At 64.8% G+C, this 56,251-nt stretch carries 54 protein-coding genes, 1 tRNA gene and 3 pseudogenes (1 of these 58 cut by a window edge); 24 read left to right on the top strand and 34 right to left on the bottom strand.

Translation table 11 applies throughout. The features are described 5' to 3' along the window. The 13 genes and pseudogenes from N7573_RS09020 to N7573_RS08960 form a co-directional block, all read right to left on the bottom strand. Positions 1-882, bottom strand: the 5' portion of a protein-coding gene (locus N7573_RS09020) for a type IV secretion system protein (RefSeq protein ID WP_279912159.1). The gene continues 270 nt to the left of window position 1, outside the view; the window shows 882 of its 1,152 coding nt (coding positions 1-882); the start codon lies at positions 880-882; its stop codon lies beyond the left edge, outside the window. 79 nt (positions 883-961) lie between these two features. Beyond that, the gene (locus N7573_RS09015) at positions 962-1,759 is read right to left on the bottom strand and encodes a hypothetical protein (protein WP_049398226.1); all 798 of its coding nucleotides are present in this window, start codon (positions 1,757-1,759) and stop codon (positions 962-964) included. A gap of 59 nt (positions 1,760-1,818) precedes the next feature. After that, entirely contained in the window at positions 1,819-4,257 is a 2,439-nt protein-coding gene (locus tag N7573_RS09010) for a VirB4 family type IV secretion/conjugal transfer ATPase (RefSeq protein ID WP_279912160.1), read from the bottom strand. Positions 4,258-4,338: 81 nt separating this feature from the next. Beyond that, positions 4,339-4,647: a VirB3 family type IV secretion system protein gene (locus N7573_RS09005; RefSeq protein ID WP_006374695.1), complete on the bottom strand. Its 309-nt coding sequence runs from the start codon at positions 4,645-4,647 to the stop codon at positions 4,339-4,341. Next, complete coding sequence (locus N7573_RS09000; protein WP_006374697.1) at positions 4,640-5,050, bottom strand: TrbC/VirB2 family protein; 411 nt, start codon at positions 5,048-5,050, stop codon at positions 4,640-4,642. The genes N7573_RS09005 and N7573_RS09000 overlap by 8 nt, the downstream gene beginning before the upstream one ends. A 580-nt stretch (positions 5,051-5,630) precedes the next feature. Beyond that, a pseudogene (locus N7573_RS22305) lies at positions 5,631-6,095 on the bottom strand (lytic transglycosylase domain-containing protein); the annotation flags it as partial. Positions 6,096-6,110: 15 nt separating this feature from the next. After that, positions 6,111-7,154, bottom strand: a complete 1,044-nt coding sequence (virB11, locus tag N7573_RS08990) for a P-type DNA transfer ATPase VirB11 (protein WP_032129526.1) — start codon at positions 7,152-7,154, stop codon at positions 6,111-6,113. A 14-nt stretch (positions 7,155-7,168) separates the two neighbouring features. Beyond that, a complete protein-coding gene (locus N7573_RS08985; protein WP_032129527.1) occupies positions 7,169-8,434 on the bottom strand; it encodes a TrbI/VirB10 family protein in 1,266 nt (421 codons plus the stop codon). Then, on the bottom strand, positions 8,431-9,210 hold the full coding sequence (locus N7573_RS08980) for a TrbG/VirB9 family P-type conjugative transfer protein (protein ID WP_006374751.1): 780 nt from the start codon (positions 9,208-9,210) through the stop codon (positions 8,431-8,433). Before N7573_RS08980 ends, N7573_RS08985 begins: the two co-directional genes overlap by 4 nt. Continuing rightward, entirely contained in the window at positions 9,207-10,307 is a 1,101-nt protein-coding gene (locus N7573_RS08975) for a type IV secretion system protein (protein WP_279912161.1), read from the bottom strand. The genes N7573_RS08980 and N7573_RS08975 overlap by 4 nt, the downstream gene beginning before the upstream one ends. A gap of 89 nt (positions 10,308-10,396) precedes the next feature. Further along, entirely contained in the window at positions 10,397-10,843 is a 447-nt protein-coding gene (locus tag N7573_RS08970; RefSeq protein ID WP_279912179.1) for a hypothetical protein, read from the bottom strand. A gap of 427 nt (positions 10,844-11,270) precedes the next feature. Next, the gene (locus N7573_RS08965; protein WP_279912162.1) at positions 11,271-12,950 is read right to left on the bottom strand and encodes a type IV secretory system conjugative DNA transfer family protein; all 1,680 of its coding nucleotides are present in this window, start codon (positions 12,948-12,950) and stop codon (positions 11,271-11,273) included. A 36-nt stretch (positions 12,951-12,986) separates the two neighbouring features. Further along, positions 12,987-13,244: a hypothetical protein gene (locus tag N7573_RS08960; protein WP_006374755.1), complete on the bottom strand. Its 258-nt coding sequence runs from the start codon at positions 13,242-13,244 to the stop codon at positions 12,987-12,989. A 235-nt stretch (positions 13,245-13,479) separates the two neighbouring features. Here N7573_RS08960 and N7573_RS08955 point away from each other — a divergent pair, with 235 nt between their 5' ends. Next, positions 13,480-14,691, top strand: a complete 1,212-nt coding sequence (locus N7573_RS08955) for an MFS transporter (RefSeq protein ID WP_279912163.1) — start codon at positions 13,480-13,482, stop codon at positions 14,689-14,691. 16 nt (positions 14,692-14,707) lie between these two features. Here N7573_RS08955 and N7573_RS08950 read toward each other — a convergent pair whose 3' ends face one another. After that, a complete protein-coding gene (locus tag N7573_RS08950) occupies positions 14,708-15,187 on the bottom strand; it encodes a MerR family transcriptional regulator (protein WP_132810395.1) in 480 nt (159 codons plus the stop codon). 89 nt (positions 15,188-15,276) lie between these two features. On the opposite strand from N7573_RS08950, the gene N7573_RS08945 reads away from it, so the two are divergent. The 4 genes from N7573_RS08945 to N7573_RS08930 all read left to right on the top strand — a co-directional run bounded on the left by N7573_RS08945 (position 15,277) and on the right by N7573_RS08930 (position 17,829). Beyond that, positions 15,277-16,515: an NADH:flavin oxidoreductase/NADH oxidase family protein gene (locus tag N7573_RS08945; RefSeq protein WP_279912164.1), complete on the top strand. Its 1,239-nt coding sequence runs from the start codon at positions 15,277-15,279 to the stop codon at positions 16,513-16,515. A gap of 93 nt (positions 16,516-16,608) precedes the next feature. After that, entirely contained in the window at positions 16,609-17,085 is a 477-nt protein-coding gene (locus N7573_RS08940) for a hypothetical protein (protein WP_049398236.1), read from the top strand. A gap of 103 nt (positions 17,086-17,188) precedes the next feature. After that, positions 17,189-17,458 (top strand): hypothetical protein, encoded by a 270-nt coding sequence (locus N7573_RS08935; RefSeq protein ID WP_032128601.1) that lies wholly within the window; start codon positions 17,189-17,191, stop codon positions 17,456-17,458. Positions 17,459-17,583: 125 nt separating this feature from the next. Continuing rightward, the gene (locus N7573_RS08930) at positions 17,584-17,829 is read left to right on the top strand and encodes a hypothetical protein (RefSeq protein ID WP_049398237.1); all 246 of its coding nucleotides are present in this window, start codon (positions 17,584-17,586) and stop codon (positions 17,827-17,829) included. A gap of 45 nt (positions 17,830-17,874) precedes the next feature. On the opposite strand, the gene N7573_RS08925 is transcribed toward N7573_RS08930, so the two are convergent. Beyond that, positions 17,875-19,404 (bottom strand): FAD-dependent monooxygenase, encoded by a 1,530-nt coding sequence (locus tag N7573_RS08925; RefSeq protein WP_279912165.1) that lies wholly within the window; start codon positions 19,402-19,404, stop codon positions 17,875-17,877. An 82-nt stretch (positions 19,405-19,486) separates the two neighbouring features. Here N7573_RS08925 and N7573_RS08920 point away from each other — a divergent pair, with 82 nt between their 5' ends. The 3 genes from N7573_RS08920 to N7573_RS08910 all read left to right on the top strand — a co-directional run bounded on the left by N7573_RS08920 (position 19,487) and on the right by N7573_RS08910 (position 22,705). Then, a complete protein-coding gene (locus tag N7573_RS08920; protein ID WP_279912166.1) occupies positions 19,487-20,131 on the top strand; it encodes a TetR/AcrR family transcriptional regulator in 645 nt (214 codons plus the stop codon). Positions 20,132-20,205: 74 nt separating this feature from the next. Then, complete coding sequence (locus tag N7573_RS08915) at positions 20,206-22,347, top strand: TonB-dependent receptor (RefSeq protein ID WP_279912167.1); 2,142 nt, start codon at positions 20,206-20,208, stop codon at positions 22,345-22,347. Between the two features lie 160 nt (positions 22,348-22,507). Continuing rightward, a complete protein-coding gene (locus N7573_RS08910; RefSeq protein WP_032128612.1) occupies positions 22,508-22,705 on the top strand; it encodes a hypothetical protein in 198 nt (65 codons plus the stop codon). Positions 22,706-22,815: 110 nt separating this feature from the next. Here the strand turns inward: N7573_RS08910 and N7573_RS08905 are convergent, their stop codons facing one another. The 4 genes from N7573_RS08905 to N7573_RS08890 all read right to left on the bottom strand — a co-directional run bounded on the left by N7573_RS08905 (position 22,816) and on the right by N7573_RS08890 (position 26,363). Beyond that, positions 22,816-24,138 carry an XVIPCD domain-containing protein gene (locus tag N7573_RS08905; RefSeq protein ID WP_279912168.1) on the bottom strand — a complete coding sequence of 441 codons (1,323 nt, stop codon included), beginning with the start codon at positions 24,136-24,138 and terminating at the stop codon, positions 22,816-22,818. A gap of 31 nt (positions 24,139-24,169) precedes the next feature. Further along, entirely contained in the window at positions 24,170-25,033 is an 864-nt protein-coding gene (locus N7573_RS08900) for a hypothetical protein (protein ID WP_279912169.1), read from the bottom strand. A 76-nt stretch (positions 25,034-25,109) separates the two neighbouring features. Continuing rightward, positions 25,110-25,517 carry a hypothetical protein gene (locus N7573_RS08895; RefSeq protein WP_049398248.1) on the bottom strand — a complete coding sequence of 136 codons (408 nt, stop codon included), beginning with the start codon at positions 25,515-25,517 and terminating at the stop codon, positions 25,110-25,112. Positions 25,518-26,015: 498 nt separating this feature from the next. Beyond that, positions 26,016-26,363, bottom strand: coding sequence for a winged helix-turn-helix transcriptional regulator (locus tag N7573_RS08890; RefSeq protein WP_049398249.1), 348 nt, complete (start codon positions 26,361-26,363; stop codon positions 26,016-26,018). A gap of 102 nt (positions 26,364-26,465) precedes the next feature. Between N7573_RS08890 and N7573_RS08885 the strand changes: the two genes are divergently transcribed. Continuing rightward, entirely contained in the window at positions 26,466-27,455 is a 990-nt protein-coding gene (locus N7573_RS08885) for an oxidoreductase (protein ID WP_279912170.1), read from the top strand. 68 nt (positions 27,456-27,523) lie between these two features. Here the strand turns inward: N7573_RS08885 and N7573_RS08880 are convergent, their stop codons facing one another. Continuing rightward, positions 27,524-28,258 (bottom strand): hypothetical protein, encoded by a 735-nt coding sequence (locus tag N7573_RS08880; RefSeq protein ID WP_279912171.1) that lies wholly within the window; start codon positions 28,256-28,258, stop codon positions 27,524-27,526. Positions 28,259-28,437: 179 nt separating this feature from the next. Here N7573_RS08880 and N7573_RS08875 point away from each other — a divergent pair, with 179 nt between their 5' ends. Next, entirely contained in the window at positions 28,438-31,191 is a 2,754-nt protein-coding gene (locus N7573_RS08875; protein WP_279912172.1) for a UvrD-helicase domain-containing protein, read from the top strand. 221 nt (positions 31,192-31,412) lie between these two features. Here the strand turns inward: N7573_RS08875 and N7573_RS08870 are convergent. From N7573_RS08870 to N7573_RS08860, 3 genes and pseudogenes are all read right to left on the bottom strand, one after another. Continuing rightward, positions 31,413-31,711: pseudogene (locus N7573_RS08870) on the bottom strand (transposase); the annotation flags it as partial. Positions 31,712-32,017: 306 nt separating this feature from the next. Beyond that, positions 32,018-32,494: a hypothetical protein gene (locus tag N7573_RS08865; protein WP_279912173.1), complete on the bottom strand. Its 477-nt coding sequence runs from the start codon at positions 32,492-32,494 to the stop codon at positions 32,018-32,020. Between the two features lie 770 nt (positions 32,495-33,264). Beyond that, positions 33,265-33,504, bottom strand: coding sequence for a hypothetical protein (locus N7573_RS08860; protein ID WP_279912174.1), 240 nt, complete (start codon positions 33,502-33,504; stop codon positions 33,265-33,267). 156 nt (positions 33,505-33,660) lie between these two features. On the opposite strand from N7573_RS08860, the pseudogene N7573_RS08855 reads away from it, so the two are divergent. Then, a pseudogene (locus N7573_RS08855) lies at positions 33,661-33,973 on the top strand (hypothetical protein). Further along, positions 33,960-34,175 carry an AlpA family phage regulatory protein gene (locus tag N7573_RS08850; RefSeq protein WP_279912175.1) on the top strand — a complete coding sequence of 72 codons (216 nt, stop codon included), beginning with the start codon at positions 33,960-33,962 and terminating at the stop codon, positions 34,173-34,175. The pseudogene N7573_RS08855 and the gene N7573_RS08850 overlap by 14 nt, the downstream one beginning before the upstream one ends. A 65-nt stretch (positions 34,176-34,240) precedes the next feature. On the opposite strand, the gene N7573_RS08845 is transcribed toward N7573_RS08850, so the two are convergent. Beyond that, positions 34,241-34,330 (bottom strand) — tRNA-Ser (locus N7573_RS08845). Positions 34,331-34,454: 124 nt separating this feature from the next. On the opposite strand from N7573_RS08845, the gene N7573_RS08840 reads away from it, so the two are divergent. Continuing rightward, positions 34,455-35,525: a DUF4241 domain-containing protein gene (locus N7573_RS08840; protein WP_279912176.1), complete on the top strand. Its 1,071-nt coding sequence runs from the start codon at positions 34,455-34,457 to the stop codon at positions 35,523-35,525. Positions 35,526-35,606: 81 nt separating this feature from the next. Here the strand turns inward: N7573_RS08840 and N7573_RS08835 are convergent, their stop codons facing one another. Continuing rightward, a complete protein-coding gene (locus N7573_RS08835; protein WP_005410175.1) occupies positions 35,607-36,599 on the bottom strand; it encodes a LysR family transcriptional regulator in 993 nt (330 codons plus the stop codon). 122 nt (positions 36,600-36,721) lie between these two features. Between N7573_RS08835 and N7573_RS08830 the strand changes: the two genes are divergently transcribed. Continuing rightward, complete coding sequence (locus tag N7573_RS08830) at positions 36,722-37,309, top strand: NAD(P)H-dependent oxidoreductase (protein ID WP_032129793.1); 588 nt, start codon at positions 36,722-36,724, stop codon at positions 37,307-37,309. A 136-nt stretch (positions 37,310-37,445) separates the two neighbouring features. Further along, the gene (locus tag N7573_RS08825; RefSeq protein ID WP_049399659.1) at positions 37,446-37,796 is read left to right on the top strand and encodes a variant SH3 domain-containing protein; all 351 of its coding nucleotides are present in this window, start codon (positions 37,446-37,448) and stop codon (positions 37,794-37,796) included. Positions 37,797-37,975: 179 nt separating this feature from the next. Here N7573_RS08825 and serS read toward each other — a convergent pair whose 3' ends face one another. After that, entirely contained in the window at positions 37,976-39,256 is a 1,281-nt protein-coding gene (gene serS, locus N7573_RS08820) for a serine--tRNA ligase (protein ID WP_279912177.1), read from the bottom strand. Positions 39,257-39,369: 113 nt separating this feature from the next. Here serS and N7573_RS08815 point away from each other — a divergent pair, with 113 nt between their 5' ends. Together N7573_RS08815 and N7573_RS08810 are read left to right on the top strand one after the other, a co-directional pair. Then, positions 39,370-40,008 carry an energy transducer TonB gene (locus N7573_RS08815; RefSeq protein ID WP_121503608.1) on the top strand — a complete coding sequence of 213 codons (639 nt, stop codon included), beginning with the start codon at positions 39,370-39,372 and terminating at the stop codon, positions 40,006-40,008. Between the two features lie 119 nt (positions 40,009-40,127). After that, a complete protein-coding gene (locus tag N7573_RS08810; RefSeq protein ID WP_279943126.1) occupies positions 40,128-40,700 on the top strand; it encodes an energy transducer TonB in 573 nt (190 codons plus the stop codon). Positions 40,701-40,972: 272 nt separating this feature from the next. On the opposite strand, the gene aroA is transcribed toward N7573_RS08810, so the two are convergent. From aroA to N7573_RS08790, 4 genes are all read right to left on the bottom strand, one after another. Then, the gene (aroA, locus tag N7573_RS08805; RefSeq protein ID WP_279913245.1) at positions 40,973-42,280 is read right to left on the bottom strand and encodes a 3-phosphoshikimate 1-carboxyvinyltransferase; all 1,308 of its coding nucleotides are present in this window, start codon (positions 42,278-42,280) and stop codon (positions 40,973-40,975) included. A 76-nt stretch (positions 42,281-42,356) separates the two neighbouring features. After that, on the bottom strand, positions 42,357-43,556 hold the full coding sequence (gene pheA, locus N7573_RS08800; RefSeq protein ID WP_014037689.1) for a prephenate dehydratase: 1,200 nt from the start codon (positions 43,554-43,556) through the stop codon (positions 42,357-42,359). A gap of 51 nt (positions 43,557-43,607) precedes the next feature. Further along, the gene (gene serC / locus N7573_RS08795) at positions 43,608-44,693 is read right to left on the bottom strand and encodes a 3-phosphoserine/phosphohydroxythreonine transaminase (protein ID WP_279913246.1); all 1,086 of its coding nucleotides are present in this window, start codon (positions 44,691-44,693) and stop codon (positions 43,608-43,610) included. A gap of 338 nt (positions 44,694-45,031) precedes the next feature. After that, complete coding sequence (locus tag N7573_RS08790; protein ID WP_201116715.1) at positions 45,032-45,838, bottom strand: FHA domain-containing protein; 807 nt, start codon at positions 45,836-45,838, stop codon at positions 45,032-45,034. A gap of 125 nt (positions 45,839-45,963) precedes the next feature. Between N7573_RS08790 and N7573_RS08785 the strand changes: the two genes are divergently transcribed. From N7573_RS08785 to N7573_RS08775, 3 genes are all read left to right on the top strand, one after another. Then, positions 45,964-46,239, top strand: a complete 276-nt coding sequence (locus N7573_RS08785; protein ID WP_005417302.1) for a polyhydroxyalkanoic acid system family protein — start codon at positions 45,964-45,966, stop codon at positions 46,237-46,239. A gap of 80 nt (positions 46,240-46,319) precedes the next feature. Continuing rightward, positions 46,320-46,811 carry a phasin family protein gene (locus tag N7573_RS08780; protein ID WP_279913247.1) on the top strand — a complete coding sequence of 164 codons (492 nt, stop codon included), beginning with the start codon at positions 46,320-46,322 and terminating at the stop codon, positions 46,809-46,811. Between the two features lie 236 nt (positions 46,812-47,047). After that, positions 47,048-48,058 (top strand): restriction endonuclease, encoded by a 1,011-nt coding sequence (locus N7573_RS08775; protein ID WP_279913248.1) that lies wholly within the window; start codon positions 47,048-47,050, stop codon positions 48,056-48,058. Positions 48,059-48,168: 110 nt separating this feature from the next. Here the strand turns inward: N7573_RS08775 and N7573_RS08770 are convergent, their stop codons facing one another. The 4 genes from N7573_RS08770 to N7573_RS08755 form a co-directional block, all read right to left on the bottom strand. Next, positions 48,169-48,546, bottom strand: coding sequence for a type II toxin-antitoxin system HicB family antitoxin (locus tag N7573_RS08770; RefSeq protein WP_232528032.1), 378 nt, complete (start codon positions 48,544-48,546; stop codon positions 48,169-48,171). A 23-nt stretch (positions 48,547-48,569) separates the two neighbouring features. Beyond that, positions 48,570-48,752 carry a type II toxin-antitoxin system HicA family toxin gene (locus N7573_RS08765; protein ID WP_107433137.1) on the bottom strand — a complete coding sequence of 61 codons (183 nt, stop codon included), beginning with the start codon at positions 48,750-48,752 and terminating at the stop codon, positions 48,570-48,572. Positions 48,753-48,825: 73 nt separating this feature from the next. Further along, entirely contained in the window at positions 48,826-49,554 is a 729-nt protein-coding gene (gene hutC / locus N7573_RS08760) for a histidine utilization repressor (RefSeq protein ID WP_279913249.1), read from the bottom strand. Between the two features lie 28 nt (positions 49,555-49,582). Then, on the bottom strand, positions 49,583-50,953 hold the full coding sequence (locus tag N7573_RS08755) for a formimidoylglutamate deiminase (protein ID WP_279913250.1): 1,371 nt from the start codon (positions 50,951-50,953) through the stop codon (positions 49,583-49,585). Positions 50,954-51,020: 67 nt separating this feature from the next. Here N7573_RS08755 and hutI point away from each other — a divergent pair, with 67 nt between their 5' ends. The 4 genes from hutI to hutU form a co-directional block, all read left to right on the top strand. Further along, positions 51,021-52,244 carry an imidazolonepropionase gene (gene hutI, locus N7573_RS08750; protein ID WP_279913251.1) on the top strand — a complete coding sequence of 408 codons (1,224 nt, stop codon included), beginning with the start codon at positions 51,021-51,023 and terminating at the stop codon, positions 52,242-52,244. Next, positions 52,241-53,782: a histidine ammonia-lyase gene (hutH, locus tag N7573_RS08745; RefSeq protein WP_279913253.1), complete on the top strand. Its 1,542-nt coding sequence runs from the start codon at positions 52,241-52,243 to the stop codon at positions 53,780-53,782. The genes hutI and hutH overlap by 4 nt, the downstream gene beginning before the upstream one ends. Further along, positions 53,779-54,633, top strand: a complete 855-nt coding sequence (gene hutG / locus N7573_RS08740; protein WP_279913254.1) for an N-formylglutamate deformylase — start codon at positions 53,779-53,781, stop codon at positions 54,631-54,633. The genes hutH and hutG overlap by 4 nt, the downstream gene beginning before the upstream one ends. After that, positions 54,630-56,251 (top strand): urocanate hydratase (gene hutU, locus N7573_RS08735; RefSeq protein WP_279913255.1); only part of this gene is annotated, 1,622 nt, incomplete at its 3' end. The genes hutG and hutU, both read left to right, overlap by 4 nt.

Raw genomic sequence — 56,251 nt, 5'->3', positions numbered from 1 at the left:
CAGGGTCGTCAGGATCAGTCCCATGCCGCCCTGCTGCATCGCCTGACTGGTCATGCCGTCGCTGGACGCGCCCATCAACGGGAACTTGTTCACCAGCGCCGTCACCCAGAACGACGCAGACACGCGAATCACCATGTCCAGCGCAATCGAGACCATGGCTGCCAATACCGCCATGGAGAACATGGTTCCAATGCCGTAGAACAGCCATCGCTGGAACAACTGCTTGGTCTGGTCGAACAGAAGGCAAAGAATGAACAAGGGCCCGAATCCGATGAACAACGCCATTGCTACTTCGTAGAGCAGAAGCATTGAACCCGCAGTTACCGCTGGACCACCGGTGCCGAGGCCGATGAACCACATGGCCCGGGTCTTGTCTTCCTGCAATCCAGGGTCATTCAGAATCTTGATGCCATCAATGCTGGACAGCGCCACCTGCATCCAAGCCAGACTCTTGTCGATCTGCTCTTCCGGCTTCTGATCCTTGCCAGTGACAACGTGGGTGATCAGGCCCTTCACGTCCTCGGTCAGGAACTCATGAAGATCGCGCCCGAACATGCCCATGCTGGTGGCAACGGCCACAATCAACGCTGCGCGCGCCATGTTGGTTACCAGGACCATCATCGAATCGCGGCTGCGGCCTGTAACGATTCGATAGCCCTGGATCAGCACCCACAAGGTCATGAGGGTCAGCGCGATGCCGCCCACCCACGCCATCATGTTGTCCATCAGGTCGAAGCCGAACTTGCCGATCCTGTCCCGCAGGTAGTCCAGGATCAGCTTGAAGAACACGAAATCGCCAATCGACTGGACACGCGCGACGTGCCCCATCAGATCCTGGAATCCGCCCGAAAAATCAAAGTTGGCAATCGACCTGATCGTCATACCCACATTCCCTTGGTAATACTGCAATCACATGAGGGGCGACGCAGACGCGCGCCCCCTTGGTGCTCCATTCCATGCATCAGTCGATGGACAGCGCTGCCTTCAGCGCCGCCGTCTTGACCAGATCACTGGCAATGGTCTTCATCGGGTCGCCCTTCAGCGCTGCCTGTGCGACGACCTTCTGATTGGCTTCCATCACCTCGATGTAGGCATCGTAGGCCTTCTGCTGTGCCTCGAAGGACTTTGCCTTGGCTGCCATGTCGTTCGCGGTGCGCAACGTGTCGTTCTGCGTTGCGTTGACGTTGCCGAGCAGATTGCTGACATTTCGCTGCTTCTCGATTGCATCGAGGCTATCGAAGAACGACGGCATCGTCTTGAGCATGAAGTCCACCGCATCGTTGTACTTGCGGTTCTGCATCATCCGGATGTTCACGCAGATCTGTTGCTGCTGATCCTTCCAATCGCCCTTGAAATTGAAAACGACCCGGGTCGCGAGAGTCTTCAGGTCGGTGCCGATTCCGCAGGTCTCGGCAACCAGATAATTGGGTGGCACCGGCGTCAGCGGGGCGGAATCCGGCAACCCGAAGGAATTCACGATGCCCTGGATCTGGACCATCGTCTCCTGGTACTCCTTGATCGTCTGCGCCCAGTCCCGTGCCCACTGGGTGTTCTCCTTGACGAACTGGTACTTCTCCTGGAAACGGGCCTGGTACGTATTGATCTGATTGAGGATGTGCTGCCACAGCGCAGGACCCGTTTCCTGCACCGGGCCGATGGCGCCCGCATTGGTCGCTGAGAGGGCCAAGGCAACGCCGAGCACCTTGGCCATCGGCTTGAGTACCTTGCGGGCGCTGGCCCGACGCTTGACGTTGTTCATGGGAAAACTCCTGTTGTTCTGATTGACGTCCACTTGCCTGTCTCCTGCTCGCACGGCCATCAGGCCGCGTCGGACCGGGGTTCCTTTCCCGACCCCTTCCGGTTCTTGTAGAAATCTTCCAGCCACTGCTCCGGGCTGAGCTCGTCTACAGTGACGCGATTGCGGACCGCGGCCGTCTGCAGGACCCGATGCATGACATCGATGTTGTCGGTCGAAGCCGAGATCACCGACAGGATGTCGTCCATGCCGCGCAGGTTGAGCTGGCACACGCTGGAGGCATGGCCCTGCTTGACCAGGAAGCAGCGCGAGCGCTCGTCCAGTGCAGTCACCACCCTGAACTCGGCCTCGGTCAGCTTCAGGCCGTCCATGTAGTCGCTCTTGCTGGCATTCGGGTTCGGCAGCAGGATCAGGGTAGCGGTCTGCTCGATCAGGGCGGCGGAGATATCGCTCTTCAGCGCATCTTCCGGGCTCTGCGTAGCGAAGATGCCGAGACCGTTCTGCTTACGGATGGTCTTCTGCTTGTTCTTCGCGAACTCCTTCAGGCCACCTTCGCCGTCCAGGATCTTCCAGAATTCGTCCATCACATAGATCAGCGGACGACCGTCGATCAGCGACTCCAGGCGGTGCAGCAGGTAATTGATCACCGGCACGCGCACTTCAGGATTGTCGATGATGTCGGTGTAGTCGAAGCCGATGATGTTGGCCTTGCTCAGGTCAACGGTATCGATCGGATTATCGAACACCCAGCCCAGCGAGTTGCCCGATGTCCAACGGCGCATGCGCGCGTAGAGGCCATCGTCGCCCATATTGGGCAGGCTCTTCTGGAAGTTGGTCATGCTGCGCAGGTGCATCGGCGTATCGAGCATGCTTTCCACCGCGCGGTAGATGTCCTCTTCCTCACGGGCGCTGTATTCGCGCTTGCCGGCCAGCACCTTGATCAGGTCGGCCAGGAACTGCACGTTGGCTTCGCTGTTCTCGCACTGGAACGGGTTGAAGCCGGTCGGCGCGCCGTTCTCCAGGGCCAGATAGTTTCCTCCGCAGGCACGCACGAAGATCTCAGCACCGCGGTCCTTGTCGAAGAAGAAGATGGTCGGCGACGGCTCGTACTTCTGCACCTGGCTGAGCAGGAAGTTGATCAGCGCGGTTTTACCGGTACCGGACTTGCCGATCACCATGGTATTGGCGATCGCCTTCTCACCCAGCGAATTCTCCGAGGGATGGGTCGCATGGAAATTGAAGTAGTACGGCTGGCCATTGGTGGTCTGCAGCGTGGTGACGCAGTCGCCCCACGGGTTGTTGTGCTGCTTACCGGTGGCGAAGTTGTGCAGCGGCGACAGGCCCAGGAAGTTCAGCGAGCTGACGTTGGCCAGTCGAGTGCGGTAGCGCCAGTTGCCCGGCAGCTGCGAATAGAAGGACGAGGTAACGGCCAGGTCTTCCTTGGTCGATACGAAACCGGCATTGGAAAGCTCGGCGCGGGTCGAGGCGACGTTCTGCGAAAGCTTGGCCTGAGTGTCGCCGTAGACAGCCATGATGAAGTGATACTCACCCAGCACGAAGTTGCCCGACGACAGCTGATCCATGGCCTGGTCGAGCTCGACGATCTGGCTGACCGCCTTGTCGCCGGAGGAGATCATCATGCCTTTGGTACGGTCGAGCACCTTCAGCGCGTCCTGGCGCCCCATCGGGCTGAACGAATGGGTGATGACGTATTCGTAGTCGAGGTACTTCAGGCCGTTGAGGATGCCCGGGTAAGTCCCCTCGGCATACTCCTTGATGTTCAGAATGGCGCCGTAGTGATTGGCACCGTTGGGAGTATTGATCGCAAAATCGCCGGTCTTGGCCGAGAACATGTGGCGACTGACCGGCAGGTAATCCTTGATCGGTGCCGACAGCACCGGCACCGGCTCGTCGATGCGATTGATCAGGTAACCGAACAGCTCCAGCGTTTCCGAGAACACCACGCCATTCTTGGCTTCGTACATACCCAGGCGATACGGCGCGTAGTCGCGGATCACGGCCTCGACGTTGCCGGCCAGTTCCATCAACTTCTCTACCGCCTGCTCCTGCTCGGCGCGCAGCTTCTCCACGTTCGCCGACTTTTCGACGAAGCGTTTGCCCGCCACCACCGGGCGATAGATCATGGTCAGGTACAGCTCGTTCTGCATGATGCGCTGCGAGGACAGCATGCCCATGTACTGGTCGGAAACGTCCTGGTTGAAGCGCTGCCTGTAGTTGCTCTTGCCCTTCAACGTGCGACGGCGACGGATGTCGTGCACCCAGAAAGCGACGTTGACAAAGTCAGGCGCGCGCAACGTCTGCAGCAGACGGTTGAACGTGTTGTGGCGATGCTCGAGCTCCCACTCCTCTCGGCCGACAAACGGCAGCCCTTCCAGATGCCAGGTCAGCAGGTAGTCGCCGCCCGTGGTCTTGACCACGTTCGGGGCGACATGCGACGACAACGGGATGAACTCACTGATGGAGGTATCAGGGCTGAACATACGACTGCTTCCAAAGAGGTACTGCCAAGAAGTTTCAAGAGACCTGGCGGGCGCGGATGCCCGCCAGGCCGGATCCGGACCTCAATCCATTCGGGCCGGCTTGTTGCGGTAATGGTTGGGGTTGAGCACCCACATGCCATCGTGCTCCTGCACGTTGCGCACCTTCAGCTTGAACATCAGGCGCAGGCCCAGCAGGCGGAAGATCATTTCGTCACGCTTGGCCATGTGCCGCATGATGAAGACCGCCACCGGAATGGTGAGCAGGAACCAGAAGTTCGTGTACATGCTGAGCAGCAACAGCCCGCCTGCCACCATGAAGAATGGCAGGTAGGGAACGCCCAGGAACATCGCTGGACGCGTGCAGCCGCGGAACACGACGTTCTTATGCACTGTAGTACTGGATCACGTGGTTGATCAGGTAGGAGGTGCTGGTGCCACCACCGCACTTGCCGTCGCTGCCATCACCCAGCAGCATGCGCGCGATCTGGCCTGCGGCGCCGATCAGCACGCCACCGATCAGGATCGGGGCGACGTCAGCGATGCGCTTGTGCGCGAAGGCGATCTGGTAACCAGCGAAGATCACCGCGATGGTGACCACGGCGATCGAGGCGATGTTCAGCAGGCCGTTGATGTTGTTGAAGAAGCTGCAGACCTTCTTGTCGGTGCCGCCGAAGTCGGTGGCGCCGTTGGCGAAGACTTGCGGGGCAAACAGTGCGCCGACGAACAGAGTGGCCATCAGCAAGGTCTTCAGCGTGCGCTGGGCCTGGACGAGGTCGAGATTGGATCGCTTCATGGATTGATTTCCTTGTTGATGGACTAACACAACTGAATCGACCAGCCGGGGGACTGGCCGTACCACGACTTCGTCAGAACACGAAGGCCGCATCCCCTGCGGGAATCTGCTGCACCGGTGCGGACTGTGCCGGTGCGTTATATGAACTGCCATTGCCGGCCACTGGCTGATTGCGCTCATTCCAGGGCCGCAACATCACAGGGCCCTCGTTGCTGCCACCTGCAGCACCTGGCAACTGCTGCGGCATGGCCATCGCCTGCGCCGGACCCTGCTGAGGCAGCTGCTGCGGCATGCCACCGGCCTGTTGCTGCGGATAGGCGGCCCCTTGGGTGGGCTGCGCCTGCGGCTGCATCATCCGATCCACCGAGCCCAGTACCACTTTGGAAAGCGCCTGGTCGGCGATGTTCAGCAGGCTGCCCCGCGCCATTGCACCGGTGGACGGATACACGACATACGCACGTGCCGGGTCTTCCGACGGCACGTACACCGGGCCACTCGCCTGCGCAACGATGCGCGCCTGCGCCGGCGAAGCGAGCTGCGGGTGATGCTCGACCTTCACGCTGCGGCGTTCGCCGCGACTCACCACGTCGATCGGTGCAACACCATTGCTGGCAAGCTGCTGCCCACGGCGCATCGAGTCATAGACCTTCTGCACATAGCCATGGCGGAAGCCAGTCTCGAAATTGCCCGAGTAGTAGCAACTGAATGACTTGCCCCAGTCACCACCGGAGCGCTTGTAGCACTCGGCGAGGATCCGAGAACCCGCTTGCAGGTTCGGGCATTGCTGGAAAGCCTTCTCGTAGGAATCCAGACCGTACTTGCCGAGGTTATAGCGGTTGACCTGGGCCAGCCCGATGGAGAAGTTGTAGCCTTTCTCTTCCAGCATCCGAACCGTCGCCAGTGCCTCGTCCAGCGCCTTGGGCTGGCGCACCAGAGCGCCACCGACTACGCCGATGGCATAAGGGTTGCGTGACGATTCAACGTTGATGACGTGCTGCATCACGTCCATCGACACCGCCATCTCCGGGCACGCCATCATCTCCAGTCCTGGCAGCATCCTTCAGCCCTCCTGCCCCTGGGCACGCCCAGGATTGAAATCGATACCGGTGATGTAGCGCGAACCGGCGTGCGCCTTGATATGCACGACGATGTCGATGGTCATCATCAACAGTCGCTTGATCACGTTGAACTCCAGGCCCGAACCTTCGGTGGAGGCCTTCACCATGAGGGCCAACTGGTCCCAGGTCTGCTCCGGACTGCCTGCATGGCAGCTGGTGATCGAACCCGGGTGGCCCGATGCGCAGTTGCGGATGAAGTAGAACGCCTCGTCACCGCGCAGCTCGGCCAGGATGATGCGCTCGGGCTTCATGCGCAGGCAGGCTTCCATGCAGCTCTTGGCACTGACATTGCTGGTGCTCTGCCCACCCTTGGAGTACAGCAGGTGCACCACATTGGGTTGGGTCAGAAACAGCTCGCGCGCGTCCTCGATCGTGACCAGGCGTTCGTTGTCCGGAATATGATTGACCAGCGCTTTCATGAAGGTGGTCTTGCCGCTACCGGTCGCACCGGATACCACGATGTTCTTGCGGTACATCACCGCACGCCGGAAGAACTCGGCGTACTCGCGCTGCTGACGCAGCTCCAGCAGCTCGCGATCCTGCTCGCTGATGCTGCCATCGCTTTCCAGGATCTGGTTGAAGAACCCATCTTCGTGATACTGGCTGAGCGACTTGGTGTGCTTGGACGGCAGACGGATGGTGATCGACACCTTGCCTGCATCGCACGCCGGCGGAATCACGAACTGGGCACGCTGGCCGGTGGGAAACGTGAGCGAGACCACCGGATCGGCATCAGTGATGCGCTGGCCGGTGTTGCTCTCGTTCACCACCGCCGTGCAGAACTGCCGGGCCCGCTCGAAGGTCAGGCTCGGCACATCTACCCGCTGCCACCCCGCCCGGGTTTCCAGGTACAGCTCACCGGGACGGTTGATGCAGATTTCCGTCACTTCCGGGGAAGTCATGTACTCGGCGATGCCCAGCACTTCGTACTGATAGCGCAGGAAATCGCTGGAGACGAGGGCAAGGGGTGACACTTCAGCGTCCATGATCGTTCGTTGGGTTACCGGCGAGGATGCAGCACGCTCGTGAAGTCGACGTCCTTGGCGACGTACACATTCACGATGGTGCCTTGGTTGATGGTCACGGTCGGCGGGCGACGTTGGCTGAGCGACTCGTTGGCCAGGCGTTCCATGGTGCGCGCGGTGGCGCTCTCATAGGGCGACTGGATGGTCATGCCGTTGTTGGCCACCGTGGTGGTCTCCGGGCCATGTTCGGCGGCGGCATACTTGAACGCATCAGCCAGCAAGCTGATCATCAGCGCCGAGGCGATACGACTACCCCAGTGCGCGCTGTACTGGCCCGGATGACCGGCGCCACCCAGCTGATCCACGCCCGGGCTGGACATTGCCACGTCAATACCGTTCGGCGTGGTGATGCGGTCCCAGATCACTTCCACCCGCTTGCCGGTAGGACCACCGCCATAGGCGCCATAGATCTTGGAGCCCTTCGGCAGCAGCAGATTGCGGCCGTTGATCGAGTACACCGGCTCTGTCACCAGGCACGAGGTGTAGCCCGCGATATCAGTGATGATGCGGGTTTCCAGTACACAGCGCAGATAGGTTCCTCGCACCAGCAGCGCATCGGGGCTGCGGATGTAGCTGGCATTGGACACGTCATCCACGTCGGGGCCACGACGCACGCGCGCTGGCGCTGCATTCTGCTGCCCGTTCATCTGCTGCAGCATTGCCCGCGTGTATTCGTCCATGCCCGCCTGCTGCGAGCGCTCCTCATCCTGTGAACTGCCATTGCCAACGAAACCGTCGGCACTGGCACCCATCCGACGCTCGGCAAGCGTCGGACCACGAGGGCCCGCGGAGCGATCTTCCAACGTCACTGGCGGCTCAGGGCGACTCGGCCCCAATGGAGGCGGCGGCAACATCGGAATCGGATCAACGGGCTGCATTGCCTGCGCCGGACCCGGATCGGTCTGGACAGCATCCGGCAGTGTTGGCGTGCTCGCGCGCGCAACATCCGGCACCTTCGGCGCATCGTCCTTGTCTTGGCCCTTGCGGAACAGCAGGAAGCCCATGGCAACAAGCAGCACCACGATACCGCCCAGGAACAGCAGCGCCTTGCGGTTCAATCGCTGCTCTTCAGCCGAGCGCAGCTGCGGCGCGGCCGCGTCCAGATCCGGTGCAGGCTCAGCCTGGGTCGTGCCGAAGTACGGATTCGTCTGCGCCTCCGGAGCAGCCTGTGCACCGTACGGACTCTGGCTCTCGTCGCGTCCGTTGTTCGGGTCGTTTCCGGGAGTGTTCTGCTGGCTCATTTCTTCACGTTCCTTCGCAGGCCGACGACGAAGTCGCCGTGGCGGATGACCAGGTACGGGTAGGTCCCGTGCACGATCAGCGTATTGCCTTCAACCGTGGTGTTGACCACGAAGTCTTCACCGTATTCCGTTTCACGACCGAACACGGCCGGGAAGATACCGGTCTTGTACTCCGGCGAATTCGGTAGTTTCAGGTAGGTGAAACGGCTGTCGTCGTAGGCGTTGACCGGGATCAGCCAACCCATCTTCTTCGCCTTGCTGGTCGAATAGGAGTAGTTGAAGTTGTACTGGCGGTCCTTGGCCAGTTCAGAGCTCAACAGCGGCTGCGCCTCCTCTTCCACCGCTTCCTGCGCGACGCCGAACACGGTGTCGTTCGGGTAGGTGAAGGCGATCTTGTACTGCACGCCAGCACGACGGGCCTGTTCCAGCTGGCGCCAGTCAGTGGCCACCACCTTGAGCTCGAAGATGTAGGAATGGGTCTCGGTGCGCACCATCATGTTGGTGTCGACGTCGACGTTCTTCGGCTTGAGATAGAACACGTTCTCGCGACGGGTCAGTTCCCAGCCGCTGCTGAAGCCGGTGCTGTAGTCGAGGATCTTCTCGTTCGGGCTCAACTCGATCTGGGTGGTCAGGCCCAGGCCGGTGCGAACCGGATAGATGCGGTCCTTCTCGTACTCGTAATGGTCCACCGCCTGCGCCATCGCCGCTGCTGAAAACAACAGCGACAACATCGACAGCAGCGCCAGTGCGCTTCCCCTGATATTTCGACTACTCATCGGTTGCTTGCTCCATCAGCAGTTCCGGTGGAATTGTTCTGCGCCGGCCTCATGGCCGGCTGTCCGGGCATGGCCTGCCCCGGCATTGCTTGCCCCTGCACCGGCTGACCCGGCATGGGCTGCCCCTGTACGGGCTGACCCGGCATCGGCTGGCCCGGCATCGGCTGGCCCGGCATCGGCTGGCCCGGCATCGGCTGGCCCGGCGTCGGGCCATTGGCCGGGACGGCGACCGGCTGGCCGGTGGCCGGATCGATCATCGTGGCCGCGGCCGGGTTGTTGGGATCGTAGACACCCTGGGCCTGCTGCGCGGCCTGTGCAGCCTGCTGCGCCTGCGCCTGCATGGCGCCGTCATCCGGCACCGGGACGCCACGGGAATAGTCGTTGTCGACGCGATACTCGGTGACCTGGAAGGCCAGCGGATTGAGGATGCGATCCTGCTCGGACAGCGCCAGGTTCTGGTTGTAGCCGAAGCGCATCGTCACCAGCTGGTTGTCCAGGTAGGTGGCAACGCCAGTGCGCTTGTCCAGCAGGCTGCGCTGGATGCGCACCGAAGCGCCGCGGAAGCTGCCGTTCGCTTCGGCGCCCAGCGGCGTGATGCTGAGGATCTTGACCCGGATGGCACGCTCGCGGCCATACATCACGAACGGGTTCTGCGGGTTGTTGCCGGCATAGCGCACGCGCATGGACTGCGCCACCGGATCGGTGGACATCACGAACACCAGTTCCCAATCGCGCAGGCCCATCACCGCCGAGTCGTACGACTCGCGCGCCAGTACGTACTGGGCCACATTGCTGCGATTGATCGCTTCGTTGCTGGTAATCGTCTCGCCCTGGAAGGTCCCGCTCAGGCGTGCGACCGTCGCGGTACCCGTGTACGCATCGGCCATCACCAGGAACGGCACCTTCTCCTTCAGCGGCAGCATGTAGTAGTAGCCGCCCGCCAGTGCGAGCGACATCAGCAACGAGCCCGTGGCGACCCACCAGGCACGGCGCTCGCTGCGACGCGCCATGTCGGCCACGGTGATCTCGTAGCTGACCGCCTTGGCGACCGACTGCTCGACCTTGGGACTGTTGCCGGGATCCTTCTTGCGGAACATGGATTCTTCCGTACTGCTGAAACATCAATGGGCATGGAGCCCCTGCGACAGGCGCGGGGAGCGGCACGTTCGATGGTTTCGAGGTGGACTCAGGTGCCGCTGTTGGAATCAGCGCTCTGCGCCGACGCGGTGGGCGTCGAGCCAGCGCTCTGCACAACGATCTGGTTGCCAACAATGGAGACGGAGATGCCTTGCGCCGAATACGCCGAAGTCAGATCGATCACGGCCTGCTGTGCATTGGTGGTGTCGATCTTCGAGACCGCGCCATACAGCGTGAAGTCCGAGCTGAGGCGGTAGTCCAGTGTTCGTCCGGAATCCTTGGCCCAGCGCTCGAGCATGGCTTTGAGCGTGCCATCCATCGGCGAGGCCTGGTAGACGTAGCTGGAGTACAGCGGGATCTCGGTTGTGGCCGCGGCGAAGCGGTTGACCGGCTTCCAGCGGCCGCCGAAATCGGGGGCCGGCTTGGTGGCACACCCTGCCACCATCAGCGCCGCAACTGCGGCGATGGAGATTTTCGCGATAAACGCCTGATTCATACGGGCTTCACTTTGACGTACGAAAAAGCAGTCCCGAGCGTTGGTTCCCTGGCCGTCCGGCGCTGCATGGCGCACGCCGGAATCGGGGAGACGCGCTGGCATGCAGCACACCTGCCCCGGCTCCCCTGCAGCCCGAAAGCTGCCAACCAGGTCGCGGGGCCGCCAGACGTTGCCGACGACACACCCGCACACCCTCACCAACGTCGAAACCATCCTTGTTTCCATGGCACAAACTCCTGGCCACCCTGCGTTACAACTTTTGCCATCCAGCACACACTTCTGGATGACGCACACAGAGTTACACAACCACGCGTCAATTCCATGTCAGACAAGTCTGAAAATCTATGAACAGATGCCGAATTTTTGACTCAGCTCACGGTTTCACGTCGGTGAATATGAATCCACGTCACAAATTTAGCGACGTGAATTAGACGTTAAGCATCGGAACGTCGACCTTCGGCAGCAGCCGCGATGTGAAATAGCGATCCTTGTAATAGCGGATCTTGTCGCACTTCACCGGATGCGGTATGCCCTCGTAGAGGAATACTTCCTTGTCCGGCCCCATCGCCTTCAGCTCCTGCGGCAGCATCAGTGCGCGCCGCTCTTCAGTGAAGCTGTGGGTCTTCTCGCGGGCATGGGTGACGTTCTTCTTGCGGATGGTGGTGTAACCCAGCATGTCCGAGTAGTCGTTGGCGTCCTGCTGCTCACGCGGCGCGTACAGGATCTGCAGTGCGTGGTTGGTGATGATCGTGCGTGACACTTCCCGGCCGTAGGTGGCATCAAGCTGGGACATGCTCTGGATGATCGGCAGCAGGCGGATGTTGTAACCGGCCATGTAGGACACCGCCGAGGCGATGATCTCGACCTTGCCGATCGAGGTGAATTCGTCCATCAACAGCAGGCACTGGTACTTCAGGTCCGGGTTGGACTTGGGCAGTTCCTTGGTGTTGAGGTTGATCAACTGGCTGAAGAACAGGTTGATGATCAGCCGGCTCTCGGCCAGCTTGTTCGGCTGGATGCCGATGTAGATGGTCATCTTCTTCTTGCGGACATCGGTCAGCAGGAAGTCGTTGCTGCTGGTGGCCTTGTCCAGCACCGGATTGATCCAGGGATTGAGCGGCTCCTTGAAGGTGCCCAGGATCGAGGCGAAGGTCTCATCGGCCTGGGACAGCATGTTGGCGAATGCCGAACGTGCGTTGCCACTGAGGAACGACCGCTCCGACAAGGCCTTGAGGTACTTCTTCAGATCGGTGCCGTCGCCCGATGACAACCGGTAGACAGCGCCCAGCGTCGGCGTGCCCGAGCCGCCCGGGAATCCGCTGCTGCGCTCGTCATCCCAGTTCTCGAACAGATACAGGGTGAAGGCCATGAACGCATTGCGCGCCTGGCTGACCCAGAATTTCTGGTCCTCGGCCCCGTCCGGATACAACATTGCGGCGATGCTCATCAGGTCCGAGACACGGAACGCCGGGTCATCGGACACATAGCTGAGCGGGTTCCAGCGGTGCGTGCGCCGATCTTCAGCGAAGGGATTGAACAGGTAGATCTCCTGCCCTTGGCTGGCACGCCAGCCACTGGTCAGGTCGAAGTTCTCCTGCTTGATGTCCAGCACCACCAGCGATTCGCCGTACTCCAGCAGGTTCGGGATGACGACGCCCACGCCCTTGCCTGAACGGGTGGGCGCTGCAAGGATCACGAACTGCTGGCCGTCCAGCCGCACCAGCTTGCCGCCATGGCTGCCAACCACGATGCTCTGGCCGGTCTTCTTGAACATGCCGTGCTTGGACAGGTCGCCGCCGGTGGCAAAGCGCGCGTCGCCGTGCAACGAGCGCTTGTCCTTCTTCAGCAGCAGCACCAGGCCGGTCACCAGCAGGACCAACAGCGGCAGGCCGAAGCCGAGATAGCCGGCCCACTTGATCTTGCCCACGAACGGCGCGACCTGCGGCTGGCCAATGGCGTGGTAATACTGGTAGTACGTGTTCCAGGTGAACAGCTTGGTGTCCAGCCCCAGCAACAACAGGGTCAGGTAACCGGAAAACACGAAACCAAGCAGCAGGGTCGCCAGCGTGATGATGGCGATGAGCAGATACTTCTTACTGGGCAACACCCGGATCCTCCATGATGCGCACAAGGGCGCGACGGCCTAGCGGCGGCGCCAGCGCGACGCCTTCTTCCGCAGGTGGTTTTCGTTCTCCAGCCCGGGCTCTTCGCCCTCTTCACGCACCAGTGCCTGCAGGCGTTGGCGCGCTTCGGCCAGCGACATCAGGTCGGTCAGACGATCCCCATCGTCGGCGACGACCGCATGGCCGACCACATCGCCCGGAGCGTACACCGGCGCGTAGGACACCGCTACCAGCTGATAGCGGCCGCGCGTCTCCAGCACATGCCTGAATTCCTGCATCGACATCCTCCTTGTTCCAGCACTCCGCAGCCCCTGTGTTTCGCATCATGCCGACGTCCATGTCGTCATTACATGCAGGACGCCGACAACAATGCGCCGAACCTGCTTTCGTACCGAGCCCGTGCCCGGCTTGCCGCAACCCCACGGATCAAACGCTGATTTACCCTCAGCATGGCTGCTGCTGTTGCGGTGCAGCAGTACAATGCACGGCTCCCCGCCCCCATCGCGCCCCCGCATGAGCCCCAACTCTTCCCTGGCTGCGCGGCTGACGCCCCGTCAGCGCACCCTGATCATCCTTGCCCTGTCCCTGGGCGGCTTCGCCATCGGTACCAGCGAGTTCGCCAGCATGGGCCTGATGCTGGAGATCAGCCGTGGCCTGTCGATCTCCGAAACCCAGGTCGGCCAACTGATCAGCGCCTATGCCATCGGCGTGGTCGTCGGTGCGCCGATCCTGGCCTTCGTCGGCGCCAGCTTCCCGCGCCGCAAGCTGCTGCTGGCACTGATGGGCTTCTATGCTGTCGGCAACCTGGCCAGCGCACTGGCACCGAACTACGGCACGATGCTGATCGCGCGTTTTGTCGCCGGCCTGCCGCATGGCGCCTACTTCGGGGTGGCGATGCTGGTGGCGGCGGCAATCAGCCCGGCCGGCCAGCGCGGCCAGGCGATGTCGCGCGTACTGCTGGGCCTGTCGATCGCGATCCTGGTCGGCAATCCGCTGACCACCTGGCTGGGCCAGCAGCTGAGCTGGCGCACCGCCTTTGCCCTGGTCAGCGTGCTGGCCATCGCCACCGTGGCGATGATCGCGCGCTTCCTGCTGCCCGATCCGGACGAGGTGCGCACCTCGCCGATGCGCGAACTGCGTGCCTTCAACACCACCCAGGTGTGGCTGGCACTGGCGATCGGCGCGGTCGGTTTCGCCGGCATGTTCTGCGTGTTCACCTACCTGGCGCCGACCCTGGTGCAGGTCACCGGCGTGGCCGAATCGTGGATGCCGCTGGCCGTGGGCGTGTTCGGCATCGGCGCGATCATCGGCAACATCGCCGGTGGCTGGCTGGTGGACAAGTTCCACTTCAAGGCCGCCGCGGTGGTGCTGCTGTGGTCGATCGTGATGCTGCTGCTGTATCCGCTGACCGCACAATCGGTGTGGACCATCGGCCCGATGATCATCACCGTCGGCACCATGGGTGCGCTGGCTGCGGTGCTGCAGACGCGCCTGATGGACGTGGCCGGCGAAGCGCAGACCCTGGCTGCCGCCTCCAATCATGCCGCCTTCAATACCGCCAATGCGCTCGGCCCGTGGCTGGGTGGCATGGCGATCAGCGCCGGCTTCAGCCCGGCCAGCACTGGCTACGTCGGTGCAGCCACCGCGATCGGCGGCCTGCTGCTGTGGTGCGTGGCGGTGATGGTGGACAAGAAGCGCAAGATCACCGTCACAGGCAGCCACTGAACACCGCGCCGGGTCGTCAGCCGTTGCCCATGCGGCGGCGGCGATCCGGTCGCAGCATCGCCACGTCGCCGGCCGCCAGCGTCGGCCGCGCCAGCTCACCACGCTTCACGCGGTCCAGCACCCGCCGCGAGTTGGCCGCGCAATCAATGCCCTCCGGCCGCGCCTGGATGTCCTCGATAAGGGCCAGCAGGTGCGCACGGCTCTCTGCCAGCCGCAACTGCAGCGCTTCGATGTCGGCCACCTTCTGCTGCAGCATCGTGATCAGTGCCTCGTGCTGCCACTGGCCCATGTCCGGCGGCAACAGCGCGCGGATCTCTTCCAGGCTGAAACCGGCGCGCTGCGCACCGGTGATCAGTTCCAGCAGCAGCACCGCCTGCTCCGGATAATCGCGGTAGCCGTTGGCCTGGCGCTGGACCACCAACAACCCGGCCTCTTCGTAGAAGCGGATGCGCGACGCTGCCAGACCCGTGCGGCGGGCCAGCTCACCGATCTTCACCTGCCTGAATCCTCGACATGGAAGCCTGTTGACCTTCAATCAAACTTGAAGGTTAGCGTAGCCCCATTCCCCTGTCCTGGAGCTGTCCGATGTCGCTGTTCTCGCCCCTGGCACTGCCCTCCGGTGCCGTCATCCGCAACCGCATCGCCAAGGCGGCGATGGAGGAAAACATGGCCGACGCCGACCACGCTCCCTCCGAAGCGCTGCTGCAGTTGTACCAGCGCTGGGCCGACGGCGGCGCCGGACTGATCATCACCGGCAACGTGATGGTCGATGGGCGCGCCATGACTGGGCCCGGCGGCGTGGTACTGGAGGATGACCGCCACCTCGACCGCTTCACTGCCTGGGCGGACACTGCCCGCTCGCGGGGTGCGCAGATGTGGATGCAGATCAATCACCCGGGGCGGCAGATGCCGGCCGCACTCGGTCAACCCGCGCTCGCGCCGTCGGCCGTTGCATTGCAGATGGGCGCGCTGTCCAAGCAGTTCGCACCGCCGAAGGCGATGACCGAGGACGACATCGACTCGGTGATCGCGCGCTTCATCCGCAGTGCCGAACTGGCCGAGCGCGCCGGTTTCAGCGGGGTGGAGATCCATGCCGCGCACGGCTACCTGCTCAGCCAGTTCCTGTCGCCGTTGTCGAACCGGCGCGAAGACCACTGGGGTGGCAGCCTGGAAAACCGTGCGCGCCTGCTGCTGGAGATCGTGCAGGGTGTACGCGCGGCGGTGGCGCCCACGTTCGTGGTGGCGGTGAAGCTCAATTCCGCCGATTTCCAGCGCGGCGGTTTCTCGCCCGAGGATGCGCGCGCCGTGGTGGAGATGCTGCCCCCCCTCGGCGTGGATCTGGTCGAACTGTCCGGCGGCAGCTATGAAGCACCGGCCATGACCGGCGCCGCACGCGACGATCGCAGCGTGGCCCGCGAAGCGTACTTCCTCGAATTCGCACGCGAGATCGCCACGGTGGCAACGATGCCGTTGATGGTCACCGGCGGCATCCGCCGCCGCGAGGTGGCAGAACAGGTACTGGCCAGCGGCGTAGCCATGGTCGGCATCGCCACCGCACTGGCGATCGAGCCGGATCTGCCACAGCACTGGCAGCAGGGCCGCGACCCGGTGCCGACGCTGCGCAACATCAACTGGCGCAGCAAGCCGCTGGCGGCCAGCGCGCACATGGCGGCAGTGAAGTATCAGCTGGGCCGGTTGAGCCGGCGCCGCCCCACCGCACCCACGGTTTCACCGGCGTGGGCACTGCTGCTGGCACAGGCGGCCGCACAGTGTCGGACCCGCCGCTACCGGCGCTGGATCAGCGCCCGCGCCATCGCACATTGAGCCGCGTGGTCTTCTCATCGCCGCAGCGATGCTCCACCATCTGCAGGGCCGGCGGCAGTCCGCCGCCGGTCGCAGCATGGAGATGGAACCCACGTGGCAGCAGGATCAACCAGGAACCGCGAGAAGCTGCTCGATGACCTGCTCTCGCTGGGCCGCAACTGGGCACTTGCCATCGCCATCGCCGGTGCCGGGGCCGCTGTCCACTACAACGAATCGGTCTACGAGGCCGGGCTCTGGCGCGGCCTGTTGCCCACGCTCTGCTTCCTGGTTGCGATCATCTGGATCGTGCTCAGCATCATCCGTTTCGACCTGACCATCCAGCAGCACTTCGAGCGCAAGCTGTCGCGCTGGCTCAGCCGCCTGCTGTATGTCGTGCTGCTCGGCACCGGCATCACGGCCGTGTTCTTCGTCACCGAGCTGGCAGAGAACAACCATATTGCGCGGATGTGCGACTCGGTAGCCAACGAACCCGGCAGCCGCATCCACAGGTCGGCCGAATGCCAGCGTTTGTATCAGCACCGCGCTGCCTACCGGCAACGGCTGGAATCGGCCGAGGGTGAGTTCGACTGAGGCCTGCATCGGCCCTGCATCGCGTGCGCAAAAAACACATGGCGTGGATATGTGATCGGGCACAGTGGCTGCGCCTCCCTTGCAGCAAACGAACGCCGCCGACATGCGCCACCCGCCCGCCCCTGCCCGTCACGATGCCATCGCTCTGCAGGCTGGCGTGCTCGGCAGTGTGCTGGGCGTGACGCTGTTCAAGGCGATCGCACTGTCAGCGCTGGCGAGTGGCTCTTTGATGGTGATCGGGCTGTGGCTGCTGGCCTGCGCGCTGCTGGCTGCCTGGGCACTGGCCGCCTGCCTGGCCTGCCTTGCGCTCAGCCGGCGCGTATTCGTGCTGATGCTGGCGCTGAGCATGATGCTGATGATCTGCGTCGCCTGACAGCAGCAGGCGCCTGACTATCGCGCATCTGTTATAGAATAACAAGTGTGATTGGTCGGATTGTCTGCGCCCGGTGTCACGGATTTGAATTCCATGGCCAGCCCGGCACCACCCGAGACCCTCCCATGAACCTGCAGCCCCTGCTCCGCACCACCCTCGTCGCCATCACTCTGGCCTCGCTCAGCGCCTGTGCAACCTATGACGACAGCAACATGCATCAGGCCTGCCAGGAGTCGCCGCATCTGAAGGACCTGCCGCGCGAAGTGGCTGCCCGCGAGAGCCGCTGCAACAAGAGCATGGAAGTGTGGTCGAGCGAGCGCAAGGGCAGTGACAGGCCGATCGACCTGAGCGGCAAGAAGAAGGATCTGTAACCGCACCCGGCGCAGCCCACATCGGCTGCGCCTCCGCCCTGTACGTCAGTCAGCCTCCGGCAGTCCGAACCCGCGCTGCAACGCTTGGCGCAACCCTGCCTGATCACCTCCCGCATCGCAGGCCCACGCGACAATTCCATCGGGCCTCACCAGTACCGCCCCCAGGCCGAGCGCATCGTCCACCGCCGAGGCAATGCGGGGGAACGGCTGCCGCCAACGGTCGACGGGGTTGTACGAAGCGCCGTTCTCATCGAGCACAAGCAACACCCCCTGCCCCGTCCTCAGCACCTCTCCCATGCGGCGGCCATCGGCCAGCAGGAAGTCCGGCACGCTGCGACCGGCCAATGGATGGCCATCGCCCAGATCGAGCTGTTGCGACACGCCCCAGACCCGTTCGGCCAGATAGGTGGCGCCATCGCGGGTGCCGGCCAGATCGGCCATGACCGCCGCCAACGCGCGCGAACCGGCTCCAGGACGCATCAGCGCAACCTGCGCGCGCGACCAGTCCAGTACGTTGGCGCCAATTGGATGCCGTTCCGCGTGATAGCTGTCCAGCAGCGCCACGTCAGCGTCACCGCGTATCACGCTGGCGAGTTTCCAGCCCAGGTTCATCGCATCGCCGATGCCCAGATTCAGGCCCTGCCCTCCCAACGGGGAATGCACGTGCGCAGCGTCGCCTGCCAGCAGCACGCGGCCGTTGCGATAGGCGCTGGCCTGGCGCGCACCATCGGTCCAGGTGCTGTGCAGATGCAGCGCGGTGATGGTCACGTCGCGGGCAGACACACGTCGCAGCAGCGATTGCGCTTCATCCAGCACGAGAGGTTTTCGATGCCCGGCACCGCCATCGAAATCGGCAAGCGCGAGCACACCGGGGGGATTGAAATTGCACATGCCCTGCGCGGTGTACTGACGGCCCGGGGTCAGCACGCCGGGATCTTCCAGATCGACCTGCAGCGAATGACCGGTGAATTCGGGATCCGTGCCGATGAAACTGAAACCGCATTGCTTGCGCACTGTGCTGCGGCCTCCATCGCAACCTACCAGCCAGCGACCACGTACCGCCCCGTCAGCGGTCTCGATCTCCACTTCGGTGGCACCGGCGCGCACCGCCTGTACCGCACGCCCGCGTTCGATGCGCACACCCAGCGTGGTCGCACGTTCGGCCAACACCGTTTCCAGGGCCTGCAGCTCCACCGCCATCTGGCTGCCCACCGGCGACGGCAGGCGCCAGGTCCAGCGCGTGCGGTCGACGTCGTCCAAGACAAACGGTATTCCGGCGAAGTGGCCGCCCAGCGCCCGCGGCTGCGCGAGCCAATGGGCGGTGCCGGGCGGCGGCGCCCCCTTCTCGGGCTTGAGCACCTGTGTCGCGGCGACCGCGTCCAACAGGCCGCGCCGATCCAATGCCTCCAGCGTAGGGGCGTTCAAGCCGCGGAGCCCGAATGGCAAGCGCTTCAACGGCGAACCGGCGGACCTGGCCTGTTCCAGCACCAGCACTGAACACCCGGCCTGGGCCAGTTCACAGGACAGGAACAGGCCCACCGGGCCAGCACCGGCAATGACGACGTCGTACAGCATGGGGAATCCTTGCGAGCGCCGGGTCGGCGCTCTGGCGGGTCAAATGTTACACTCGGTGTACGTTTCCACAAGTGAACCGCCCATGACCCCGCCTCCAGGTCGTCGCGAACAGCGCAAGGCCGAGACCCGACAAGCGATTTCGGACGTTGCCACCGAGCTGATCATCCGGCGTGGCTTCGAGGCCGTCTCCATGTCCGAAATCGCCGAAGCCGCGGGCGTCTCACGCAAGACGGTCTTCAACTACTTCGCCAGCAAGGAAGACCTGGTGTTCGATCGCGATGAGGAGGCGCGCATGCTGCTGCGCGAGGGCATGATGGCGCGCAGCGGCATGACCCCGCTGGCGGCCTTCCAGTCGCTGGTGCGCGAGTTGCTGGAGGCTGGCCATCCGCTGCTGCGCATCAATGCCGGCGCTGCCGCCTTCTGGGGCACCGTGGCGGAGAGCCCGGTACTGGTCGCGCACGCGCGACGGCTCCAGGCGCAGTTGACTGACGACCTGGCGCGATTGATGGCCGACGCTGCCGGCCGGCCAGAACATGACGCCGAAGCGCGATTGGGCGCGGCCATGCTGCTGGCGTCGATGGTGGCGGCCTATGAGAAGGGATTGGCAAGCCAACTGCAGGGCGAGGACCCGCGTGAGGCCATGCTGCAGCTGATCGTGCGCGGCGCCACCGGGGTACTGGTGGCCTTGGCGGGCACCCCGTATACGGACTCCGGCGCGCGTCCATAGCGCATTCGGGGGATAGGTCACGAAGTGTTGCAAATGCTAATCTTTCTCATTTGCAGACACGCCCCCCTCTCCCGATGCCTTTTCCAATGCCCCTGCAACGCGCCCTGTGCCTGGCACTGACCCTGCCCCTGGCAACCCTTGCCCATGCTGTCGAGCCCTCCACTGCCGCACCAAAGGACCTGGACAAGGTCGAAGTTCGCGGACGTGCACAGACCCTGTACCGGGTGGACGATGCTGCGCTCGGCACCCGCACGGATACACCGCTGGAGCTGGTCCCACAATCGATCCAGGTCATCCCGCGTGAACTGATCGACGATCAGGCCGCGCGTCAGGTGACCGACCTCTATCGCAGCATCAGCGGCATCAGCTACTTCAGCTATGCCGGGGTGACCCTGCGCGGCTTCCGCCAGGAGAACGTGCTGTATGACGGCCTGCGCGGCGACCCGTATGCAGGTTTCTCGGTCCCGCAGTTGTTCAACATCGAGCGCGTGGAAGTGCTGAAGGGACCGGCAGGTGCGCTGTATGGAGGTGGTGATGCAGGCGGCGTCATCAACTATGTAACCCGCAAACCGAAAGCCAGTGCCGGACGCAACATCGAGATCCAGCTGGGCGACAAGAACTTCCGTGCCGGATCGATCGAGGGTACCGGGCCGTTGAATGCCTCCGGCAGCGTGCGCTATCGCGCCGGGCTGTATGCCGACAGTGAAAAGGGCGTGCGCTGGAACACCGACAGCGAAAGCGTGATCGGCGACGCCTCGTTGGCCTTCGACATCGGCCAGACCGGCGAGCTGGTGCTGCAGTTCACCGACATCACCCAGAACCTCGGCGGCAATCGCCTGCGCGGCGTGCCGGTGAATGATGCGGGCACCTTCCTGACCGATCGCCGCTGGAACCACAACGAGGCCAGCGACTTCCTCGACATGCGCGCCAAAGTGGCGCTGGCGCAGTACCGCTTCGCACCGCGCGACAACCTGGATGTGGATTTTGCCGCTCGCTGGTTCAGCAACAACGAGCACCAGATGTACCACGAGCCGATGGGCCTGATCGATCGTGACCGCGATGGCGTGGCCGAGTGGATGACCCGCCAGCTGCGCAACCAGATCCGCGACAACGAAGCATTCACTGCCAACGGCAATGCAGTCTGGCGGGTGACGACCGGCGCGGTTGAGCACAAGGTGTTGTTCGGTGCCGATGTGTACCAGCTGGATGCGGATTTCACTGCACAGACCGCCAACAGCGCCGACCTTGCCCGTGGTGCGGGGCCGGTGCGCGGCATCGACCTGTTCAATCCCGTGTACGGCGCCAGTACCTGGCACGACTACAATCTGGCGGCCCTGCCCTGGCGCAGCACGTCCACCCGCAGCACGCGCTATGGCGGCTACCTGCAGGACGAACTGGCACTGGGCACACGCTGGCATGTGCTGGCCGGGCTGCGCTGGGATGGCTTCAAGGACGACGACCGCATTGCCGGCAGCAGTGTGGACGGCAACGACCTCAGCTGGCGGCTGGGCAGCACGTTCACCGTGCGCGAGGGCCTGAATGTCTACGCCAACGTGGCCAGTGGTTTCGTGCCGCAGAGTGCCGCCAACCAGAATCCGGCTGCCGGCGGACCGTTCGATGCCGAGCGCAGCAAGCAGTGGGAAGTGGGCATGAAGTCCCTGCTGGCCGACCGTGTGACCTTGAACATGGCCGCCTACCGGATCGACCGCAGCAATATCGTGCAGGCCACCGGCGAAGTGATCGGTGGCGTGAACCAGTTGGCCGCGCTGGGCCTGGTGCGCAGTACCGGCATGGAGCTTGACCTTCTGGCCGACCTCAGCGAGCGCTGGGTGCTGAATCTGACCTACGCCTACAACGATGCGCGGGTGAAGGATGCAGGCCCGAATGGCATCACCAACGCTTCCGGCGACCGATTCGCCAATGCGCCGCGCAACAAGCTGGGGCTGTGGACGCGCTACGACCTGCCGTCGATCAATTCGGCCATCGGCTTTGGTGCTGACCATGTGGGTGAGCGCGTCAGTCTGGACGGGCAGACGGTCAAGGCCTACACCGTGTTCGACATGAGCTGGAAGACCACATGGAAGCAGTGGCAGTTCCAAGCCAACGTCAAGAACCTGTTCGACAAGGTGTACGCGGCCAGTGGCTTCATTGAACGCAACGGGCATTTCCCCGGCGATCCACGGCGGGTGTATGTGCAGGCGGCCTACAGCTTCTGACCGGAAGCACTTGTAGCGCTGATCACTGCCGGCAAGCAGATCGTTGCCTGGCACTGGTCCACGCGTGTCCGAAACCGTCGGCACTTCCAGTCACTTGTGCACGATCTCCTCCGCCTGTAGCGTTGCCGTTGCCCAAGGAGGGCTATCAACGGAGTGAAGCATGAAGATTGGATTCAAGCTGTCTGTTGCTATTGCGGCTGCTGCACTGACCCTGGGAATCGGCAGTGCCTCCGCGCAGTCCCGCTGTACCCCGTGCTACACCGCCTACGAGGCCTGCCTCGCAGCGGGCAATGGCGAGAAGGTGTGCTACCCGGCTTTTGCCCGCTGCCTGCGGAACAGCGGCTGCACCATCCCGTAAGTCACGCACTGCCGTGATGTGTGCCGGCCCCCATTGCGGGGGCTGGCATTGGCTGCCAGGCACTGCCCCTTGCTACTGAAGAGGTTCCATACGCGATGGGCGGAGTGATTTCATCCCATCCGCATCGCGTTATTTTCGCGCGCCTGCACTTCGATATCCTGCTGGTGTTGCCCGACGGTCTGCTGCCGCTCCAGACTGGCGGCTTCCATCTGCTGCAACGACTGCGCAACCGGCGTATGCACTGCTACATCTGTTGGCATTGAAACGCGCAGGTGGGCGGGATCGTTCATCTCGCCCTGCACCACGAACACGTTCCGCCCTGCGGGAGTGTCGGCCGTCTGGGCGCTCAGCAGCACGTGATCGGCGCGTTCAAGCTGGTTGCGGCGGGCCAAGGCCATCACGCTCGCCACAAGACGCTCGCTGTTCTCATCGTGGGTGCGCCCGGCGCTGGCATCGATCGCGGCAACGCCTTCGCGCACCTGCTGCATCAGTGCGTACTCCCGATGGCCTGGGCCGATGTCCGCCAGGCGGGTCGGCGCCTGTGAGGGATCCGGCACGTCGTCCGCCGCTGCGGTCAGCGGGCTGCGGGTAATGGTCCGATACGGGTCGTCCGGGTGGAACAGGGTACGCTTTTCCTGGCGTTCCAGACGAACCTCGCGCGCGTCGTTGAGTTCAGCGATACGGGCGGGATCGGTGATCTCGCGCAGCGACATGTGACCGCCACCCGCATTGACGCTGGCCCATTTCCTGTCCGCCTCGAAGTACATCGCGTAGTAGCTGTTGCCACCGATGACGTTCGGATCGACCGCCGAGCGCCCTTCCAGGGCCTGGGTGGCTTCCAGCACACTCAACCGGGTCAGGTACTGGCCGCCCTTCGTCCATCCCATCTGGCTGATGGCATCGACGCTGGTGTTGCCTACGCGGGGGCCTCCGGCATAGTCGTTGTTGAGCATGTTGGTCCAGATCTGTTCCAGCTTCGCGGGGCCGCTCTTCTGTTCGGCCGCTTCCAGCAGCACGCGCGGGGTCCAGCAATTGGGGTCGAGTTCATGCCGTTCAAACGCACGATCGTGCGCCAGCATCACATCCTTGCCGGGAAGATTCAGTGCCAGGTCTGGGCGGCGTTCGTTCATCCACTGCCGCCGCAGTTCAAGATCTCTTTCGAGCAGGGTCTGCCCGAAGGACTCCCATTGCCGCTCGGTCAACTGTGCATTCGAGAAACGGGATCCCTCTTCCTGCTGGGTCTTCGCGTAGCCCTGTGCATAGCTGTTCGCTACGCGCCCCGGCAGGCTGTCATTGCGTACAACACCCAGCGCCAGTGTCCCGTACCCATCGGCGCCCGGCAGCTGCGACAGGTAGTTCCAGTAAAGCTCGCGGTTGCCATCTCTGGCATAGCTGCCAAGGATTCTGAGATCGTGTTCGGTCAATCCACTCATGCCTTACCCCTTCTCTTCCCTGAACCACCGATCACTTGGACCGGGTGCGCGCGATGACATCCCTGACGGCCTCTTCCATACGCTTCCAGTCCTTCAGAAACGCTCTCTTGTAGTCCAGGCTGATGGACAGCCTGTTGTCGATGTCCACGAAATAGTGAACGCAGCCCGCTGCCACTTCTCCCGGCTCGCTGATCACCTCGCCCCCCTCCAACCGCACGCCATCGCGTCGGAATTCCTCGCCGTCACATTTGATGAACGAGCTGATCCGGCCATCGCCCTGGCGTGCGATGTACCAGTCTCTCTCATAGGCCGGATTGCGGACAGGCGGCTTCCCGTACCGCGCCTCATGCTTCTTCGCGTACAACACCATCTTCGCTTCATCGATTGCATAGGGCGTCAGACCCAAGGTCTCCGGCTGTGCAACGCGTTGATCGAGACGGTCCCTGGAATCCTCCCTTTCCACAGAGCCCTCCTCCGTGATTGCTTCATTTGACGACAGCCTTGAGAGCAGTGTTTCGACGGGAACCCGATCAACGTAGTTGATCCGAATGGGAATCTCCTTCCGGAAATCATTCGTACGTGGGTTCGCCCGGGCGCCCGGCGGCGTCGGCTTCATGTCCGGCCATTCGATGACCAGGGTCACACCTTCTCCGGGCCACGGTGCGATCTGGCTGTCCAGATAATTGGCCGGAATGCGGAAGGTATTCGGCCCGAGCTTCACGTCCACGGGCGCATCGGTATAGGTGTGGCCGTTGATCGTGCGGCCGGTCTGGGTTGCGCCGGACATGGCGGGATTCCTTTCATTCTCGGTGGACGGCGGCCGTGCACACGCGCTGGCACTCACTGCGACGGCAAGTGCCAGCGGCAGACAACGGCGGGGGGACATCACGTGCATGGGCATTCCATTGCAGGGCTCCTGGGCCACTATAGGCAAGCGGGCGTCAACGGAACAGGAACCGCATCGCGGTCTTTCACGGAACCAGGCAGCATTCCAGCTGCAGCGACAGGGCCTGGCAGGCGTTGAACAGCCCGTCGACCAGCGCTGCGGACGGGTAGCACGCGGGATCGTCGCTCTCCCGCGCCACATGCGCGGCATGCAGCAAGGCGGTAAGCGCAGTGATGCCCGACGCGCTGCGGGTGGCCAGGGCCAGATCGAAGGCTCGGCCTGGGCTGAGCCGGGTTTCGGTCCAGGGCTGGCCGTCGGCGCGCAGATTCCCGCCATGCGCTTGAAGGTGCGCGAAGAACGCTGAGGGCACGACGGACTCCGCAGATTCACAGAGCGCGCCTTCCAGCTTCTCGGCCAGGGCCGCGGGAAGATCGCGCACTGCGGTGCCGAGCAGCTCGCGCAGGCGGGGAACGTCAGGGGTACGGTCAGGCATGGCGACAACCTCACGGTGTGGCCACCTGCAGATGCAAGGTGGCGGACGGTGCGGGTTGGCGTGCCGGATACGTACCACTAAAGCCGGCGGATCAGTAGATCCCCACGCACCGTCCGCCATGAACTGGCAGGCGGTGCATTGTCGCGGCTGCCGCCAAGGCAGCAAGCACGACCGGTAGTGGTACGTAAGTTCGGGACGCCAATCCCGGCCAGGGCGAGTGCCTTGGCGCGGGCATGATTGCCGCACTGAACCTGCACTGAGAAGTAGGAAAATCCCGCGCTGACGCGGTCTTACGCCGGTAGCGTCACGGCATGGCGGGTTATCCATCGACTGATGCACTTCGCCAGCAAACGTGCCCGGCTGGCGTGCGCTATCTGGACACCCTATCCAGCCATACACGACACGTCCATCGAGACACACGCTGCCCACTGGTGCCGCGGCCGTTGGCGAAACCGAAGTGCGCGCGCAGCGAAAGCACGTACGCGGCCCCTTCATCCTTCAGCTGTTGGCGTCCTCGCTCTTATGGCCGCGATAGGTTTCACCCCACTCGCGCATGGCAAGGAGTACCGGCACCAGCGTGCGCCCGAATTCAGACAGTTCGTATTCCACCTTCGGCGGCACTTCCGGGTACACGTGGCGGATCACCACGCCGTCAGCCTCCAGTTCCCGCAGCTGGCTGGTCAGCATGGACTGGGTGGCGTTGGGCACACGCCGCGTCAGCTCCATGAAGCGTCGCTTGCCTGTCATCAGGTGAAACAGAATGATCGGCTTCCACACGCCGCCCATCACCGACAGCGTGACTTCCACCGCGCAACCGCTCTTGCCGTCCCAACGCCTGCTACGCATGCATACTCCGGAAAACCATAGTACCTACGGAAAATCATCGTTCTTGTTGCGATAACGGTGCGAGCCTAGCATGGGCTCATCCACTGAACGTGAGACCGCACCATGAGTTTCAAGGCACTGCTGACCCGCAAGACCAACGACGGCGTTTCCACGGAGCTGGTCGATTTCGATGAAGCCAACCTGATGGATGGCGACGTGCTGGTGCAGGTCGAGTACTCCACGCTGAACTACAAGGACGCGCTGGCCCTCACCGGCACGCGCCCGGTGATCCGGACGTTCCCGTTGATCCCTGGCATCGATCTGGCTGGCGTTGTACTGGAATCGGGCAATGCCGGTTTCCAACCCGGTGACCGCGTGGTGTTGAACGGCTGGAATCTCAGCATGGGCCACCACGGCGGCCTCGCCCAGCGTGCCCGTGTTCGCGGCGAATGGCTCAACAGGATTCCCGCCAACCTGAGCACCCGCGACGCCATGGCCATCGGCACAGCAGGCTATACCGCCATGCTGTGCGTGCTGGCACTGGAAGATGCAGGCGTGACGCCCGGGAAGGGCGATGTGCTGGTCACCGGCGCCAACGGCGGCGTCGGCTCGATTGCGGTGGCGATCCTGTCCAAGCTTGGCTATCGCGTAGTGGCTGCCACCGGGCGACCTGAACACGCCGAGTATCTGCACAGCCTGGGCGCCGCCGAGATCATCGACCGCGCGCAGCTTTCAGCCCCGCGCGAGCGGCCGGTGAGTGCCGAGCGCTGGGCCGGCGTGGTCGATGTGGCGGGCGGCCCCACCCTCGTCAACGCCATTGCCGAGACGAAATACCGTGGCGCAGTGGCCGCCTGCGGGCTGGCGCAGAGTGATGATCTGCATGGCTCGGTGCTGCCCTTCATTCTCCGCAACGTGACGCTTGCCGGCGTGGATTCGGTGAATGCGCCGCAGGCCGTCCGCCAGCGCGCCTGGGATCGTCTTGCCACCGATCTGGACCCGCAGAAGCTGGAAAGCACCGTGCAGTTGATCGGGCTTGCCGGCGTGCTGGACGTCTACGACCAGATCATTCCGGGCAAGGTGCGTGGGCGGATTGTTGTGGATGTGAATGCGTGACGGCAGGCAGTCCCGCGGTGGCACGCTGCCGCCGCGGGGCCGATGCCGTGCTGTGCGTCAATGCAGCGCTATTCTGAAACTTCAATCGGCAGCTTGCATTCGCTGCGGAACTTCCCCGCTTTCTGGTCCAGTTCAGCACGTAGCTTCGGAATCTTCGCCAGCTTGCTGCGCATCGTCGCGATGGGCAGCACGCCCTTGGCGTAACTTTCCGTCACACCCAGAGCGTTAGGCGCACCGCGGATGTGCCACACCAGTTTTTCCAGGCCCGTACCGTAAGCCAGCAGCGTATCCAAAGACAGAAAAGCCCTTCCGCCGAGGTTTCCGTTTCGGAGGCGATTCCAGTCCATATTGCCTGTCAGGCTGGTGGAGTAGACCGAAAACTGCTTGTTCGGATCTTCCGACCGATACAGGTGTATCCAGGTGTGTCCGGGATCCTTCGGCTCCTGGCCGATTTCCTTGGCGTCAAAACGGAAACCCATGACCACTACGACCTCAGCCTCTGGAACAGCCTTCTGGCGCGTCGCGTCTTGTGGCCAGTAGTAATTCAGGGTCCAGCTGCTGGCCATGCCAGTGCCGAATGGCGTGCTGTTTGACGTCCATTCGTAGGTGTCGCGCGATGCCGTGGCACCCGTTGCTGCGTCCACCTCCCGGGACACACTCCATGTTCCGTCCGCTTCCTCAGTCCAGAAGCCACAGAACAGTGATGGGGTGGACGATTGCGCCGCCGCAGGCAGTGCTGCCAAAGACAGTACAACAGCCAGAAGGCAGTTGCGGCCAGATGTAGAGAACATTCCTGCAGGCATTGGATTCCTTCCCGGGGCGCCATCCACGGAGTAGTCGGAGCCATCCGCTACGGCATGGCGACAGCCTAACCCACTCCGACCACACGGCAACAGTCACGCGCCTGATCAAGCCCCCTTATCATGGGGCTGTAAGGGCACTTTACGCCCAGTGACGTACGCAAGGCAGTATCTGGATGTCTATGGAATGGCGCCCCTCGGGCTGGGGCCAGCGTGTGACCCGCTCGCCGGACTGGCGGCTGCGGCTGGATGGCGAGCATGTCGAGCTTCTGATTGAAGGCCGGCAGTACCGCCAACACATCGATGATGACCAGCGTGTGCGGATTCTTCCGGGCCTGTTCTGGGCCAGGGTTGCGCTGCAGAGCGAGGACGGCGAAACGCTGTCCGTGGACGGCCTGCCCAACGGCCAAGCTTCCCGCCTCGCGGCTGCTGTCCAGCAGGTGCTCTTCGCGCGCACCACACGCGGGCGCAAGGCGCTTTTCGAGGACATCCTGGAGCAGATCCAATCGTGGCTGGCCGAGGCCGACGCCCTCACTGACCGGGGCACCGCCGGCCGCCGCTGGATCACCCACGAACAGCAGCACATCCTGCTGGCCGAGCGCCCCACCCTGCCCTTGTCGCCGGTCGAGCTGGAACGGCTGTTCCTTGATGAGGATGTGCACGACGACCTGCACTCCCATAGCCATCGTGCCGCATTGGATGCCCTGCACGACTGGCAGCTGGATTGGCCCGCCGTATGGGGGGACGCCAATGCGACCATGGCGACGCGGGAGCTGGTGCTGGCCAAGAACTTCCTGGACCGGGTCGAGAGCAAGCCGCTGACCGAGGAACAGTCCCGCGCCGTCATCTGCTTCGACAACCGGGTCCAGGTCGTGGCCGCGGCCGGTTCCGGCAAGACCTCCACTATGGTCTCCAAGGCCGCTTATGCCATTGATCGGGGCTTTGTCGAACCCGAACGCATCGTGATGCTCGCCTTCAACAAGGACGCTGCCAAGGAGCTGGAGGAGCGCGCGCAGCGATCCTTCGATCGGCTCGGCATGGGCGACACCGTGGTTGAGTCGCGGACCTTCCACGCCCTGGGCCTGGCCATCATCGCCAAAGCCACGGGGCGCAAGCCCGATATCCCGGAATGGACCACTGACGCCACACTGGGCTTCAACAAGCTGGCCGAACTGGTGGACGATCTGAAGGATCGCTCGACCCACTTCCGCACCCAGTGGGATATGTTCCGCCTGGTATTCGGGCGTGACCTGCCGCCATTCGGCGCGGAAATGGAGGCCGACGGCTACGACCGCGATGGCACGCCCTACATCCGCACCCTGCAGGGGGAACGGGTGAAGAGCCTGGAAGAGTGCGTGATCGCCGACTGGCTCTTCTACAACGGCGTGACGTACGACTACGAGCGGCGCTACGAGTTCGATACCGCGACAGACACCCATCGCCAGTATCGCCCGGACTTCTACTATCCGGACGCCGGGCTGTATCACGAGCACTTTGCGCTGGATGCCGATGGCCAGCCGCCGAAGCACTTTGCCAACTACAGCGAAGAGATGCACTGGAAGCGCCAGCAGCATGTGGCACGCGGCACGGCCCTTGTCGAGACGACATCCTTTGGCCTGCGCAGCGGGCATGCCCTGCTGGATCTCGCAGAGAAGCTTGGCGAGTGTGACATCGAGCTCGACCCGAACCCGGACCGCGAGCTGCCCGATCAGGGCGCCAAACCGATGCCGGACGCGGACCTGATCGGCTTGATGCGCACCTTCATTGCCCACGCCAAGAGCAACTGCCTGACGCTGGATGACATGGCCGCACGCCTGCGGCAGATGCCCGAGGATCAGTTCAAGGAGCGACACCGTCGCTTCCTGGAAATCGCAGGGCCGGTTTTCCAGGCCTGGGACAACGCACTGGCTGACGAGCGCGGCATCGACTTCGAGGACATGCTCAACATGGCGGCCGGGCTGCTGGAACAGGGCCGCTACGAATCGTCTTACGAGCTGGTGATGGCCGATGAATTCCAGGACGCTTCGCGCGCCCGCGCACGCCTCTGCCGTGCGCTGGTCAGCCAACCGGGCCGCCATCTGTTTGCGGTGGGCGATGACTGGCAATCGATCAACCGCTTCGCCGGGGCCGACGTTTCGGTGATGACCGGATTCCGCGAGTGGATGGGCCATGGCCAGGTGCTGAAACTGGAACAGACGTTCCGCTGCCCACAGGCGCTCTGCGATATGTCCAGCCGCTTCATCAGCCGCAACCCCGCGCAGATCGCCAAAGCAGTTCGCTCTGCCGCACCGGCCATGGGCCCGGTGCTGCAGGCGTTCCAGATGAATCGGCGTGAGGAGGTGCAGGATGGCGTTCGCCAGTACCTCGCCAAGCTGCATCAGCAGTTGTTGTCCGGGGCGGTGCCGCAAGGGCGCAACGGACGCGTGACGGTCTTCATCCTGGGGCGCTACCGCGCCGATCGCAGCGCGATGCCTTCGGATTGGAAGACAGCCTTCGGCAGCACGATGGAGGTCGAATTCCTGACCGCACATCGATCGAAGGGGCGCGAAGCGGACTACGTGATCCTGCCGGGGATGATCCACCGAGGCTTCCCCAGCCTGCGGTCGGACGACCCGGTGCTTTCGCTGGCGATGCCGGATGGCGACACCTATCCACTGAGCGAAGAACGGCGGTTGTTCTATGTGGCGCTGACGCGAGCGCGGCGGTCGGTTGCGATGTTCACGCTGCAGGGCAAGCACTCGCCGTTCCTGGATGAGCTGGTCAAGGACGGGGCCGTGGAAGTGACGAGCCTGTCTGGCGCGGCCATCCACGAAGAACGCTGTCCGGTATGCAAGGTGGGCGTGTTTGTGGACCGCAATGGACCGCATGGGGCCTTCCGGTCGTGCTCCAGTTATCCGTTGTGCCACAACAAGCCGAAGGGTGGGCGGCGTGGGTAAGTGCATTCGGCCTCATCCATGTGCACCCGCCCAAACCAGGCTGCGCAGGCTGACGTAACGGTTCGATGTCTGGGCAGTAGCTGCGGAAGCAGCAAGAAAGGCCCCTGCTCCAAGGGGCATTTCCATGATTCTGGCAGAGAGAATGCCGGCCATGTAACCGACGTCGCTGGTACCAGCGACGTCGTCAACCGCACAAGGCGGACGGTGATCAGAACACGGCTCACCCGACACCTCAGGATGATTCCTTTGCAAAGACCGTCGCCGCTCCTCGCAAAAAATCCCATTCCTTCTTGACCCGAGCCAGCTCACGCTTAATGCGAGCCAGCTCGTCGTCCCGTGGCGCCCTGGTGCCGCCGAAAGCGGCAGCTCCCGGGTGCTGTGCTTCCCGCTTCCAGCGGGTCAGTAGGGTGTCCCGAACTCCCGGCTCCCACGCCACCTGGGCACAGCTGACGCCGGGCTGGCTTGCCTGCTCAACCACACCACGCTTGAACTCGACACTGAACTTCCTACGCTTTGACATGAACACTCCTCATGGCCTGCATCGGCCTTCTTGTGAGTGTCCGTGAAAACGGGATTGAACCCGTCGCCCGGCCAGACAGCGTGCACGTCAGCCCGCGGTACAGAGGACCGGGAAGGCGAATCGCGATGCCGCCGACCACGCGCTGCACGACACGCAGTTCACCAAGCGCGAGCGCCAGGAGCGCGCCGCCTACTACACAAACGAAGCCGAGCGGCGGGAGTTCCGCGCAGCGCTCGGCGGCCAGCAGATCACCAGTATCAAGGAGGCGCACTCATGACCCGTTGGCGTGACACTTATCGCGGCCGATCACTCGGCCGGCACAATTCCCGCCTCCACTGCGGCCGCATCGCAAGCGGTATCAACTTGTGTGATATGGCCATGCACGAGCTGCACCACCTTCATAGTGGTGCCCCAATCATTGTCTGACGGAACGCCAGCCAACGTCTCAGCGCTTGGAAATATGCGCGCCCAATTCTGGACGATCGCCATAGCGGCGGCCAAGTGTCCGGCAACTGGATGGCCGATGTAATGCAGCCGATCGCTGAGCGACTCCGCCACCGGGAATCTTTGCAGGAGTACCGAGCCTCGTATGCGACTACGGAAGCCCGGGTCTGCCAAGAACTGTCTTTCTGCGCCCTCAGCGAGCATCGCGTCCAACGTGCCATTCAAGATGCCACGGGCCAATGCCGCCTCAGCCCGTATTTGGATGAGGACCAGCAATCGGCGAGCACGCTCTTGGTCGGCACGGGCTTTCGATTCCTCCGACGCAATTTTCACGGCCAAGTTCGCAGCTCGATTGGCCGCTCTGCCCAGTCTTACGGACATGCGCCCAAGACAGTTTGCCTGGCGGCCAAGCCGAAGCGTAGCGATGCCGAGAAATACCGTCGCAAAGACTGCGAGTGTCGCGACGACAACCGCCCACCCGTCCCACCAGACGACACAGCCGTCGACCCCCAAGCCCGAGCACGTACTAAAGCCGCTCCACCAGCTCATTCCCTGATCCCCCTGTGGACTGCCGGGTATTCTGCCACGCCAATGCGGCCGGAGGAGATCACCCATGGCTGACCAGCTGCTCACCGCTGCACCTGTGCTCAACGTCACCCGCGCGCAATTCGTTGCTTCGCCCGGCGCGAGCGTCCTTGCCGCTCGATTCCAATGTCTATTGTCGTGCGTTCACGTCGTGATCCGCCCAGGCGAGCATGTGTGCGACACCAGGTTCTCCTTGCGCGCGCCTCACACCGCCCCTTGCACCCAATGTCTTAGGTAGACCACCGATGACTGACGGCTTTCCTGCTTCCAGATCGAAGCTCCCCACCGCTCCCGCCTGGGAGCGATTGATGGTGACCCAGTGCCAGCGAGAGGAAATGCGGCACGAAGACGCCCACGCAGATGTTTCCGTTCACTCCATCCGTGCCACCGCATGGTTTGCTTGGAGGGGTCAATCCAAGTACCACGGTGGGTTTGCGGGAGCACGCCGCGGCGCGGCGTCATTCAAACCATTGGGATTTCCTCAGGGAACGAGAGGAGAGTGCGACTCTCCTCTCGCGGACATCTCATTTCTTCCAGCCGTTGTCCAAGAACGCGTTGAGGTCGTCGCGCTTGAACGGTGCCCTGCCCGCATACGTAGCCAGTTTAGTGCCGACTTTCTTCCTATTCTCGTCAGTCAGACCATAACCGCGAGTCTTCAGATACTGATCAATGAAGTAACTCACCTCGTACTGCTCGGTCATCGAGACAAACACTCGATCTATCGGACCACGGTAGTGCTTGTTATCGCTGCTGTTCCAGTTCATTTCGGCCTCCATTAAGTGCCAAGCACAGACTATATCCCCCAGCACACTGCGGCCACGGACAGCCATGTGGATAAGTTGTGGATTAAGAAAATTAAAGCTCGGCTCCGAGGCCCCCAGACTACGCCAGAGCTATAGCCACAAAATGGAGGGCGCATAATGACTCCGCGACATGTAGCTCACCCCGAAGGACTGCCGAACTGCGCCGCCGGCCGCCGGGCGCCACATCCACGACAAGCGCTGCCCGTCCGCTGGCGGCGGCCACCTGGTCGAGTGCGCCTGCAGGTCGACCAGCAAGCATGACGATCCCGATGCGACCATTGCTGCCTGGCGCAGGCTCAACCGACCGGTGCGCGGCGCGCGCCACCCATCGGTCGATACGCCGATCGACAACGTTCTGCAGTTCCAGCTTGGGCTGGCCGACCGCCCTACGGAGGCTAGTCGTATCGGAGGCCATCATGGGCACGGCTGAAAGACTGGAAGAGCTGCTATCGCTTGATCGCGTGCGCCAGATGACCGGTATGGGCACCACCTTCATCTACGGCGAGATCAAAGCTGGCCGCTTCCCGCGCTCTATCCGCATCGGCCGTCGCGCACTCTGGATACAATCCGAGGTGCAAGGCTGGGTTCGGCAGCAGATCGCGCAGAACCGACCTTTGCAGGTGGATGGGTAAGCGGGCGGGTAGCGAAGGCTGTAGAAACGAAAAAGCCCCTATTTCTAGGAGCTTTTTGTAAAGACTGGCGGAGAGAGTGGGATTCGAACCCACGGAAGGTTTAACCCTTCGCCGGTTTTCAAGACCGGTGCCTTAAACCGCTCGGCCATCTCTCCAATCGGGTCCCGGTCGCCCGGGCAGCGGCGTATTCTCGCACGTGAAGGGCATTTGCCCAAGACCACCCTTGCCCCCGCCCTTCGCATCCGGCACGGTGGGGCCTTCACTGCAATCGGAGCCCCCATGGCCCACCTCGATCTGGCCAACCTGCGCACCACCCTGCTGGACGACACCCAGCTGGCCGCAGTGGCCCTGCACCGCACGTTCGCCGGGCACCTGCCGGTCAGCAGTGGGCATCTGGTGGTCTGCGATCCGCTGGTCCAGGCCGAGGCGCCCGCGCTGGCCGACTACACCGCCCCGCTGGGCCGGCATCCGGTCGAGATCATCGTGCACAGCGGCCGCCCGGCGCTGGCCGTGGTCTGGTTCAAGCCCCGCGAAGCCCTCACTGCGTCTGCCCTGCACTGGCAGATGGCGCGCTGGACCACGCAGGACCTGACCGGCCTGGATGAGGACAGTTTCATTGGCTATCCGGTCGACGCCGGCATCGGCTGCTTCATGGATACCAACACTCAGCAGGCACTGCTGGCCCTGATCGAACAGACCGATGGCGACGAAGACAGCGAATGGTCGGATGCGCTGATCGACCATGACGGCCTGGATGAAGGCGCCGAGTACCGCCCCTGGGGCGAGGACTCTCCACACGGCCTGGTCGTATTCACCAGCGGCTGGGGCGACGGCGTCTATCCGAGCTACTGGGCGCTGGATACCTCCGGCATTCCGGTCGCCCTGGTCACCGACTTCCTGTGCATCCAGGGCGGTGACGGGCGCGACGAGCGCGAGATCGCCGACCAGGCCTATCGCGACAGTCTTCCACCCGAAGAAGCTGAAGCGCTGGCACGGCTGGTTGCCACCGTGGACCGCGACGACCCGGATGCGCTGCGAGAGCTGTTGAAGGATGCGCCACAACGCGCCAACCAGATCGAACCCGGTTGCGGCGGCACCGCCCTGTTCGAGGCGATCCGCCTGGACCGCCCACAGGCACTGCAGGTGCTGCTGCAGGGCGGACCGTTGCCCGCAATGCCCGAGCGCCTGCACATGAGCAAGGTGACAAGCTATCTGGATTACGCGCGCTTCCTGAAGAAGCCACGCAGCGCGGAACTGATGGCGGTGCTGGAAGCACCGGTCATTGCCGAGCCCAGGCCAGCCGCACCGCCGCGGCGCAGCTTCTGGGACCGGCTGTTCGGCCGGAAGTGACCGGGGCCGGAAAGCAGCAACGCCGGGCATGGCCCGGCGCTACCGTTTCACAGATTGGCGGTGCGGTTGCGGCCAGGTGCCTCAGCCCGCATCCACCGCCAACGCGCCCAGCGCACTGGCCTTGATCCGCTCCTTGGCCTTTTCACAGGCGCCACCGCAATCCAGGCGCGAGGCCTCCAGCTGCGGCGGCAGGTGCTCGGCCAGGAAGTCGATGAACACGCGCACCGCCGGCAGCAGGCCGCGGCGCGAGGCGAACACGGCATGGCACACGCCCTGCGGCAGCGACCAGTCCGGCAGCACCACTTCCAGTTCGCCGTTGCGCACGGCATCGGCGCACACGGTTTCCGGCAGCATGGTGATTCCGAAGCCGTCCTTCACCATGCTCTGCAGCAGCGGGAAGTCGAAGCCGGCCACGCGCGGCTGCAGGTCGACCCGGCGCACTTCGCCTTCCGGGCCATGCAGCTCCCAGCGCTGGCGTGCTTCGTCTTCGCTGATGCTTAGGGTGACGTGCTGGGTCAGCTCTTCAGGATCCTTCGGCCGGCCGGCGCGATCCAGGTACTTCGGGCTGGCCACCAGCAGTTCCTGCACCTGTCCGAAGCTGCGCATCACCAGGCTGCCATCGTCGTCCAGGCGCGAGCGCACGCGCAGGGCCACGTCGTAGCCTTCATTGATGATGTCCACGCGGCGGTTGCTGATGTTCAACTGCAGGCGCACCTTCGGGTACTGCTCAAGGAACTTGGGCAGCAGCTTGGGCAGCTGCATCTGCGCCAGCGATACCGGCACGCTGGCGCGCACCACGCCGCGCGGTTCCGCGCTGAGGCGGTCCACCACTTCGCGTGCGGCCTGTGCCTCGGCCAGCATCGTCTGCGCGTGGCGGTGCACGCTGGTGCCGACATCGGTGACGGCGAAACGACGCGTGGAGCGCTGCAGCAGGCGAACGCCCAGGTCGGTTTCCAGCTGGCTGATGCGGCGGCTCAGGCGCGACTTGGGGATACCCAGTGCGCGCTCTGCGGCGGCGAATCCGCCATGGTCGACCACCATCGCGAAGTAGTACAGATCATTCAGGTCATGCATGCCCGAGTTCCATATCTAGAACAATACGTGGCATTCAACCACCTTTATCCCGCCTTTGCAACAACCTATCGTTCTCTCCGTCGGCGGCAAGCCCGCCACCTCTCCCGAACATAGGTACTGCCATGAAGCTTCTGCACATCGACGCCAGCGTGCTTGGCGACAACTCCGTCTCCCGCCACCTGACCGCCGCCGTGGTGGCCCAGTTCACTCAGCAGATCGACGGCCTGCAGGTTGATTATCGCGATCTTGACGCCAATCCGGTACCGCATCTGCGCAGCGGATCGCTTGCCAAGGCCGACGCTGCCGAAGCCGCCGATGCTGAACAGGTACTCGAGCAGTTCCTGGCGGCCGATATCGTGGTGATCGGCGCGCCGATGTACAACTTCAGCATTCCGTCCACCCTGAAGGCCTGGATCGACCGCGTGGCCGTGGCCGGGCGCACCTTCAAGTACACCGAGAACGGTCCGGTCGGCCTGGCCGGTGGCAAGCGGGTGATCATCGCCAGCAGCCGTGGCGGCATCTACACCGATTCGCCCGCGGACTTCCAGGAGCCGTTCCTGCGCCAGACGTTTGCCTTCTGGGGCATCAACGATGTCGAGTTCGTACGCGCCGAAGGCATCGCCTACTCGCCGCAGCACCGCGAAGACGCCATTGCCGGCGCACTGGCTGCGCTGCCGTCGCACGAAGCGGCCGAGGCCGCCGCGGCGTAACGCGTTCCAGCGTTCGGCGCCGCTCTCTCCTCGTCTGGGCGCTGAACGCGGGCCGGGATCCCCTCCCCCATCCCGGCCCACCCTGGCGGCCCCGCTTTGCGGGGCCGTTTTTTTGTGGGCACGCTACGCTGGAGCCATGAACTACATCGTGACCACTGCACACCGCAGCGAATTTCCGCACCCGATCACCCTGCGCCGTGGCCAGGCGCTGGTGGTGGGCGAACGTTATGAAGGGCCCGAAGGCTGGGAAGACTGGTTCCTGTGCGAGGCAGAGGGCCAGCAGCCGGGATTCGTGCCGGCGCCAGTGATCGGCCGCGACGCGCAGGGTGGCGCATTTGCCACGGAAGACTACTGTGCGCGCGAACTGGATGTGGATCCCGGGCAGCTGCTGCGTGGCGAGCGCACGCTCAATGGCTGGGCGTGGTGCGTGCCGGAGACGGGCGAACCGGGCTGGGTGCCGTTGGAGAAGCTGCGGGTTGTTGAGTGATCACGGTGGTTCATCCACGCATGGCGTGGATGTAGCCCGCATTGTAGATCCACGCCACGCGTGGATACGGTGCCATGCAAGCATGGCACCCACCAGAGCCGCAGCAGTGCCATGCAAGCATGGCACCCACCAGAGCCAGAGCAGTGCCATGCAAGCATGGCACCCACCCCATCAGGCTATCAGCCGATGGTTTCCAGGCCGCCCATGTACGGGCGCAGGGCCTCCGGCACGGTGATGCTGCCGTCGGCGTTCTGGTAGTTCTCCATCACTGCGATCATCGCGCGGCCAACGGCCACGCCCGAGCCGTTCAGCGTGTGCGCCAGTTCCGGCTTGCCCGTGGCCGGGTTGCGCCAGCGGGCCTGCATGCGGCGGGCCTGGAAGTCACCACAGTTCGAGCACGAGGAGATCTCGCGGTAGGTCTCCTGCGACGGCAGCCAGACTTCCAGGTCGTAGGTCTTCACCGCCGAGAAGCCCATGTCGCCGGTGCACAGCAGCACCTTGCGGTACGGCAGGCCCAGCTTTTCCAGCACCACTTCGGCGCAACGGGTCATGCGCTGGTGTTCGGCGTCGCTGTCTTCCGGGCGGCTGATCGAGACCAGCTCGACCTTCTCGAACTGGTGCTGGCGGATCATGCCGCGCACGTCGCGGCCACCGCTGCCGGCCTCGGCACGGAAGCACATCGAGTGGGCAGTCATGCGCAGCGGCAGGCGTTCGGCATCGACGATCTCGTCGCGCACGATGTTGGTCAGCGGTACTTCCGAGGTCGGGATCAGGTAACGCGTGGAATCACCCACGGCGGTCTTGAACAGGTCGTCCTCGAACTTCGGCAGCTGGCTGGTACCGCGCAGCGAGTCGGCGTTGACCAGCAGCGGTACGTTGGTTTCCTCGTAGCCGTGCTCACCGGTGTGCAGGTCGACCATGAACTGGGCCAGCGCACGGTGCAGGCGCGCAATCGGGCCGCGCAGCACGGTGAAGCGCGAGCCGGACAGCTTGGCGGCGGTTTCGCCGTCCAGCCAACCGTTGCGGGCGCCCAGTTCGACGTGATCGAGCACCTTGAAGTCGAACTGGCGCGGGGTTCCCCAGCGCGCCTGTTCGACGTTGTCGTTCTCGTCGGCACCGGCCGGCACGTCATCGGCCGGCAGGTTCGGAATGCCCATCGAGATGGCGTCGATCCTCTCGCGCAGCTCGTCCAGCGCCACTTCCGAGGCCTTCAGCTCGTCGGCGAAGGCAGCGACCTCGGCCATGATGGCCGAGACGTCCTCGCCCTTGGCCTTGGCCTGGCCGATGGCCTTGGAACGGCTGTTACGCAGGCTCTGCAGCTCCTGGGTCCGCACCTGGATGCGCTTGCGATCGGACTCCAGGGACTCCAGGGCAGACACGTCGAGCTCGAAGCCGCGGCTGGTGCGCAGGCGTTCGGCGAGGTCGGCGGGCTGGTGGCGGAGCAGGGCTGGATCAAGCATGGCAGGTGTCGTGGTGGGTATCAGGGATGGGATTATCGCTTGTTATACGGATTTCTGCCGCCCGGTTCATTCCCGCCGTGGCAGAATCGGGCTATTCCGTACTGGTCCGGTCCATGTCTGCACCCCGCTCGTCGTCCGCCAAGTCGTTCACTGTGCATATCCCGCGCAACGCCCTGAAGATCGCCGGCATCGCCTTCGGCGTGGGCGTGCTGCTGTTCGTGCTGGTCTGGCTGACCGGCCGTGACAAGGAGTTCTTCCGCGCCGACCCGGCCGCACAGACCCCGCAGGAAACCGCCCAGGTCGAGCCCCTGCCGGAACCCTTGGCCGCTGCGGCCGGTTCCAGCGACATGCCAGACGCCAAGCCGGCACCGGTGGAGGAAGAAGCGCCGAAGCTGGTCGAAACCGCTCCGCCGCCACCCGCCCCGATCGCCGAGCCGGCCCCGGCCGCCCCGGGCGCAGCGCCGGCCGCGACCGGCAACAGCCAGCCGATGCCGATTGCGGGCCAGTCGCCGCCGCCGTCGTACCCCGCCGCCGCCCTGCGCGCCGGCGAAACCGGCACCGTGGTGGTACGCGTGGACGTGGACGCCACCGGCTATCCCAACAACGCCACGGTGATCCAGCGCAGTGGTTCACGCGACCTCGACCGTGCCGCCACCGACGCCGTGCGGCGCTGGCGCTTCACTCCGGCACAGAGCAACGGCCAGGCCGTGCCCGGCAGCATTGAAGTGCCGTTCGACTTCAAGACGCAGTAACTGAACGCTTCCCGGCAGGCAAACTGAACCCTGCCGGTGGCGTTGACGCAGCGCTGACACTTCCCGTCCATGGCTCGGGCAACACTTCCCACGTCGTCAGTTGACGGAAGGAGTTTGCGATGACTGCCACCACCCACGAAGACCTTCATTCGCCGCAGCTGCAGCAGGATTCGAGCGTGCAGCACAAGCCCACGTCGCCCTGGATGTGGATCGCGCTGATTGTGGCGATGTTTGCGGCCGCCCTGCTGTGGCTGCGCCATTCCAACCAGGAGGATGTGGCGCCGGCACCGGTCGGTGAGCGCATGTTGCCCGCCCCTGAGCAGGCTGCGGTGACCGATGCAGCAGCACCTGCAACGCGCCAGGCCGCCCCGGCCTCCAGCCAGCACAAGACTACGCCGGTCGCGCGTAATCGCGAAGCACGCCCGCTGGCCAGCAACCGCATGCCCACCTACCCCGCTGCCGCACTGCGCAGTGGCGTGCAGGGCAGCGTGATCGCCAGCCTGAATGTCGATACCCGTGGCAATGTCGCCAACGCTGCGATTGTTTCGCGCAGCGGCGAGCGCAGCCGCGACCTGGACCGTGCGGTGCTGAACACCGTGCAGAACTGGAAGTTCCAGCCTGCGGTGCATGACGGCCGCGCAGTAGCAAGCGTGGTGCGGGTCCCGGTGGATTTCCGCACCGAGCAGCGTTGATCGCGGACGAGGGGTTCGTGATGTTTCGACGGAGGCTTCGGCCTCCGTCTTTTTATGCGGAAAGGCGTGCCGACCAAGGTCGGCACCTACCGGGCGATATGAGCGTGCCGACCAAGGTCGGCACCTACCGGGTGATGTGAGCGTGCCAACCAAGGTTGGCACCTACCTGGCGATATGAGCGTGCCGACCGAGGTCGGCACCTATCGGGTGATGTGAGCGTGCCAACCAAGGTTGGCACCCACCGGGTTACGTCATCTGCCGGGCGTGGCCGCTCAGGCCAGGTTGAACCCGGCACTGCGCGCCAGGCCATCGAAGTCCGGGAAGGAGGTGGCGACGTTGGCGATATCGTTGATGCGCACTTCGCCGTCACTGATCTGGCCGGCGATGGCGAAGGCCATGGCGATGCGATGGTCACCGTGGCTTTCGATGGTGCCGCTGCCCAGGCGCACGCCGCCGTGCAGGGTGGCGCCGTCTTCGGTTTCGTCCACCTGCATGCCCAGCGCACGCAGGCCGGTCGCCATCGCGGCGAGACGATCGGATTCCTTTACCCGCAGTTCGGCGGCCCCGCTGACCACGGTCTGGCCTTCGGCGGCCGCAGCGGCCACGAACAGCGCCGGGAACTCGTCGATCATGTCCGGCACCAGTGCTTCCGGAATGCGTGCGCCCTTCAGCGGGGCGTAGCGCACCACCAGATCCGCCACCGGTTCACCGCCCTGCTCGGCCGGATTTTCTTCGGCGATGTCCGCCCCCATCAGGCGCAGCGCGTGCAGCAGGCCGGTGCGGCGCGGGTTCAGGCCGACCTGCTTCAGGCGCAGCTCGGAGCCCGGAATGATGCTGGCAGCCACCAGATAGAACGCAGCCGAAGAGAAGTCCGCCGGCACCACGATGTCAGTCGCGCGCAGGCGCTGGCCACCACGCAGGTGTGCCTTGCCGGGCGAGAATTCGATGTCCACGCCGAACGCGGACAGCATGCGCTCGGTGTAGTCACGGGTCGGGTGCGGTTCGGTCACCTGGGTTTCGCCCTGCGCGTACAGGCCGGCCAACAGCACCGCCGACTTGATCTGCGCGCTGGCCACCGGCGAGGCGAAGTCGATGCCGTGCAGCGATTGCCCGCCATGCACGTGCAGCGGCGGCGTCCCGTCTTCCTGGGTGTCGATCTTCGCGCCCATCTGCGACAGCGGGCCGGTCACGCGGCGCATCGGGCGGCCGGACAGCGACTCATCGCCGATCAGCGTGCAGTCGAATGCCTGGCCCGCCAGCAGACCGGCCAACAGGCGCATGCCGGTGCCCGCGTTGCCGCAGTCCAGCGGCGCATCCGGCGCCTTCAGGCCGTCGATACCGACGCCGTGCACGATGCGCTGCGACGAGCTGGGGGTTTCGATGCGCACGCCCAGCTGGCTGAAGATGCGCGCAGTGGCGCGGGTGTCCTCGCCTTCCAGGAAACCTTCGATATGCGAGGTGCCATCGGCCAGCGCGGCGAACATCACCGAGCGGTGCGAGACCGACTTGTCGCCGGGAATGGTCAGGCTGCCCTGCAGCGGCTGGCCCTTGCGGGCGATCCAGTGTTGCGCGTTGCTCATCGTTCGATCGTTCCGTAAACGCCGGCAGCGCCGGCGATGCATCAGGGAGCGGCGGCCGTGGCCGCCGCAGCAGCACTCAGGGCACGGCCACCGGATAGGAGCCGAGTACCTTGATCTGTGCCGAGTGCGCTTCCAGTTCGGCCAGCGCGGCCTGCATCGGCGCATCGTCGATGTGGCCGGCCAGGTCGATGAAGAAGCCGTATTCCCACTTGCCGTGGTGCGACGGCCGCGACTCGATGCGGTTCATGCTGATGCCGTGGCGGGCGAACGGGCTGAGCACGTCGAACAGCGCACCAGGCTTGTCATGGATGAACACCAGCACCGAGGTGCGGTCGTGGCCGGAGGTCGGGAAGATATTCCGGCCCACCACCAGGAAGCGGGTGGTGTTGTCGGCATCGTTCTGGATCGGCTTGGTGACCACCTTCTTCAGGCCGTACACGTGGCCGGCACTCTCGCCACCGATGGCCGCTGCGTCGTCAGCGTTGCGCGCACGACGCGCACCTTCGGCATTGCTCGACACCGGAATTTTCTCGGCCTTCGGCAGGTTGGCGCGCAGCCACGCCGAGGTCTGCATGAACGACTGCGGGTGTGCGTAGATGCGCTCGATGTCCTCGATGCGGCCGCTGCGCGACATCAGGTACTGCTGCACGCGCAGTTCCACTTCGCCACAGATCTTCAGGTTGGAGGTCAGGAACATGTCCAGAGTGATCTGGATGGTGCCCTGCCCCGAATTCTCCACCGGCACCACGCCGAAATCGGCGTTGCCCGCTTCCACTTCCTGGAACACTTCTTCGATGCTGGCCATCGGCAGGCCCAGCGCGGAGCGGCCGAAGTGCTTGAGCACCGCCTGCTGGCTGAAGGTGCCTTCCGGGCCGAGGTAGCCGATCTTCAGTGGCTCCTGCTGGGCCAGGCAGGCCGACATGATCTCGCGGTAGACGTGCACCAGCAGCTCATCGCTGAGCGGGCCTTCGTTACGGTCCACCACCATGCGCAGCACCTGCGCTTCGCGCTCGGGGCGGTAGTAGTCGACGGCGGCGGCAAGCTTGCCCTTGGCCTTGCCGACCTGGTGGGCGAAGCGCGCGCGCTCGGCGATCAGGCTCTGGATGTCGCGGTCGATCTGGTCGATCTTCGAGCGCACATCGGCCAGCGCCAGGGGCGCCAGGGTGGGTGCCGGGTTCGACGCGGCCTTGGCCTTGCCCTTCGCCTTGGTGGGCGCGCTGTCCTTGGCCGGTTCAGCCTTCTTCGGCGCCTTCTTGCTGGATTTGCTGCTTGCCATCGGAGTTCCTTGTTGCGGGGCACGCACCCGACGGTGCGCGCCGTTCATTGCTCAGCCGTGACGCTGCTGGAAATCGGCCATGAAGGCGACCAGCGCCTCGGCCCCGGCCAGCGGCATGGCGTTGTACAGCGAGGCGCGGATGCCCCCGACCACCTTGTGCCCCTTCAGCGCCAGCAGGCCGGCGGCCTTGGCTTCGGCGACGAAGCGGGCATCAAGCTCAGCATCAGGCAGGAAGAACGGGATGTTCATCCGCGAACGGGCCGCGTGTGCGACCTCGTTGCGGTAGAAGCCGCCAGAGCCGTCGATGGTGCCGTATACCAGCGCCGCCTTGGCGGCATTACGCTTGGCGAACTCGGCCACGCCGCCCTCGGCCAACATCCACTTGAACACCAGGCCGGCCAGATACCAGTTCCAGGTGGGCGGGGTGTTGAGCATCGAGTCGCGGGCAACGTGCGAGCGGTAATCAAAGATGTCCGCACGCGGCTGGCCGCTGCGCTCGAGCAGATCGCGGCGGATGATCATCACCGCGATGCCGACCGGGCCCAGGTTCTTCTGCGCGCCGGCGTAGATCACGCCATAACGGCGCACATCCAGCGGTTCGCTGGCGATGGACGAGCTGAAGTCGGCGATCAGCGGGACGCTGCCGGTGTCGGGCACATCACGGAACTCGACGCCGTGGATGGTTTCGTTGGCGGTGATGTGCACGTAGGCGGCATCGGGCGACAGCTGCCAGTCGGCGCGCGGCGGCAGCGTGCGGTAACCATCGGCCTCGCTGCTGGCGGCGATGTTGACGTCGACGTAGACACCGGCCTGCTTGACCGCCGTCTTGCCCCAGTGACCACTGACCACGTAATCGGCACGCTGGCCGGGGGTGGCGAAGTTGAGCGGGATCAGCGCCTGCTGGGTGGTGGCACCACCGGACAGGAACAGCACCGCATAGTCTTCGGGGATATCGAGCAGTCGACGCAGGTCGGCCTCGGCCTCGGCGGCCACGGACATGAACTCCGCACCGCGATGGCTCATTTCCACGATCGAGGCACCGGTACCGTGCCAGTCCAGCATTTCCGCCTGCGCCTGGCGCAGGACCGATTCCGGCAAGGTTGCAGGGCCGGCACTGAAGTTGAACGCGCGCGTCATGTCACACCTGTGGGGCAAGACCCCTAGTATGCCGCAGTGCACCAGCCTTGCGGCCTTGTGCGGCAAGGGAAATTTGGTTTCATTGGAATCCATTGGCCGCCAGCAAGGCGCCGGTAGTCGCCAACCTTGGTCGGCGTACGCCGTCAGGCGTCATGCCCGCCGGAGAAGCGTGCCGACCAAGGTCGGCACCTACCAGAGCGGATCCAGCGGACTCAGGCCAGGAGCAATGCCCCGGTAGTCGCCGACCTTGGTCGGCGTACGCAGTCAGGCGTCATCCCCGCCGAAGGAGCGTGCCGACCAAGGTCGGCATCTACCAGAGCGGATACGGCCGGTTCAGATCAGCGCGCGCCGAACCAGAGCAGCAGGCTGAGCAGTGCAGCCAGCAGCAGCGCACTCACCAGCAGCCACGGCCAGCGCCGGACCTTGCGCGGCGCGGCCGGCATCACCGGCGCCTGCTCGGCGTCCTGGCTGGACTCGTCTTCATCCGGCAGCGGGCGCCGGCGCGGGTCATGCGGCACTTCCAGCACGAACCGGTGCTGGCCATCGAACACCACCTGGTCGCCGGCCTGCAGCCAGCAGTGGCGCACGGCCACGCCGTTGACCCGTGTGCCATCGGCACTGCCCAGGTCACGCAGCAGCACGCGTTCGCCATGCACTTCCACGCGGGCGTGCTGTTCGGCAAAGGCCGGCTCATTGATCTCGATGTCAGCGTCGCCACCGCGGCCGATCAGGCGGGACCGCGACAGCGTGAAGCTGCGGCCATGGTGCAGGCCACCGACACCGCGCAGCAGGCGCTGCTGCTCATTGGTGCCGTCACCGCTGTTCGGTGCGGGGGCCTGCAGCAGGCTCTCCACCTCGCCCTGCAGGACCATTTCCACGCCGTCCACATACACCGCATCGCCCGCACGCAGCAGCGCCATGCGCCGCACCGGGCGACCGTTCACATGAATGCCGCGGATACCGTTGCCGACCTGCAGCCAGAGGCCGCGATCATCCACGCAGAACTGCGCCAGCAGCAGGGCACCGTGGCCGGCGTCGCCGAGCCTCACACTGCCATTGGCCTGGCGCACGATGCGTTGCACCCCGGGCCGCAGCGGCTGGTCGGGCTGTTGTTGTTGGCTGAAGTGAACAAGCAGGTTCTGCACGCGGCGCAGCCTAGCAGGTTGGTCGCCCACGAAGAAGAACCCACGATGAGTGCTTGGCGCGAAGGCCCTCGATGCGCACAATGCTCGCCCTCATTGATCATCCCCGCTTTGCGCCAGGAGCCTGCATGTCCACCATCGATGTCCGCCACGCCCACGCCCTGCCCGATGCACAGGCGCGCGCCGCGATCGAACAGGTCGCCGCCAAGCTGTCCGAGCGCTTCGGCCTGAAGTCGTCCTGGACTGCCGACGTACTGAATTTCTCCGGCAGCGGCGTGGACGGTGCGATCGAACTGCAGCCGGGCGCCGTGCGCGTCACGGCCAAGCTGGGCTTCCTGCTGTCGGCGATGAAGGGCATGGTCGAAGGCGAGATCCAGCGCGTGCTGAAGGAAAAGCTGGGCTGAATCCCGGCGGCGGCCGTCACGGCCGTGCAACGCCATCGCGCGCTACTCTCGGGACAGGCCCAACTCCCACGGGAAGTGCGATGAACCACTACGAAAACGACGACCGCCGCAACGACGACGCCTCTTTCGGTGACCAGGCCGAGCGCTTCTCGCGCAAGCTCAGCGATTCGGCCCAGCAGGTCTGGCTGGCAGGCCTGGGCGCCCTGGGCCGTGCACAGGCTGAAGGCAGCCGCTTCTTCGATGGCCTGGTGAAGGAAGGCGAAGCCTGGGAGGCCCGCCGCCGTGAACGCCACGGCGAACAGGGCCCGGGTTGGCGCGACAACGTTGAAACGTCGCTGGACGAGGCCCGCGAAAAGGCCTCCGGCACCTGGACCAAAGTCGAGAAGGCCTTCGATGACCAGGTACAGGGCGTGCTCAAGCGGCTGCATGTCCCCACCGCCGACGAGGTGACTGCGCTGGAGGCGCGCATCGACGCCCTGCATGCGCGCCTGGCCACGCTGGAGAACCGTGCCGCTTCGGGCGCCGATGCTCCCGCCCCGGGCAGTCATCAGTCGCCCGACAGCGTGCCCTGAATGCCATTGTTGCAATGCAATAAATTTTGATTGACAATCGCGAGCAACCCGCCAATCGCTTCGGCTGCCGTTTGTTCCCTCCCCTCACGGCTTCAGGATTGGCGGGTTTTTCGTGTCCGCCGTATACCGATCTGCGCGCGCCATCACGTTTCCTGTCAGGAACCTCCTGACCCAGCAATGCGGCACGACCTTTACACTGTCGTCCTCCGCATTCGCCCCTTCCGCGCACCTCCTGCATGCTCCCTTGGATCCTGGCCCTGCTGTCGGCCCTGCTTACCTGTTCCCTGGCCGTTGTCTATCTGTGGTGGATCAAGCGGCGGCAGAAGGAGATGCAACTCGGCCTGCAGGCCTTGGCTGGCATGCACTGGCGCGAGTTCTCGGTACTGGTCAAGCGCATGCTGCGCGAGCAGCGCGGCCTGCGCGAACTGGATGACCCGGGCGAGGAATCCCGTGAGCCCAGCAGCGATTTCCTGCTCAGCGACGGCCCCAACAGCTGGCTGGTCTCGTGCAAGCACGGCTTGGCCTATCGCATCGGCACCGCCGCGGTGAACGAACTGGGTGCGGCCGCCCGTCTGGCTGGCGCCCGCGGCGGCGTGCTGCTGACTGAAGGCCGGATGGAACGCGACGGCCGCAGCGCCGCCGAAAAGCAGGCGGTCGAAGTGCTGGATGGCCCACGCCTGTGGCCGCTGCTGCAGCCCTATCTGCCGGTTGATATCGAAGGCCGTGTGCGTGCCAGTGCCCGTCATGAGGCGCTGCGTCGCATTGCTATAGCCGCGCTCGCCGCGGTGACGCTGGGCCTGCTGGTGGGATTGAGCCTGCAAGGGCTGCATGTGCAGGACGCCCCGCCCGTTGCCGAGGTGGCGGTCGCCCCCGCGCCGGTCGCGCCTGCGGTTGAAGCGGCGCCCGAACCGGCGCCGGCCCCCGCCACCACGCCGCCGACCACGCTGCCTGCGCCGGCCACACCCTCAACCGATGCGCGCAGCAATCCCAACCCGGATGCCGCCACGCTGGAGCGCTTCCAGGCCGATCTGTCCCGTGCCTTGGCCGGCAAGCCCGGCATCGCCAGCGGTGTCTGGCTGACCCGGCAGACGCTGGCGATCAACCGCACCGGCGAGCTGGACGCGGTGTGGCCGCGGGTCTGCGAGGAAGTCCTGCACTACCCCGCCCTGCGCAACGTGCGCATCCAGCTCAACGCCCGCCCCGGCGTGGATGAGCCGGTGCGCTGGCGGCAGTGCGCTACGTATTGATTGGGATGTCCGTAGATGCGTGGGTGCCCTTGTAGAGTCGAGCCACGCTCGACTCATCGCGCATCGCGCCAACAGCAGCCGAGCATGGCTCGGCTCTACATGGCGCCTGCTCAGCCCAATGCTGCGAGATGGGCGATGTAACTGGAGCGCGATTCACCTGCCGCTCTGGCCTGCGCATCCAGCCTCGCCAGGATCCGGCGTGGCAGGCTGATGTTGACCCGCTCGATGGTGTCGTCCAGCAGGGCCGGATCAATGCAGATGTACGCAAGAATCCAACGAATGTCCTTGGATGCCTCGGCGGCGATTTTCTGTGGCGCGGAAGGTGTCGGAATCGAGCGCCCGTCATCCAGGGCCGCATCAATCCAGGCGAGCGCAGCCTCCTCGGCAGCGCTGAGCGCCTCCTCAAGCGTGTCGGCCGCCGAGAAGCACCCCGGCAGATCCGGAACGACCACACCCCACGCGGTGCGCTCATCGCCTGCCTCGATCAAGACTGGATATCGCATGGGCCCTCCTACGTCAGTCCTGCGAGCTTCCGCAACGCCTGCACCAGCCCTTTCCCCAGATCCTTCCTAGGGTGAGGCACGGTGATGATGTGAGGGTGCTGCGGGTGCACGAATACATGATGGGATCCGCGAATCCGGCGACAGGTCCAACCTGCCGCCTCCAGATCCCGGATGAGGTCCCTGCTCTTCATATGGGGACGATACACATCGTACACACGCCTCGACAGAGTTCAAGGCGACAGCGTGTCCCAAGCGGGGCCGACCCTACCTTGCGCCAGGCGCGAAGCGCGCCACCAGGTCCCAGGCATCGCCGAGGAACACTTGGCGCACACGGGTGATCGGCCGTTCGCCGCGCCAGGTCAGGCGCTCGATCACCAGACAGGCGGTGCCGGGCTTCACCTCCAGCAGCTTGGCCGTGGCGGTATCCGCGCCCCAGGCGCTGATGCGGTGCTGGGCACGGGTCCAGGACACGTTCTGCAGCAGCCAGCTGCCGGGCGCGGTGGTACTGAAGTCGACCTCCAGCACCTCCGGCACGCCCACCGGGCTGATCAGGCGGTGCTCCAGCGCCAACGGACGGCCATCGGCCAGGTGCAGGCATCGCATCGCCAGCAGCGTCTCCTGGCCCGCCAGCTCCACCTCACCGGCATTGCCGGCGTCAGCCAGGCGCAGGTCGCGCTGCAGCAGGCGATACGCGTACTGATGACCGCGTGAGCCGACTTCCATCGCGATGTCGGGAATCTCCAGCGCCACCTGTTCCAGGTGCGGGGGCTGCCGCGCCACGAACGAACCAGCGCGGCGGCGGCGCTCGATCATGCCGCTCTCGGCCAGTGCGGTCAGCACCTTGTTCACGGTCATCCGCGAGCAGCCGTACTGCTCCATCAGCTCGTGTTCGTACGGAATACGAAAGCCCGGCGCCCACTCTCCGCTGAGGATGCGGCTTTCCAGATCGCTGCGGATACGCTGGTTGAGCGTGGCGGACTTGCTGGCCTTCACGTAATGGGGTCTCGATGGCGGGAGGCGATCAGCCCAGCACGCCGCGCAGGGCGGCAGCGAAGGCGCTGGTGATCGCCTCGCGCTGCAGGTGGCGGCCGTCGGCCACGCACTGGCGGCCATGACGCCAGACCGATCGCAGCGCGCCATTACGTGCGGCGAACACCCAGCTGTCAAGCCATGCGTCATCCTGCCGCGCCTGTAGCGCGGGGTGTGCGGCATCCAGCTCGACCAGATCGGCGCTGGCGCCGACCTGCAGGCCAGCGGCCACGCCCAGCGCCTGTGCACCGCCCTGCAATGCACCTTCGAACAGGAAGCGGCCGCTGCTGCGGGTGGCATCCGGGGCCAGTACGTTGCGCCCGCGCAGGGTCAGGCGCTGACCGTACTCAAGCAGGCGCAGTTCTTCAGCCGCGTCGATCAGCACATTGGAATCGGAACCGACACCGAAGCGCCCGCCCTCGCGTGCGAACGCCTGCATCGGGAACAGGCCGTCGCCAAGGTTGGCTTCGGTGATCGGGCACAGGCCGGCCACCGCCTGGCTGGCCACGATGGCGGCGCGCTCATCGTCGGTGATGTGGGTGGCGTGCACCAGGCACCAGCGCGCATCGACCGGTGCATGGTCGTACAGCCATTGCACCGGGCGCTGGCCGCTCCAGGCCAGGCAGGCCTCCACTTCGCGCACCTGTTCGGCGATGTGGATGTGCACCGGGCCGTCGGTCAGCGGCAGCAAGGCACTCAATTCCTCGCCGGTGACTGCACGCAGGCTGTGCGGGGCAATGCCGAGCACCGCATCGGGCAGCGCGGCCAAAGACGGCTTGGCGGCGTCCAGCAGATGCGCAAATCCCTCTACGTCGTGGATCAGGCGTCGCTGCGCGGGGTTCGGTGCCGCCCCGCCGAAATCGGCATGTGCATAGAACACCGGCAGCAGGGTCAGGCCGATACCGGTGTGGTCGGCCGCCGCCGCAATCCGCGCGCTCATCTCGGCACGGTTGGCATACGGCCGGCCGTCAGCATCGTGGTGCAGGTAGTGGAATTCACCGACGCGGGTGAAGCCGCTTTCCAGCATTTCCATGTAGGCCTGGGCGGCGATGGCCTGCACCGCGTCCGGGCGCAGATGGGCCAGGAAGCGATACATCAGCTCGCGCCAGCTCCAGAAGCTGTCACCGTCGCCGCCGCCGATCTCGGTCAGCCCGGCCATGCCGCGCTGGAACGCATGACTGTGCAGGTTGGGCAGGCCCGGCACCAGGATGCCGACGCGGGTATCGCCCGCCTGCGCGCCCTGCCCCGTACTGATCGCCGTGATGCGACCGTCCTGCACCTGCAAGCGGACATCGCGAGCCCAACCCTCGACCAGCAGGGCGTGGGCGGCATGGAAACTGTGCGGGGAACGCGAATCGGACATGGCTGGACAACCCGAAATGGACGCCTATATTGTATAGACATATAAGCACAGCCGCGTTGTGGATGCCATGCACGTCGATACCCTCTGGTCCAACGTCCACCTGATCACCCTCGATGGCGAGGGGCTGGGTGTCATCCGCGATGGCGTCCTGGCCTGCGCCGATGGCCGCATCGTCCATGTCGGCGCGGCCGGCAGCGATGCCCACCTGCAGCCGACCACCCGCATCGACGGCGAAGGCCGCTGGATTTCGCCCGGCCTGATCGACTGCCACACCCACCTGGTCTACGCCGGCAACCGCGCCAACGAATTCGAGCAGCGCCTGCAGGGCGTCAGCTATGCCGACATCGCCCGTGCCGGCGGCGGCATCGTCTCCACCGTGCGCGCCACCCGCGCCGCCACACCGGAACAGCTGGCCAGCGAAAGCCGGCCGCGCCTGCTGGCAATGCGCGCCGAGGGCGTAACCACCCTCGAGATCAAGTCCGGCTACGGCCTGACCCTGCCCGACGAGCGCAAGCAGCTGCAGGTGGCGCGTGCGCTGGGCGAGGAATGCCGGGTCAACGTGGTGACCACCTTCCTCGGCGCACACGCGATTCCGCCGGGCCGCGAAGCACAGGAGTACACCGACGAGGTGTGCAACGTGATGATTCCGGCCATCGCCGCCGAAGGCCTGGCCGAAGCAGTGGACGTGTTCTGCGAGAACATCGCGTTCTCGCCGGCGCAGGCGCGGCAGGTCTTCGAAGCGGCGCGCGCCAACGGGCTGGCGGTGAAGATCCACGCCGAGCAGCTGAGCAACCAGCATGGCGCCGAACTGGCCGCCAGCTTCGGTGCACTCTCGGCCGACCATATCGAACACCTGGACGATGCCGGCATCGCCGCGATGGCCGCGGCCGGTACCGTGGCGGTGCTGCTGCCCGGCGCCTTCTATTTCACCCGCGATACCACCCTGCCACCGATCGCGGCGCTGCGTGCGGCCGGCGTGCCGCTGGCGCTGGCCACCGACAGCAACCCCGGTACCTCGCCACTGACCAGCCCGCTGCTGGCGATGAACATGGGCGCCACCCTGTTCCGCCTGACCGTGGACGAGTGCATCGCCGGCTTCACCCGTGAAGCAGCGCGCGCTCTGGGCCGTGGCGACCGCATCGGCCGCCTGGCCCTGGGCCTGGACTGCGACCTGGCGATCTGGGACATCGACGCCCCCGCCGACCTGGTCTATCGCATTGGATTCAACCCGCTGCACGCGCGCGTGGTGCGCGGACAGCCCGACCTGCCTGCCTCCTGGAGCAACACATGAGCAACACCCTGGTTCTTCGCCCCGGCCATGTCACCCTCGCCCAGTGGCGGCAGGCCTATCGCGGTGCGCCGCTTGCACTGGACCCGGCCGCGCTGCCGGTGGTGCGTGCCAGTGCCGCGACCGTGGCCGCCATCGTCGCCAAGGGCGCGCCGGTCTATGGCATCAACACCGGCTTCGGCAAGCTGGCCAGCGTGCGCATCGAGCGCGAGGACCTGGCTACCCTGCAGCGGAACATCGTGCTCTCGCATGCGGCCGGTGTGGGCGAGCCGATGCCGGCGAATGTGGTGCGACTGATGATGGCGCTGAAGCTGGTCAGCCTGGCGCAGGGCGCTTCGGGCGTGCGCGAGGAAACCCTGCTGCTGCTGGAAGCAATGCTGGTCAAGGGCGTGCTGCCGGTGGTGCCCGCACAGGGCTCGGTGGGTGCCTCGGGTGACCTGGCGCCGCTCTCGCACCTGGCCAGCGTGATGCTGGGCGTCGGCGAAGCCTTCATCGGTGACGAACGCCTACCGGCGGTCGACGCACTGGCACGTGTCGGCCTGCAACCGATCGAGCTGGGCGCGAAGGAAGGCCTGGCCCTGCTCAACGGCACCCAGTTCTCCACCGCCTATGCGCTGGCCGGCCTGTTCGAGATCGAAACCGTGTTCCAGGCCGCGCTGGTCACCGGCGCGCTGTCGGTGGAAGCGGCCAAGGGCTCGGATACCCCGTTCGACCCGCGCATCCATGCCATCCGCGGCCAGCGCGGGCAGATCGCCACGGCCGCCACCCTGCGCACGTTGATGCAGGGCTCGGACATCCGCGAATCGCACCGTGACAACGACGTGCGCGTGCAGGACCCGTACTGCCTGCGCTGCCAGCCGCAGGTGATGGGCGCGGCGCTGGACATCCTGCGCCAGGCCGCGACCACGCTGGAAATCGAAGCCAACGGCGTGTCCGACAATCCGCTGGTGTTCACCGATACCGGCGAAGCCCTTTCCGGCGGCAACTTCCACGCCGAGCCGGTCGCCTTCGCCGCCGACATGCTGGCGATGGCGGTGTGCGAGATCGGTTCGATCAGCGAGCGCCGCCTGGCGATGCTGGTGGACCCGGCGCTGTCCGGCCTGCCGGCGTTCCTGACCCCGCGCCCGGGCCTGAATTCCGGCTTCATGATTCCGCAGGTGACCGCCGCCGCACTGGTCTCGGAAAACAAGCAGCGCGCCTACCCGGCCAGCGTCGATTCGATCCCGACCTCGGCCAATCAGGAAGACCATGTGTCGATGGCCGCGCACGGTGCGCGCCGCCTGATGCAGATGGCCGAAAATGCCGCCAACGTGATCGGCATCGAGCTGCTGGCCGCCGCGCAGGGCTGCGACTTCCACGCGCCGCTGCGCTCCAGTGCCGCGCTGGAATCCGTGCGCGCCACACTGCGTGCACAGGTGCCGACGCTGGAAGAAGACCGCTACTTCCACCCGGACATGGTGACCGCCACCAACCTGGTGCGCAGTGGCGCGCTGGCGCAGGGCTTGGCCGGGCTTCTGCCAACCGTGGAACCGCAGGCATGAATGTCCATCCCGAATGGCTGACAGTGCACGAAGGCGATGCCCCGCTGATCGTCAGCTTCCCGCATACCGGCAGCGAGCTGCCGCACGACCTGATCGGCGACTACCACTCGCCATGGCTGGCCCGCCGCGATGCCGACTGGTGGGTGCACGAACTATACGACTTCGTGCGCGGCATGGGCGCGACCACGGTGCGCTCGGCGATCTCGCGCTCGGTGATCGACCTCAACCGCGATCCCAGCGGCGTGTCGCTGTACCCGGGTCAGAACACCACCGGCCTGTGCCCGCTGACCACCTTCGACAACCAGCCGCTGTACCACGCGGGCCGCGAGCCGGATGAAACGGAAATCGCCCGTCGCCGCGACACGTATTTCCTGCCTTACCACGATGCGCTGGCCGCACAGATCACGCGCCTGCGCGCGAAGTTCGGCACTGTCGTGGTGTATGACGCGCACTCGATCCGCTCGCATATCCCGCACCTGTTCGACGGTGAACTGCCGCAGTTCAATCTCGGTACCGCCGGCCCCTCCGGCGCGCCGGACACCTCCTGCGACAACGCGTTGAGCGATGTGGTGGAGAACCTGCTGAAGATCAGTGGCATGAGCCAGGTGCGCAACGGCCGCTTCAAGGGCGGCTGGATCACCCGCCACTACAGCAACGTCGCCGGCGGCGTGCACAGCCTGCAGATGGAACTGGCCTGCCGCGGCTACATGCACGAACCCCTGCCGGACCAGGTGGACGAGCACAGCTGGCCCACCCCGCTCGACCCCGACCACGCCGCACCGCTGCGCCACACCCTGGCGCAGGTGCTCAACGCCTGCCTTGAATTCGCTACGAACCGGAGCGCCGCATGACCCGCAACGACCCGTCCCGCACCATTGCCGCGCCGACCGGCACCACGCTCAACGCCAAAAGCTGGCTGACCGAAGCGCCGCTGCGCATGCTGATGAACAACCTGCACCCGGACGTGGCCGAACGGCCGCAGGAACTGGTGGTGTACGGCGGCATCGGCCGTGCCGCGCGCGACTGGGAGAGCTTCGATGCCATCGTCGAAACGCTCAAGCGCCTGGACGACGACCAGACCCTGCTGGTGCAGTCGGGCAAGCCGGTGGGCGTGTTCCGCACCCATGCCGATGCGCCGCGCGTGCTGATCGCCAATTCCAACCTGGTGCCGCGCTGGGCCAACTGGGACCACTTCAACGAGCTGGATAAGAAGGGCCTGGCCATGTATGGCCAGATGACCGCCGGCAGCTGGATCTACATCGGTGCGCAGGGCATCGTGCAGGGCACCTACGAGACCTTCGTGGAGATGGGACGCCAGCACTTCGGTGGCGACCTGACCGGGAAGTGGCTGTTCACCGGCGGCCTCGGCGGCATGGGCGGCGCGCAGCCGCTGGCCGCCGTGATGGCCGGCGCCTCGTGCCTGGCCGTCGAGTGCCGGAAGAGCAGCATCGACATGCGCCTGCGCACCGGCTACCTGGATACCTGGACCGACAATCTGGACGAAGCGCTGCGCCTGATCGACGAATCGTGCAAGGCCGGTACGCCGAAGTCGGTGGGCCTGCTCGGCAACGTTGCCGATGTGCTGGCCGAACTGCTCAAGCGCGGCGTGAAGCCGGACCTGCTGACCGACCAGACCTCCGCGCACGACCCGGTGAACGGCTACCTGCCGCAGGGCTGGACCGTCGAGCAGTGGGACGAAAAGCGCGTGAGTGCGCCGAAGGACGTGGAGAAGGCTGCACGCGCATCGATGGCCAACCACATCCGCGCCATGCTCGGCTTCCACGCGCTGGGCGTACCGACAGTGGACTACGGCAACAATCTGCGGCAGATGGCACTGGAAGAAGGCGTGGCCAATGCCTTCGATTTCCCGGGCTTCGTACCCGCCTACATCCGCCCGCTGTTCTGCCGTGGCATCGGCCCGTTCCGTTGGGCCGCACTGAGTGGTGACCCGGAAGACATCGCCAAGACCGACGCCAAGGTGAAGGAACTGATTCCTGACAACCCGCACCTGCACCGCTGGCTGGACATGGCCGCCGAGAAGATCAAGTTCCAGGGCCTGCCGGCGCGCATCTGCTGGGTGGGCCTGGGTGACCGCGATCGTCTGGGTCTGGCCTTCAACGAAATGGTCGCCAACGGCGAACTGAAGGCACCGGTGGTGATCGGCCGCGATCATCTGGACAGCGGCAGCGTGGCATCGCCGAACCGCGAAACCGAAGCGATGGCCGACGGTTCGGATGCGGTCTCCGACTGGCCGCTGCTGAACGCCCTGCTCAACACCGCCAGCGGCGCGACCTGGGTATCGCTGCACCACGGCGGCGGCGTGGGCATGGGCTTCTCGCAACACGCCGGCATGGTGATCGTCTGCGACGGCACCGAGGCCGCAGCCAAGCGGATTGGCCGCGTGCTGTGGAACGACCCGGCCACAGGCGTGATGCGCCATGCCGATGCAGGCTATGAAATCGCGATCGA

Source organism: Stenotrophomonas sp. GD04054, assembly GCF_029836955.1.
GTDB classification, from domain to species: Bacteria; Pseudomonadota; Gammaproteobacteria; order Xanthomonadales; family Xanthomonadaceae; genus Stenotrophomonas; species Stenotrophomonas maltophilia_A.
This window is presented reverse-complemented; position numbering and strand designations above follow the sequence as displayed.

Bases quoted from the DNA above. Each gene is read 5' to 3' on its own strand.
- N7573_RS09015 (WP_049398226.1), bottom strand. From the start codon at position 1,759: ATGAACAACGTCAAGCGTCGGGCCAGCGCCCGCAAGGTACTCAAGCCG.
- N7573_RS09010 (WP_279912160.1), bottom strand. From the start codon at position 4,257: ATGTTCAGCCCTGATACCTCCATCAGTGAGTTCATCCCGTTGTCGTCG.
- N7573_RS09000 (WP_006374697.1), bottom strand. From the start codon at position 5,050: ATGAAGCGATCCAATCTCGACCTCGTCCAGGCCCAGCGCACGCTGAAG.
- virB11 (WP_032129526.1), bottom strand. From the start codon at position 7,154: ATGGACGCTGAAGTGTCACCCCTTGCCCTCGTCTCCAGCGATTTCCTG.
- N7573_RS08985 (WP_032129527.1), bottom strand. From the start codon at position 8,434: ATGAGCCAGCAGAACACTCCCGGAAACGACCCGAACAACGGACGCGAC.
- N7573_RS08980 (WP_006374751.1), bottom strand. From the start codon at position 9,210: ATGAGTAGTCGAAATATCAGGGGAAGCGCACTGGCGCTGCTGTCGATG.
- N7573_RS08975 (WP_279912161.1), bottom strand. From the start codon at position 10,307: ATGTTCCGCAAGAAGGATCCCGGCAACAGTCCCAAGGTCGAGCAGTCG.
- N7573_RS08970 (WP_279912179.1), bottom strand. From the start codon at position 10,843: ATGAATCAGGCGTTTATCGCGAAAATCTCCATCGCCGCAGTTGCGGCG.
- N7573_RS08960 (WP_006374755.1), bottom strand. From the start codon at position 13,244: ATGCAGGAATTCAGGCATGTGCTGGAGACGCGCGGCCGCTATCAGCTG.
- N7573_RS08955 (WP_279912163.1), top strand. From the start codon at position 13,480: ATGAGCCCCAACTCTTCCCTGGCTGCGCGGCTGACGCCCCGTCAGCGC.
- N7573_RS08945 (WP_279912164.1), top strand. From the start codon at position 15,277: ATGTCGCTGTTCTCGCCCCTGGCACTGCCCTCCGGTGCCGTCATCCGC.
- N7573_RS08935 (WP_032128601.1), top strand. From the start codon at position 17,189: ATGCGCCACCCGCCCGCCCCTGCCCGTCACGATGCCATCGCTCTGCAG.
- N7573_RS08930 (WP_049398237.1), top strand. From the start codon at position 17,584: ATGAACCTGCAGCCCCTGCTCCGCACCACCCTCGTCGCCATCACTCTG.
- N7573_RS08925 (WP_279912165.1), bottom strand. From the start codon at position 19,404: ATGCTGTACGACGTCGTCATTGCCGGTGCTGGCCCGGTGGGCCTGTTC.
- N7573_RS08920 (WP_279912166.1), top strand. From the start codon at position 19,487: ATGACCCCGCCTCCAGGTCGTCGCGAACAGCGCAAGGCCGAGACCCGA.
- N7573_RS08915 (WP_279912167.1), top strand. From the start codon at position 20,206: ATGCCTTTTCCAATGCCCCTGCAACGCGCCCTGTGCCTGGCACTGACC.
- N7573_RS08910 (WP_032128612.1), top strand. From the start codon at position 22,508: ATGAAGATTGGATTCAAGCTGTCTGTTGCTATTGCGGCTGCTGCACTG.
- N7573_RS08905 (WP_279912168.1), bottom strand. From the start codon at position 24,138: ATGAGTGGATTGACCGAACACGATCTCAGAATCCTTGGCAGCTATGCC.
- N7573_RS08900 (WP_279912169.1), bottom strand. From the start codon at position 25,033: ATGCACGTGATGTCCCCCCGCCGTTGTCTGCCGCTGGCACTTGCCGTC.
- N7573_RS08895 (WP_049398248.1), bottom strand. From the start codon at position 25,517: ATGCCTGACCGTACCCCTGACGTTCCCCGCCTGCGCGAGCTGCTCGGC.
- N7573_RS08890 (WP_049398249.1), bottom strand. From the start codon at position 26,363: ATGCGTAGCAGGCGTTGGGACGGCAAGAGCGGTTGCGCGGTGGAAGTC.
- N7573_RS08885 (WP_279912170.1), top strand. From the start codon at position 26,466: ATGAGTTTCAAGGCACTGCTGACCCGCAAGACCAACGACGGCGTTTCC.
- N7573_RS08880 (WP_279912171.1), bottom strand. From the start codon at position 28,258: ATGCCTGCAGGAATGTTCTCTACATCTGGCCGCAACTGCCTTCTGGCT.
- N7573_RS08875 (WP_279912172.1), top strand. From the start codon at position 28,438: ATGGAATGGCGCCCCTCGGGCTGGGGCCAGCGTGTGACCCGCTCGCCG.
- N7573_RS08860 (WP_279912174.1), bottom strand. From the start codon at position 33,504: ATGAACTGGAACAGCAGCGATAACAAGCACTACCGTGGTCCGATAGAT.
- N7573_RS08850 (WP_279912175.1), top strand. From the start codon at position 33,960: ATGGGCACGGCTGAAAGACTGGAAGAGCTGCTATCGCTTGATCGCGTG.
- N7573_RS08840 (WP_279912176.1), top strand. From the start codon at position 34,455: ATGGCCCACCTCGATCTGGCCAACCTGCGCACCACCCTGCTGGACGAC.
- N7573_RS08835 (WP_005410175.1), bottom strand. From the start codon at position 36,599: ATGCATGACCTGAATGATCTGTACTACTTCGCGATGGTGGTCGACCAT.
- N7573_RS08830 (WP_032129793.1), top strand. From the start codon at position 36,722: ATGAAGCTTCTGCACATCGACGCCAGCGTGCTTGGCGACAACTCCGTC.
- N7573_RS08825 (WP_049399659.1), top strand. From the start codon at position 37,446: ATGAACTACATCGTGACCACTGCACACCGCAGCGAATTTCCGCACCCG.
- serS (WP_279912177.1), bottom strand. From the start codon at position 39,256: ATGCTTGATCCAGCCCTGCTCCGCCACCAGCCCGCCGACCTCGCCGAA.
- N7573_RS08815 (WP_121503608.1), top strand. From the start codon at position 39,370: ATGTCTGCACCCCGCTCGTCGTCCGCCAAGTCGTTCACTGTGCATATC.
- N7573_RS08810 (WP_279943126.1), top strand. From the start codon at position 40,128: ATGACTGCCACCACCCACGAAGACCTTCATTCGCCGCAGCTGCAGCAG.
- aroA (WP_279913245.1), bottom strand. From the start codon at position 42,280: ATGAGCAACGCGCAACACTGGATCGCCCGCAAGGGCCAGCCGCTGCAG.
- pheA (WP_014037689.1), bottom strand. From the start codon at position 43,556: ATGGCAAGCAGCAAATCCAGCAAGAAGGCGCCGAAGAAGGCTGAACCG.
- serC (WP_279913246.1), bottom strand. From the start codon at position 44,693: ATGACGCGCGCGTTCAACTTCAGTGCCGGCCCTGCAACCTTGCCGGAA.
- N7573_RS08785 (WP_005417302.1), top strand. From the start codon at position 45,964: ATGTCCACCATCGATGTCCGCCACGCCCACGCCCTGCCCGATGCACAG.
- N7573_RS08780 (WP_279913247.1), top strand. From the start codon at position 46,320: ATGAACCACTACGAAAACGACGACCGCCGCAACGACGACGCCTCTTTC.
- N7573_RS08775 (WP_279913248.1), top strand. From the start codon at position 47,048: ATGCTCCCTTGGATCCTGGCCCTGCTGTCGGCCCTGCTTACCTGTTCC.
- N7573_RS08765 (WP_107433137.1), bottom strand. From the start codon at position 48,752: ATGAAGAGCAGGGACCTCATCCGGGATCTGGAGGCGGCAGGTTGGACC.
- N7573_RS08755 (WP_279913250.1), bottom strand. From the start codon at position 50,953: ATGTCCGATTCGCGTTCCCCGCACAGTTTCCATGCCGCCCACGCCCTG.
- hutI (WP_279913251.1), top strand. From the start codon at position 51,021: ATGCACGTCGATACCCTCTGGTCCAACGTCCACCTGATCACCCTCGAT.
- hutH (WP_279913253.1), top strand. From the start codon at position 52,241: ATGAGCAACACCCTGGTTCTTCGCCCCGGCCATGTCACCCTCGCCCAG.
- hutG (WP_279913254.1), top strand. From the start codon at position 53,779: ATGAATGTCCATCCCGAATGGCTGACAGTGCACGAAGGCGATGCCCCG.